This window comes from Paenibacillus sp. CB74 (genome assembly GCF_055687625.1).
On the sequence record NZ_CM146009.1, the window covers coordinates 2,074,915 to 2,132,585 of the forward strand.

Annotated in this window: 55 protein-coding genes (2 of these 55 only partly in view); 17 read left to right on the forward strand and 38 right to left on the reverse strand. The window is 44.1% G+C overall.

Features of this window, described 5'->3' with window-relative positions; translation table 11 throughout:
* The 3 genes from ACX9NY_RS09220 to ACX9NY_RS09230 all read left to right on the forward strand — a co-directional run.
* Positions 1 to 302, forward strand: the final stretch of a protein-coding gene (locus tag ACX9NY_RS09220) for an ABC transporter substrate-binding protein (RefSeq protein WP_253435486.1). 1,012 nt of this gene lie to the left of the window's left edge; only the last 302 of its 1,314 coding nucleotides appear in the window; its start codon lies off the left edge, out of view; its stop codon occupies positions 300 to 302.
* A gap of 68 nt (positions 303 to 370) precedes the next feature.
* On the forward strand, positions 371 to 1,243 hold the full coding sequence (locus ACX9NY_RS09225) for a carbohydrate ABC transporter permease (protein ID WP_339242596.1): 873 nt from the start codon (positions 371 to 373) through the stop codon (positions 1,241 to 1,243).
* A 1-nt stretch (position 1,244) separates the two neighbouring features.
* Positions 1,245 to 2,075: a carbohydrate ABC transporter permease gene (locus tag ACX9NY_RS09230; protein ID WP_339242593.1), complete on the forward strand. Its 831-nt coding sequence runs from the start codon at positions 1,245 to 1,247 to the stop codon at positions 2,073 to 2,075.
* Positions 2,076 to 2,253: 178 nt separating this feature from the next.
* Here ACX9NY_RS09230 and helD read toward each other — a convergent pair whose 3' ends face one another.
* On the reverse strand, positions 2,254 to 4,695 hold the full coding sequence (gene helD, locus ACX9NY_RS09235; protein ID WP_472478278.1) for an RNA polymerase recycling motor HelD: 2,442 nt from the start codon (positions 4,693 to 4,695) through the stop codon (positions 2,254 to 2,256).
* A 388-nt stretch (positions 4,696 to 5,083) separates the two neighbouring features.
* Here helD and ACX9NY_RS09240 point away from each other — a divergent pair, with 388 nt between their 5' ends.
* A complete protein-coding gene (locus ACX9NY_RS09240) occupies positions 5,084 to 6,064 on the forward strand; it encodes an aldo/keto reductase (protein WP_339261096.1) in 981 nt (326 codons plus the stop codon).
* Between the two features lie 73 nt (positions 6,065 to 6,137).
* Here the strand turns inward: ACX9NY_RS09240 and ACX9NY_RS09245 are convergent, their stop codons facing one another.
* Positions 6,138 to 6,509 (reverse strand): iron chaperone, encoded by a 372-nt coding sequence (locus ACX9NY_RS09245; protein WP_339261094.1) that lies wholly within the window; start codon positions 6,507 to 6,509, stop codon positions 6,138 to 6,140.
* Positions 6,510 to 6,634: 125 nt separating this feature from the next.
* Positions 6,635 to 7,108, reverse strand: coding sequence for an HIT family protein (locus ACX9NY_RS09250; RefSeq protein ID WP_472478281.1), 474 nt, complete (start codon positions 7,106 to 7,108; stop codon positions 6,635 to 6,637).
* Between the two features lie 293 nt (positions 7,109 to 7,401).
* Between ACX9NY_RS09250 and ACX9NY_RS09255 the strand changes: the two genes are divergently transcribed.
* On the forward strand, positions 7,402 to 7,920 hold the full coding sequence (locus ACX9NY_RS09255; RefSeq protein WP_472478283.1) for a hypothetical protein: 519 nt from the start codon (positions 7,402 to 7,404) through the stop codon (positions 7,918 to 7,920).
* A 186-nt stretch (positions 7,921 to 8,106) separates the two neighbouring features.
* Here the strand turns inward: ACX9NY_RS09255 and ACX9NY_RS09260 are convergent, their stop codons facing one another.
* Positions 8,107 to 9,147, reverse strand: coding sequence for an NAD(P)-dependent alcohol dehydrogenase (locus ACX9NY_RS09260; RefSeq protein ID WP_472478285.1), 1,041 nt, complete (start codon positions 9,145 to 9,147; stop codon positions 8,107 to 8,109).
* A 192-nt stretch (positions 9,148 to 9,339) separates the two neighbouring features.
* Between ACX9NY_RS09260 and ACX9NY_RS09265 the strand changes: the two genes are divergently transcribed.
* A complete protein-coding gene (locus ACX9NY_RS09265; protein WP_339242579.1) occupies positions 9,340 to 9,756 on the forward strand; it encodes a MerR family transcriptional regulator in 417 nt (138 codons plus the stop codon).
* Between the two features lie 150 nt (positions 9,757 to 9,906).
* On the opposite strand, the gene ACX9NY_RS09270 is transcribed toward ACX9NY_RS09265, so the two are convergent.
* On the reverse strand, positions 9,907 to 10,485 hold the full coding sequence (locus ACX9NY_RS09270) for a TetR/AcrR family transcriptional regulator (RefSeq protein WP_472478287.1): 579 nt from the start codon (positions 10,483 to 10,485) through the stop codon (positions 9,907 to 9,909).
* Positions 10,486 to 10,726: 241 nt separating this feature from the next.
* On the opposite strand from ACX9NY_RS09270, the gene ACX9NY_RS09275 reads away from it, so the two are divergent.
* A complete protein-coding gene (locus tag ACX9NY_RS09275) occupies positions 10,727 to 11,632 on the forward strand; it encodes an AraC family transcriptional regulator (RefSeq protein WP_342573040.1) in 906 nt (301 codons plus the stop codon).
* A gap of 129 nt (positions 11,633 to 11,761) precedes the next feature.
* On the opposite strand, the gene ACX9NY_RS09280 is transcribed toward ACX9NY_RS09275, so the two are convergent.
* Positions 11,762 to 12,859, reverse strand: coding sequence for an ABC transporter substrate-binding protein (locus ACX9NY_RS09280; RefSeq protein WP_472478289.1), 1,098 nt, complete (start codon positions 12,857 to 12,859; stop codon positions 11,762 to 11,764).
* A 142-nt stretch (positions 12,860 to 13,001) separates the two neighbouring features.
* On the opposite strand from ACX9NY_RS09280, the gene ACX9NY_RS09285 reads away from it, so the two are divergent.
* On the forward strand, positions 13,002 to 13,814 hold the full coding sequence (locus ACX9NY_RS09285; RefSeq protein WP_339261084.1) for an undecaprenyl-diphosphate phosphatase: 813 nt from the start codon (positions 13,002 to 13,004) through the stop codon (positions 13,812 to 13,814).
* Positions 13,815 to 14,027: 213 nt separating this feature from the next.
* Positions 14,028 to 14,393, forward strand: a complete 366-nt coding sequence (locus ACX9NY_RS09290) for a winged helix-turn-helix transcriptional regulator (RefSeq protein ID WP_472478291.1) — start codon at positions 14,028 to 14,030, stop codon at positions 14,391 to 14,393.
* Positions 14,394 to 14,517: 124 nt separating this feature from the next.
* On the opposite strand, the gene ACX9NY_RS09295 is transcribed toward ACX9NY_RS09290, so the two are convergent.
* Positions 14,518 to 15,006 (reverse strand): GNAT family N-acetyltransferase, encoded by a 489-nt coding sequence (locus tag ACX9NY_RS09295; protein WP_339261081.1) that lies wholly within the window; start codon positions 15,004 to 15,006, stop codon positions 14,518 to 14,520.
* A 207-nt stretch (positions 15,007 to 15,213) separates the two neighbouring features.
* Positions 15,214 to 15,837: a hypothetical protein gene (locus ACX9NY_RS09300; RefSeq protein WP_472478294.1), complete on the reverse strand. Its 624-nt coding sequence runs from the start codon at positions 15,835 to 15,837 to the stop codon at positions 15,214 to 15,216.
* Positions 15,838 to 16,029: 192 nt separating this feature from the next.
* Between ACX9NY_RS09300 and metE the strand changes: the two genes are divergently transcribed.
* Positions 16,030 to 18,324, forward strand: coding sequence for a 5-methyltetrahydropteroyltriglutamate--homocysteine S-methyltransferase (metE, locus tag ACX9NY_RS09305; RefSeq protein ID WP_472478296.1), 2,295 nt, complete (start codon positions 16,030 to 16,032; stop codon positions 18,322 to 18,324).
* A 188-nt stretch (positions 18,325 to 18,512) separates the two neighbouring features.
* Here metE and ACX9NY_RS09310 read toward each other — a convergent pair whose 3' ends face one another.
* From ACX9NY_RS09310 to ACX9NY_RS09340, 7 genes are all read right to left on the reverse strand, one after another.
* On the reverse strand, positions 18,513 to 19,055 hold the full coding sequence (locus tag ACX9NY_RS09310; RefSeq protein WP_472478298.1) for a TlpA family protein disulfide reductase: 543 nt from the start codon (positions 19,053 to 19,055) through the stop codon (positions 18,513 to 18,515).
* A gap of 11 nt (positions 19,056 to 19,066) precedes the next feature.
* Positions 19,067 to 19,780: an ABC transporter ATP-binding protein gene (locus ACX9NY_RS09315; RefSeq protein ID WP_339261077.1), complete on the reverse strand. Its 714-nt coding sequence runs from the start codon at positions 19,778 to 19,780 to the stop codon at positions 19,067 to 19,069.
* On the reverse strand, positions 19,773 to 20,594 hold the full coding sequence (locus tag ACX9NY_RS09320) for an ABC transporter permease (protein WP_339261416.1): 822 nt from the start codon (positions 20,592 to 20,594) through the stop codon (positions 19,773 to 19,775). Before ACX9NY_RS09320 ends, ACX9NY_RS09315 begins: the two co-directional genes overlap by 8 nt.
* Positions 20,595 to 20,622: 28 nt before the next feature.
* Complete coding sequence (locus ACX9NY_RS09325; RefSeq protein WP_339242559.1) at positions 20,623 to 21,204, reverse strand: nitrous oxide reductase accessory protein NosL; 582 nt, start codon at positions 21,202 to 21,204, stop codon at positions 20,623 to 20,625.
* The gene (locus ACX9NY_RS09330; RefSeq protein WP_472478301.1) at positions 21,201 to 22,589 is read right to left on the reverse strand and encodes a right-handed parallel beta-helix repeat-containing protein; all 1,389 of its coding nucleotides are present in this window, start codon (positions 22,587 to 22,589) and stop codon (positions 21,201 to 21,203) included. Before ACX9NY_RS09330 ends, ACX9NY_RS09325 begins: the two co-directional genes overlap by 4 nt.
* A 314-nt stretch (positions 22,590 to 22,903) precedes the next feature.
* Positions 22,904 to 23,602 carry a bacillithiol biosynthesis deacetylase BshB2 gene (gene bshB2 / locus ACX9NY_RS09335; protein ID WP_339242556.1) on the reverse strand — a complete coding sequence of 233 codons (699 nt, stop codon included), beginning with the start codon at positions 23,600 to 23,602 and terminating at the stop codon, positions 22,904 to 22,906.
* Positions 23,602 to 23,946, reverse strand: a complete 345-nt coding sequence (locus ACX9NY_RS09340; RefSeq protein ID WP_339302526.1) for a YojF family protein — start codon at positions 23,944 to 23,946, stop codon at positions 23,602 to 23,604. The genes bshB2 and ACX9NY_RS09340 overlap by 1 nt, the downstream gene beginning before the upstream one ends.
* A gap of 256 nt (positions 23,947 to 24,202) precedes the next feature.
* Here ACX9NY_RS09340 and ACX9NY_RS09345 point away from each other — a divergent pair, with 256 nt between their 5' ends.
* On the forward strand, positions 24,203 to 24,982 hold the full coding sequence (locus ACX9NY_RS09345; RefSeq protein WP_472478304.1) for a DUF817 domain-containing protein: 780 nt from the start codon (positions 24,203 to 24,205) through the stop codon (positions 24,980 to 24,982).
* A gap of 24 nt (positions 24,983 to 25,006) precedes the next feature.
* Here ACX9NY_RS09345 and ACX9NY_RS09350 read toward each other — a convergent pair whose 3' ends face one another.
* The 3 genes from ACX9NY_RS09350 to ACX9NY_RS09360 form a co-directional block, all read right to left on the reverse strand.
* Positions 25,007 to 25,702: a hypothetical protein gene (locus ACX9NY_RS09350; RefSeq protein WP_472478306.1), complete on the reverse strand. Its 696-nt coding sequence runs from the start codon at positions 25,700 to 25,702 to the stop codon at positions 25,007 to 25,009.
* A 146-nt stretch (positions 25,703 to 25,848) separates the two neighbouring features.
* A complete protein-coding gene (gene murB, locus ACX9NY_RS09355; RefSeq protein WP_472478308.1) occupies positions 25,849 to 26,739 on the reverse strand; it encodes a UDP-N-acetylmuramate dehydrogenase in 891 nt (296 codons plus the stop codon).
* Between the two features lie 265 nt (positions 26,740 to 27,004).
* Positions 27,005 to 27,985 carry an SDR family NAD(P)-dependent oxidoreductase gene (locus ACX9NY_RS09360; RefSeq protein WP_472478309.1) on the reverse strand — a complete coding sequence of 327 codons (981 nt, stop codon included), beginning with the start codon at positions 27,983 to 27,985 and terminating at the stop codon, positions 27,005 to 27,007.
* Positions 27,986 to 28,228: 243 nt separating this feature from the next.
* Between ACX9NY_RS09360 and ACX9NY_RS09365 the strand changes: the two genes are divergently transcribed.
* Positions 28,229 to 28,903, forward strand: coding sequence for a class I SAM-dependent methyltransferase (locus ACX9NY_RS09365; RefSeq protein ID WP_472478311.1), 675 nt, complete (start codon positions 28,229 to 28,231; stop codon positions 28,901 to 28,903).
* Positions 28,904 to 28,974: 71 nt separating this feature from the next.
* Here the strand turns inward: ACX9NY_RS09365 and ACX9NY_RS09370 are convergent, their stop codons facing one another.
* From ACX9NY_RS09370 to ACX9NY_RS09390, 5 genes are all read right to left on the reverse strand, one after another.
* On the reverse strand, positions 28,975 to 30,381 hold the full coding sequence (locus ACX9NY_RS09370; RefSeq protein WP_472478313.1) for an outer membrane protein assembly factor BamB family protein: 1,407 nt from the start codon (positions 30,379 to 30,381) through the stop codon (positions 28,975 to 28,977).
* Between the two features lie 192 nt (positions 30,382 to 30,573).
* Positions 30,574 to 32,625 (reverse strand): serine hydrolase domain-containing protein, encoded by a 2,052-nt coding sequence (locus ACX9NY_RS09375; protein ID WP_339242539.1) that lies wholly within the window; start codon positions 32,623 to 32,625, stop codon positions 30,574 to 30,576.
* Between the two features lie 111 nt (positions 32,626 to 32,736).
* On the reverse strand, positions 32,737 to 34,038 hold the full coding sequence (locus tag ACX9NY_RS09380) for a GHKL domain-containing protein (protein WP_339242537.1): 1,302 nt from the start codon (positions 34,036 to 34,038) through the stop codon (positions 32,737 to 32,739).
* Entirely contained in the window at positions 34,039 to 34,779 is a 741-nt protein-coding gene (locus ACX9NY_RS09385) for a LytR/AlgR family response regulator transcription factor (protein WP_339242535.1), read from the reverse strand.
* Positions 34,780 to 34,977: 198 nt separating this feature from the next.
* Positions 34,978 to 35,742, reverse strand: coding sequence for a YheC/YheD family protein (locus ACX9NY_RS09390; RefSeq protein ID WP_339242533.1), 765 nt, complete (start codon positions 35,740 to 35,742; stop codon positions 34,978 to 34,980).
* A gap of 203 nt (positions 35,743 to 35,945) precedes the next feature.
* On the opposite strand from ACX9NY_RS09390, the gene ACX9NY_RS09395 reads away from it, so the two are divergent.
* Together ACX9NY_RS09395 and ACX9NY_RS09400 are read left to right on the forward strand one after the other, a co-directional pair.
* Entirely contained in the window at positions 35,946 to 36,755 is an 810-nt protein-coding gene (locus ACX9NY_RS09395) for a DUF6492 family protein (RefSeq protein ID WP_339242531.1), read from the forward strand.
* 17 nt (positions 36,756 to 36,772) lie between these two features.
* Positions 36,773 to 38,146 (forward strand): sugar phosphate nucleotidyltransferase, encoded by a 1,374-nt coding sequence (locus tag ACX9NY_RS09400; RefSeq protein WP_472478317.1) that lies wholly within the window; start codon positions 36,773 to 36,775, stop codon positions 38,144 to 38,146.
* Between the two features lie 106 nt (positions 38,147 to 38,252).
* Here ACX9NY_RS09400 and ACX9NY_RS09405 read toward each other — a convergent pair whose 3' ends face one another.
* The 6 genes from ACX9NY_RS09405 to ACX9NY_RS09430 form a co-directional block, all read right to left on the reverse strand.
* Positions 38,253 to 41,072 (reverse strand): glycoside hydrolase family 2 TIM barrel-domain containing protein, encoded by a 2,820-nt coding sequence (locus tag ACX9NY_RS09405; protein WP_472478319.1) that lies wholly within the window; start codon positions 41,070 to 41,072, stop codon positions 38,253 to 38,255.
* A gap of 197 nt (positions 41,073 to 41,269) precedes the next feature.
* Positions 41,270 to 41,791, reverse strand: a complete 522-nt coding sequence (locus tag ACX9NY_RS09410) for a GNAT family N-acetyltransferase (protein ID WP_339261057.1) — start codon at positions 41,789 to 41,791, stop codon at positions 41,270 to 41,272.
* A 149-nt stretch (positions 41,792 to 41,940) separates the two neighbouring features.
* Positions 41,941 to 42,735: an SDR family NAD(P)-dependent oxidoreductase gene (locus ACX9NY_RS09415; RefSeq protein ID WP_472478321.1), complete on the reverse strand. Its 795-nt coding sequence runs from the start codon at positions 42,733 to 42,735 to the stop codon at positions 41,941 to 41,943.
* Between the two features lie 129 nt (positions 42,736 to 42,864).
* Complete coding sequence (locus ACX9NY_RS09420) at positions 42,865 to 43,863, reverse strand: helix-turn-helix transcriptional regulator (RefSeq protein ID WP_472478323.1); 999 nt, start codon at positions 43,861 to 43,863, stop codon at positions 42,865 to 42,867.
* A gap of 193 nt (positions 43,864 to 44,056) precedes the next feature.
* Positions 44,057 to 44,629 carry an alpha/beta fold hydrolase gene (locus ACX9NY_RS09425; protein WP_339243063.1) on the reverse strand — a complete coding sequence of 191 codons (573 nt, stop codon included), beginning with the start codon at positions 44,627 to 44,629 and terminating at the stop codon, positions 44,057 to 44,059.
* Positions 44,630 to 44,817: 188 nt separating this feature from the next.
* A complete protein-coding gene (locus ACX9NY_RS09430; protein WP_472478325.1) occupies positions 44,818 to 45,126 on the reverse strand; it encodes a hypothetical protein in 309 nt (102 codons plus the stop codon).
* Between the two features lie 162 nt (positions 45,127 to 45,288).
* On the opposite strand from ACX9NY_RS09430, the gene ACX9NY_RS09435 reads away from it, so the two are divergent.
* The 3 genes from ACX9NY_RS09435 to ACX9NY_RS09445 all read left to right on the forward strand — a co-directional run bounded on the left by ACX9NY_RS09435 (position 45,289) and on the right by ACX9NY_RS09445 (position 48,491).
* Positions 45,289 to 46,524: a GAF domain-containing sensor histidine kinase gene (locus ACX9NY_RS09435; protein WP_339242521.1), complete on the forward strand. Its 1,236-nt coding sequence runs from the start codon at positions 45,289 to 45,291 to the stop codon at positions 46,522 to 46,524.
* A 42-nt stretch (positions 46,525 to 46,566) separates the two neighbouring features.
* Positions 46,567 to 46,992 carry a hypothetical protein gene (locus tag ACX9NY_RS09440; RefSeq protein ID WP_339242519.1) on the forward strand — a complete coding sequence of 142 codons (426 nt, stop codon included), beginning with the start codon at positions 46,567 to 46,569 and terminating at the stop codon, positions 46,990 to 46,992.
* A gap of 224 nt (positions 46,993 to 47,216) precedes the next feature.
* Positions 47,217 to 48,491 carry a stalk domain-containing protein gene (locus ACX9NY_RS09445; RefSeq protein ID WP_472478327.1) on the forward strand — a complete coding sequence of 425 codons (1,275 nt, stop codon included), beginning with the start codon at positions 47,217 to 47,219 and terminating at the stop codon, positions 48,489 to 48,491.
* 88 nt (positions 48,492 to 48,579) lie between these two features.
* Here the strand turns inward: ACX9NY_RS09445 and ACX9NY_RS09450 are convergent, their stop codons facing one another.
* The 9 genes from ACX9NY_RS09450 to ACX9NY_RS09490 all read right to left on the reverse strand — a co-directional run.
* The gene (locus ACX9NY_RS09450; protein WP_339302543.1) at positions 48,580 to 48,798 is read right to left on the reverse strand and encodes a hypothetical protein; all 219 of its coding nucleotides are present in this window, start codon (positions 48,796 to 48,798) and stop codon (positions 48,580 to 48,582) included.
* 38 nt (positions 48,799 to 48,836) lie between these two features.
* Positions 48,837 to 50,012: a Ger(x)C family spore germination protein gene (locus tag ACX9NY_RS09455; protein ID WP_339242515.1), complete on the reverse strand. Its 1,176-nt coding sequence runs from the start codon at positions 50,010 to 50,012 to the stop codon at positions 48,837 to 48,839.
* An 18-nt stretch (positions 50,013 to 50,030) separates the two neighbouring features.
* Positions 50,031 to 51,146: a GerAB/ArcD/ProY family transporter gene (locus ACX9NY_RS09460; RefSeq protein WP_339242513.1), complete on the reverse strand. Its 1,116-nt coding sequence runs from the start codon at positions 51,144 to 51,146 to the stop codon at positions 50,031 to 50,033.
* Between the two features lie 40 nt (positions 51,147 to 51,186).
* Complete coding sequence (locus ACX9NY_RS09465) at positions 51,187 to 52,596, reverse strand: spore germination protein (protein WP_472478330.1); 1,410 nt, start codon at positions 52,594 to 52,596, stop codon at positions 51,187 to 51,189.
* Positions 52,597 to 52,794: 198 nt separating this feature from the next.
* Positions 52,795 to 53,676 (reverse strand): carbohydrate ABC transporter permease, encoded by an 882-nt coding sequence (locus ACX9NY_RS09470; RefSeq protein ID WP_091016464.1) that lies wholly within the window; start codon positions 53,674 to 53,676, stop codon positions 52,795 to 52,797.
* A 14-nt stretch (positions 53,677 to 53,690) separates the two neighbouring features.
* Positions 53,691 to 54,581 carry a carbohydrate ABC transporter permease gene (locus ACX9NY_RS09475; protein WP_339242510.1) on the reverse strand — a complete coding sequence of 297 codons (891 nt, stop codon included), beginning with the start codon at positions 54,579 to 54,581 and terminating at the stop codon, positions 53,691 to 53,693.
* Between the two features lie 103 nt (positions 54,582 to 54,684).
* Positions 54,685 to 55,950 carry an ABC transporter substrate-binding protein gene (locus ACX9NY_RS09480; protein ID WP_339261044.1) on the reverse strand — a complete coding sequence of 422 codons (1,266 nt, stop codon included), beginning with the start codon at positions 55,948 to 55,950 and terminating at the stop codon, positions 54,685 to 54,687.
* An 85-nt stretch (positions 55,951 to 56,035) separates the two neighbouring features.
* Positions 56,036 to 56,920: an AraC family transcriptional regulator gene (locus ACX9NY_RS09485; protein ID WP_339242507.1), complete on the reverse strand. Its 885-nt coding sequence runs from the start codon at positions 56,918 to 56,920 to the stop codon at positions 56,036 to 56,038.
* Between the two features lie 117 nt (positions 56,921 to 57,037).
* A protein-coding gene (locus tag ACX9NY_RS09490; protein ID WP_339261043.1) for a LacI family DNA-binding transcriptional regulator crosses the window boundary here: on the reverse strand, positions 57,038 to 57,671 show its 3' portion. The gene runs 365 nt beyond the window's last position; 634 of the gene's 999 nt are visible here — the last part of the coding sequence; the start codon falls outside the window, past its right edge — the gene reads right to left on this strand; its stop codon occupies positions 57,038 to 57,040.

Here is a 57,671-nt window from a genome sequence, read left to right on the forward strand (position 1 = left end):
TCGACTATATCGCTTCCAAAGATGTCGCACAACAGATCGTGGATTCCAAAGGATACGTATCCAATTTCAGTGACGTTACTACTCCGGAACTGCCGGCATACAAACAGGATATTGTAGACAATTACATTACGCCGAAGAAAACCGTGCTAACAACGGATGCATACATGCTGGTGGATCGCAGTGAATTGTACCGATTGTTGCAGGATCAATTCGCTGGTGGATTGTCACCAGAAGAAGTGCTGAAATCCTGGGATGAGAAGTTCAGTCAGCTGATGCAGGATAAAGGAGTAGAAGGTTTCTAAAGAGTGAAATATAAGGCAGCATAACATGATCAATTGTTATGCTGCCTAGCTATAACGGAGTGTGAGACATGAAAAGGACTAAAAATCTATACTCGTATTACATGATATTTCCCGCACTATTGATCTACTCCATCTTTTTCGTTGTGCCTGCTCTCGCCGCTTTTTATTACTCATTCACGGATTGGCGGTTAGACCGGCTGGAGTTGAAGTTCATCGGGTGGGATAATTTCGAGAAAATTTTCTCAGACAAAACGCTGATTCTGGCGTTGAAAAACACAGCGATATTTGCGATTGTCACCGTTGTCGGCAAGAATGTCATCGGCCTATTGCTGGCCGTAGGACTTAACATGCGATTAAGAACGAAGAACCTGCTGCGTGCGATATTCTACTCCCCTTCCATTCTCAGCATACTCGTGATCAGCATTCTGTTCACTCCCATGTTGCGTACCGAAGGTACCATCAACAATTTGTTGGAATCTGTAGGATTACATTCGTTAAGCCAAGCTTGGCTGACCAACCCATCGATTGTAATCTGGACGATTGCCATCGTCTCCATCTGGCAGAGTGCCGGGTTCCAGATGGCCATCTATCTGGCAGGCCTGCAGTCCATTTCCCAGGAGTATTACGAAGCCGCCAAGATTGATGGCGCAAGTTCGTGGAGAAGTTTTTTCAAAATCACACTGCCACTCTTGCTGCCCGCCATTAACATTAACCTGATGCTGACGTTGATCGGTGGACTCAAAGTATTCTCCGAAGTATATGTCATGACCGGTGGTGGCCCGGGTAACGCTTCCCAGGTCGTAGGTACGATCATTCTGCGGTCTTTCGGCGAAGGCAACTGGGGACTTGGAACAGCGGTCAACACCCTTCTGTTCGTGGTCGTTACCATTATCGCTATACCGCTATTGATCTTCATGCGGCGTAAGGAGGTTACCGAATAACATGGGCTATACACGCAAACTCGCCATCCGTAACTATATCGTGGAAGGCTTCCTGATTCTGGCCTCTCTTATCGTTCTGTTGCCGCTTGTCATTCTGATCTTTGGCTCATTCAAAACCAGCGCCGAAGTGCTCAGCTTCTCCCTGAGTTTCCCGGAAACATGGCAGTTCTCGAACTATGTTCGTGTCTTCCAGGAAGGCGGTCTGTCGCGAGCATTCTTCAACAGTATTTTGATTACTGGCGTATCTTCCATCATTAATATCGTTGCTTCTTCTGCAGCGGCATTCATTCTGGCACGTCGGGAAACCAAACTATCCGGCACCCTCTACATGTATTTCTTTATGGGACTGATTGCGCCAATGTCCATTATCACGACCATACGGGTTGTACAGGGACTGGGGTTCTACGGCAGCATCACTAGCGTTATCCTGATCTATGCCGCGTTAAATACAGCCTTCAGCGTATTCTTGTACAGTGGATTCATTAAAACCATTCCACGAGCACTGGACGAAGTGGCTTTTCTGGAAGGAGCAAGTGTGTTCGGTGTGTTCTTCCGCATTGTCACACCACTCATCCTGCCCGTTAACGCAACGGTAGCGATCATGGTGTTCATGTCCGTCTGGAATGATATCACCATTCCGGTATACTTCCTGACAGACAGCTCCACTTGGACGATGCCACTATCGATCTACAATTTCTACGGCAAATATAGTCGGGACTGGAACCTGATCTTCGCCAATCTTGTGCTTACTTCGTTGCCTGTGTTCATTCTGTATCTATTTGGGCAAAAATATATCGTCAGCGGCCTTACTGCCGGTGCAGTTAAAGGGTAAGCCCTATATTCTCGCAAAACTCTAATACGTTAGGAATTCGAGGGAATTCATGTAGGAATCTATAAAGGCTTCAAGATAAACGTAAAGACCCACCTTAATTGGCGGGTCTTTCTTTGTTTGTTTTTGAAGTAATGTTCTGTAATAAAGTTTTACAATAACAGTAATATCTTCACGATTATTATTTGGGGTAAGTGTCATACAGATTCGCCGGTAACGCCTGCACAAACGGTGACCACTCGTTCGTTGTGTAGAGTTGAAGTCGGTGCATGGCTCGAGTGCAGGCCGTATATAGAAGCTTGCGATCATATTCCTGGCTGTAAGCTTCTGGTGAAGCATCATAGACCAGAACCGCATCGAACTCGACGCCTTTCGCAAGATACACAGGAATAACCATGATTCCTTTTTCAAAAATCTGTGTATCCTTCGTTATAAGTTGTAACCCTTCGCCTCCATGACTCTGTAACCTTTCATAGGCTTCCCGGCTTTCAGCTGCGGTCTTCGTTATTACAGCGATGGAATCGAACCCCTCTGCCTTAAGCGCAGTAATGTCTGCCAGAATACGCGCACCACGCTGCTTCTCGTCCTTCAATCTTGTTAAAAGAGGCTTCCGATCTCTCCTTTCAAAGGGTCTAATCTCTTCTCCCCCGGGTAACATGTGTCTCGTGAATTCAACAATCTCTTGGGTTGAACGATAACTTCGTATCAGGCGGATCAACGTGGTTTCAGCTTCTCCATAAAGGTGGATCAATGGCGAGTTGGACGCTGCTAACTCCGTAGCCTGCATAAAGATGGCTTGCCCGAAATCTCCAAGTACGGTCATGCGAGCACGAGGAAACAGTTTCTTGAGATATTCGTATTGAAACGCTGAATAATCCTGACCTTCATCCACGAAGACATAACGAATCTCTCTATTCGTCCGAACGCCCTCGATCAGTTCTTTTACATATAAATAAGGAGTAGCATCCTCATGGAAAAGCTTGTTCTGGAGGATCATCTCCCTGGTTTGTTTGCATATCTCAGCCCAATGCTGCGGGGGGATTGCCCCGTTCGTTCGTTCCCGATAAGCGGCTTCATCTGCAAATAGTTGTTCATATATCCCTTTCACATCCACGAACTGGAATTTCCGCACACTCTTCCTTAAAGGTTTAAACATGTTTTTCACCAGTTTCTGACGAAGCAATTCCTCTTCGCGCTCTGCAAAATCAAAAGCACCCTCATCTTGCTCTGCGCTGTTATTACCGTTATCTCGTGCTGCATACTTTTCCGCGACATCGAACACAGGCTTTTCTTTGTGAAGCATACCGTAAGCTTCCACATACTCATCGGTATCCAGATAATTCAACTCCTCCAGAACCCAGTCGGCTTCACGTTCCAGACGTTCCAGCATAACGAGTTCTCTCAGCAGCCATTCCTGCACAAGAAGAATTCGGTTGGACAGTGTCAGATTTTGATCCAAACTGTAAAACTGGGTCTTAATTCGGTCCGCAGTGATGAACTCACGTTCCCGAAATCGAATCCCATTGAACAGCATCCCCTCTCCTCCCAACCACTTCCCGTAGTTTTGGAGCACTTGAAGGAATGTCTCCGAAGCTTTATACTTGATCGCCTCCATACGAGCTTCATATCCTGGATTTCCCTGGGCTGTCAGCACATATTCAATCTGATCAAAGGCATCCTCTGGTCGTAAGGAGGAATCCAGCCAATAATTCAGATATTCCTGAAAAGTGGTCTGCTGCATGTTCTCTTCGCCAAGTTCCGGGAGTACGGTGGAGGTATAACTGGTAAACATCGGATTCGGAGAGAAAAGTACAATCTGATCTGCCTTAACGGTCTGCCGGTGTTTGTATAACAAGTAGGCCACTCGCTGTAACGCAGCGGACGTCTTGCCACTGCCAGCTGCTCCCTGAACAATGAGCATACGGCTTCGATCATCACGGATAATAGCATTTTGTTCCTTTTGGATGGTTGCTACAATGCTTTTCATTTGTGAGTCTGCACCTTTGGCGAGTACTTGCTGTAACAATTCGTCACCGATCGTCTCATTTGAGTCAAACATGCTAAGAAGCTGCCCGTGTTGGATCTGAAATTGACGCTTGAGCTCCATCGTACCCTCGATTTGTCCTGAAGGTGTGTCATAACTTGCTGGCCCCGGAGAGTGATCATAGTACAGACTCGCAATTGGCGTACGCCAATCATAGATGAGAAAGCTCAATCCATCTTCATCCATGAAGGAAGATACGCCGATGTAGATCTGTTCAGTATATGTCATGCCTTTTTCCTTATAATCGAAGCGACCAAAATACGGTGTCGGAAGTAATCTCTTTGTATTTTTCCATTGTTGCGTTAACAGCTTGTGCCCACGTTCCCTCTCGGCCAACACTCTCGATTGCTGATTAATGGTATAGAAGGCATCTTCAAAATCGGTGTACGAACCCGTGTTAATCGTCACTTCTTCCCAAAACCGTTTACGAATTTCGGCTGCCTGTTCATGCAGTCCTTCAACCTTTGGTTCTAAGTCGTCGAGTCTTGCCTGAAGCTTGCTCCTTACCTGCACTAATCTTTCCTCTTCCAACTTCCATTCAACGGTTTTATCCATGAATGAACCCACTTCCTTTTCCATTTATTAGGACCCCAAAAAAGAGCATTGACAAATCGGAATGTCGGATGTAAAATTAAATTAGGATAAATAATGATTCACCCTTTGTTCCTAATAAAAATGTCAATTGCGCTATAGATTATATCATGGCGTTTTTTCTAGTTCAATCTTTTTATTCACTGTCTGAGTTGGAGTTCATTCATAATTGATAATGCATAAGATGTTCCTTGAGTTACAAGGAGCATCTTTTTTTATGTCCTCGATCTAACGAATTCTGGGATTGTGAGAAGATTAGGCAATAGTTTGATAGAAATGTGGTACCCGCTAGTTCATTTGTTATGACATACTAATGGTGTAAATAGATCACCAGACCGGTGGCAATAATAAACATTAGAAAGGATATGAACATGACATGGAATATACGAAACTGGGTAACACTGGCTTGGACGTATCTCGATTTTGCCTAGGATGTATGGGGTTTGGAGACGCCAGTAAATGGGTTCATCAGTGGGTACTGAATGAAGAGGACTCTCGCCCCGTGATCAAAAAAGCGCTGGATCTGGGCATCAATTTCTTTGATACAGCGAATGTATATTCTCTGGGTACGAGCGAGGAGTACCTTGGTCGGGCGTTAAAGGATTTCGCTAATCGGGATGAGGTCGTTATTGCAACCAAAGTACATGGACAGATGCATAAAGGACCCAACGGTTCTGGCCTTTCCAGAAAAGCCATCCTGAGTGAGATTGATAAAAGCCTGAGACGATTGGAAACGGATTATGTAGATCTGTATATCATTCATCGTTGGGACTACAATACGCCTATTGAAGAAACCATGGAAGCCTTACATGATGTGGTGAAGTCCGGGAAAGTAAGATACATTGGGGCTTCAGCCATGTTCGCTTGGCAGTTCCAAAAGGCATTACATGTAGCAGAGAAACATGGTTGGACCAAGTTTGTCTCCATGCAGAACCACTTGAACCTCATCTACCGCGAAGAAGAACGTGAAATGTTACCGTTATGCAAGGAAGAAAAGATTGGTGTGACTCCTTACAGTCCTCTTGCTTCAGGCAGGTTAACCCGTGACTGGTCCGTATCGACCCTTCGATCCGAGACAGACGAAATTCAGAAATCCAAGTACAATGCGACCAGTGATGCAGATCGACTTGTGGTTGAACGGGTTGCATCCATTGCAGAAAAATACGGTGTCCCTCGTACACACATCGCACTTGCGTGGTTGCTACAAAAAGACACTGTAGCGGCTCCAATTATCGGTGCCACCAAATTATCACATCTGGAAGATGCTGTAGGTGCTCTTTCCATTAAGTTGACCTCAGAAGATGTCACATTCCTTGAAGAACCTTATGTACCTCATCCTGTAGTAGGTGCTCAATAGTAAATTTTCCTAAGAAAATGGAGAACCCCCCTATTTCCTCATCCGGAAGTCGGGGGTCTTTTATGTGTGCAATTTATTTTCGCCAAAATGTTGAACATTCTGCCTTATCCGCGATATTAAACTCAATTATTCTCTCAAGTAACGAATAATCAATCTCCTGTTTCCACTTCATTCGCACCAACTCTTTGGTATGATCATAACCGGCTTTAGTGATCTCTTCCGAAAAACGATTAATTCCTGCCTTCTCGGGAGCAACAGCCAAATGTTGCTTGGATACACTAAAACCAATAATGAAGGTATCATGGTCGGTAAACATCGGTTGGTTCCATGCAATTTTTTGTTTTAAATTCGGGAATCTTTCAGTGATCCAGTTCAAAACTTCTTCCGTTCGTGCCTGGTGTTCCGGGTTATCGATGCGTGCTATAAATTCTGCAAAGGTCTCCATTGGTTTCCCCCTATATCTGAAATATACTATTTAATTTGCCCCATTCAATCTCATTCTATCATGAATATCAAATTCAAAACCCGTATCTGCCTGATAACTCAAAACGATAAGTAGCTTGCTAAACTTTATATGTTTTCCTTAATCCAAGAACGCAACTGATCAGCACAGAATGCGCGTTCATCTGGATCGGATTGAGAACCCTTTGTCAGATAAAGTTGATCATTCACGTATCTGGGATAAACATGCAGATGATAATGCCATACATCTTGATTACCTGCAGGTTCATTATGCTGTCGTGTAGAGATTCCTTCACATCCATATGTACTTTTCATTGCCCATGCTGTAAGTTGAGCCGCGTAATGAATCTCAGCAGCGTAGTCCGCAGGAAGTTCAAAGATGTTCTCGAAATGTTGATTTGGAACAATAAGCACATGTCCTTTATTGTTTGGCCACCACTTGCCTGCTATAAATGCCGTTACCTTTTCATTCTGATAGATAATATCTCTTTGTTTGGTTCCCTGATCCGGTCGCTCGATACCCCAAATACAACAAAATGGACATTCATACCCTTCGGGCTGATGTGAAAATGATGCTGTCATCTTTCTCCTTCCACTCCTTTCAAGTTTCTTCAAGTAATTATTAGATTTAGCTAGCTTCACACCTATGTCTGTAGCAATTTCAAGATAGAATATTATAATAACAAACAACCTATATAAGTGGTAAATTATGCAGATAGATCTATTCCCTTTTTTTGTGTTAACCTCTTTAATGTTCTGTACAAAAAAAATATGGGGGTTACATAATTGAAAGTTTTAATTTCATTGGGAGGAGTATTCGTTCTCGTAGCTGCAGAATTACACTTCATTATCACTAACGGGAAGCATAATACTGCATGAAAAAATATTCTAATATCATTGTATTCCTCTTGGTTCTATTGATCATTGGTTCAACTTTTATTTTAATTGAGAACTCAACTCGCAAGAAAGAAATTGCGGTCAATTCGGATTATTATACTAGTTTTGTTTCGAGAGTACAGAATCTGAATGATACACTTTCTCAAACCAGTGAGGTACATTCTACTGGAGAAATCGAGCAAATGTTTGATGTTTATACTTCCATCATTTTAATAAATGACCGATTAACGCTCATCAAAGAACATACTGAAAATTTCTCTGATTATATAAATGTTCTTATCAATGACTTTCTAATATTTAGAAATGAATATGGTTATCTTGTAAAGGATCAATTAAAAGGAAACCGAACAGATTCTGAAGTACGTATAAAAGTAGCCAAACAGATCAAATTATTCCTGAATGACTTGCCTAAAGAATACCACGATTCAGAAGAATTTTCTGATCAGTTCAGTGCCGCTGCTAAGCATATTAAGCCATTGCTGCATCTTAACTTTTAATTTATTTGAGCCGCTGCTGCGGCTCTTTTTACTTAACCATATCATGCTGAAAGATTAAATATGAATTTTCACCAGAAAGGTGAGCTAAAAACGATCCTTCAATGAACAAGATAAAAAGCAGCTGACCTTATAGGCAGCTGCTTTATTCTATCTTTAACTATCCCTATCAATAATCACACTCCACACTTACATGGTGTTGATATCAATAACAAAGCGATATTTCACGTCAGAAGCCAGTACACGCTTGTAAGCTTCGTCAATCTGATCAGCCGAGATAACCTCAATGTTAGGCGCAATATCATGTTCTGCACAGAAATCAAGCATCTCTTGCGTCTCACGAATGCCACCAATCATGGAACCTGCGAATGAACGGCGATGACCGATCAGAGAAAATACGTTTACGGCTAATGGTTCTGGAGGAGCACCCACGTTCACGAGTGTACCATCCAGCGTGAGCAGTGAGAAATACGCGTTAATGTCAATATTGGCACTCACCGTGTTAATCATCAGATCAAAGGTTCCTGCAAGTTTTTCGAAGGTCTCGGGTTCGCTTGTGGCAAAGTAATGATCTGCACCAAATTGCAGTCCGTCTTCTTTTTTGCTCAAGGATTGGGAAAGGACCGTTACTTCCGCACCCATCGCATGTGCGATTTTGACAGCCATATGACCCAGACCACCCATACCTACAACGGCAACCTTCTTGCCTGGGCCAGCTTCCCAGTGATGAAGAGGTGAATACGTCGTAATACCGGCACACAGCAAAGGTGCAGCTGCATCAAGTGCAATGTTATCAGGGATGCGAACGACAAAATCCTCTACGACAACAATATGTGTTGAATATCCACCTTGCGTAGGTTCACCGTATTTGTCTACTCCAGCGTAAGTTTGAATATTTCCTTTGAGACAGTACTGCTCTTCACCTTTGCGGCAGTTAACACATTCACCACAAGAGTCGACCATACATCCAACCCCTACTCGGTCACCAACCTTATATTTGGAGACTCCGCTTCCTACATCAGTTACAATCCCGGCAATTTCGTGCCCAGGAACGAGTGGATAGTTCACAGGACCCCATTCACCGTGGGCAGTATGGATGTCAGAATGGCAGATACCGGCATATTTAATCTCGATTAATACATCATTGGTATCCAGATCACGTCGTTTAATTTCAGCACTTCTGAATTGTTGGTCTGGTCCGTCAACGGCTCTGGCTTTAGCTATAATCAATGGAATAACCTCCTCGTAATTGTAAGTACATAAATAATCTTACGCCCTCTAGTTAACTCTAGGTCAAATGTTTATCTTATTTTTTATCTCCAACGTACTTTGACATCCAGTAATCCAACATGATAGAATTCACTCGGATCAATCCTAGAGTTAACTCGAAGTCTACCCCTCGTAGAAAGGAATTCATTCTAAATGACCTATTCAATCGGTGAAGTTGCCAAAAAATTAGACCTTACAGTATATACATTGCGGTACTATGATAAGGAAGGACTTATGCCTTTTGTAGAACGTACCACGAGCGGAACGCGCTTGTTCAAAGATTCAGACATCGACTTTCTAAAGATCATTCAATGCCTGAAGTTGACCGGAATGCCTATCAAAGACATCAAGGATTTTATTGAATGGTGTTCTGAAGGGGATTCCACCCTGAAGCAAAGATATGATATGTTCACGGAACGAAAAGCCATTGTTGAAGCACAAATGGAGCAACTAAGAAGGACCATGGAAGTTATTGACCATAAACGCTCATACTACGAAACTGCTTTGGAAGCTGGAACCGAAGAGATTCACAGAAGAGTAAAAACAACAGCCGATGCCGTCACCAATTGATGGTCCATCTTTCTCATGACGTAAATAGGTACAAAAATAGCAGCTTGTAATCCTATAACGGATTACAAGCTGCTATTTGGGATATGTTTAGGCACATCGTATGGAATGACATTTCGGATATGCCTCTATATGCGCGTAGAGCCAGCCGTATCATTTTTCCAACAGTTTTATGGATACATTGATTATTCGATTTAATTTAACTTTATCCGTCGAGGTTCTGGCCATGGCTCTAATGCCGACAGAAATATTGTGCAAATACTCTGCCATTTCCTTCGCATCATGGTCTGAGGAAAATTCTCCATCGCGTTGTCCCCATTCGATGATCTGCTCAAACATCCGCTCTGTATCGTTAAATGATTCAAGGGACCGTGTATCTACATCCGAATCACGTGTGCCCAGCTCTACTGCCGAATTTACGATCAGACAACCCGATGGTGTATCCTCTGCTTCACTGATCATCAATCCATAAATGTTATACAGTGCTTCCACTGCCGTCTTGGACGCTTTAATTTCTGCAAGTAATGTAGCACTGATCTTGCCTGTATAACGATCCATAGCCTGCAAGAACAATGTATGTTTATCATCAAATGTATCGTATATACTTCGGCGATGTATTCCCATATGCTCCACAAGGTCACTCATCGATGTCTTCTCATAACCTTGTTCCCAGAAAATCTTCATTGCTTTATCCAACACTTCGTTCACTTCAAACTCTTTACTTCTAGCCATTCGACTTCCCTCCTAAAGTCAATCTAACACATCGGGAACGATCAGTAAATAAAAGACGTATACATCTTCTGTACTTGTTGTATATCATGATTGTGCACTTTTGATTATGTAACCAGCAGTCAGCATGTCTTATCCATTTACATAAAATGTTTGCCTATTCCTATCCGTTTTCTACCGCCTAGGGTCAATATACGCTAGAATGTGATTAATTATTATATTGTGCGAAAAAGGAGATTAACGCATGTCTGATCGATTACACGAGCATCAAGACGAATTAGCCAAACGTATTGACCGTTATTCAAACACCAATGGTGTGCACCAGACGGCTATCCCTTCATTATTTCTAATCCGTGAATCGGTTGTTACTGAACCTATATTTAGAGTGAACGAACCTTCGTTCTGCATTATCGTACAGGGTGAGAAACAGGTCCTGCTGGGACAGGATCGTTTCCGATATGGTCCAGGAAGTTATATCGTGGCAACCGTTGACTTGCCGGTTAGTGGACAAGTGATTCAAGCCTCGTCTGAGGCTCCTTATCTGGCCCTGAAACTTGAATTTACGTCCAGTGAGATTCTGGAGGTGTTGAACCACTCCCATTTCCCGGCAAGACCGCAGAAAACGACGAAACGTGCAATGTTTGTAAGCCAGGCTGAGCCATCTCTGCTGGATGCAGTTGTCAGGTTAATACGTTTGTTGGAAGATCATTCGGAAGATATACCACTGCTCGCTCCTTTGTTCAAGAAGGAAATTCTCTATAAAGTTCTGAAAGGCCCCCATGGGATTGCCTTGGAACAAGCTACCATTGCGGGCAGCCATACCTATCGAATCAGAGACGTTATTGAATATATTATGAATCACTCTGAGCAAAATTTTCGGGTGGAGGATCTGGCCGATTTGGCGAATATGAGTACTGCCTCGCTGCACAGACACTTTAAAGAAGTGACTGCCATGAGTCCGATTCAGTTTCAAAAACAACTTAGGTTGCAAGAAGCTCGGCGCTTGTTATTATCCAAGTCCACCGATGCAGCAGATGTAGCATTTCAGGTAGGTTACGAAAGCCCGTCGCAATTCAGTCGTGAATATTCTCGCATGTTCGGTTTACCGCCCAGAGAAGATATTAAACGCCTGAGAGGTATGGATCAATAAAACAACTGCCCTCATCTGTCATGGTACTAGCTAATACTGTTCCGTATCACTAAAAAAGAGCATCTCCCCGTCTTTTAATGACGTTTGGAAATGCTCCTATGTTACTCTATTATATTTTTCAGTCCAATTTTACTTTTTCGAAAGCAAGCTATCCGAAATAAACTGCAGCTGACCTTCCAACGTTAACGGATCGTTGTACGAGTCTGAAGTCGGGTCAAGCTGGAACACATGATTGGCCTTCACCGCAGGCAAATTTTTCCACAATGGATTATCATATACGATCTTGGGATCAGTTTTGTCTCCCGACCATGGGCTGGTGAAGATGATATCCCCCGCATACTCCGGTAATAGTTCCATGGATATCGAAGCCCAACCAGTACCGCTGTCAATTGCTTCAGCTTGAGCCTTGGCAGGTGCCTTGAGACCAAACTCTCCATAAATAATTTCACCGCCTCGGCCGTAGTTGTGCCCAAATACAAATAATCCTTTGGCATACGGATTCAGAATGGATACCGTGCGATCACCCACAGCTTCCTGAACCTTAGGCTTCATTTCGTTAATCTTTGCTTCCCATTTAGCATTCCATGCTTTAGCTGCGTCTTCTCTATTGGTAAGCTTACCCATCTCAAGCATCAGATCCTTGAAATTGCGCTTACCATAATCAATCTGTACGACTGGCGCAATCTGCTCCAGCTTGTCGATGCCCTCTGTGCCTGTGTACACAATAAAGAGGTCGGGTTTTAAGCTGATTAGACTCTCTGGTGTAGGCTTTTCACCCAGATCACTTGTGCCAGCTTCTGCAAGTTGATCCTTGATATACTTGTTGTTCATCGCTCCTGATAAAGCGCCGACTACCGGTGCATCGAGGGCAACAAAGTACCCCGTCGAAAATGACGTCAAATCAATAATGCGCTTAGGATTTTTGGGTACCTGTACTTCACCTGCATCCGATTGATATGTAACGAGTTCCTCTTCGGCAGTTGCTTCTGTACCAGCAGAAGAAGCTGAATCCGAGTTCGTCTTGGTTTCTGTTCCCGCAGTTTCATTCGTACCGTCCCCGGTTGTACTATTGCTCGTGGTAGATTGACCACAAGCACTAAGTACTAGCAGCAAGATGAGTGCCATTATGATCCATACTGATTTTCTCTGTTTACGCAAAATAAACCCACCTTTTCGTTGATATTGATAATCGTTATCAACGATATCATGCTCTGAAGTATTTGACAAGCTATGTTTATTTCCCTCCCTCTATGAACTCTAACTTGCAAGTCACTAACTTAAGCGGCTATCATCAATAGAGTAGACAAATCACCTTTATTAAAAAGAGAGATCATTGGAAAGCCAATGACACGTATTCAAGGAGGACAACATGGAAGAAATTATGTTATGGTTAAAGTATTTGTTTTTAGGTATTGTTCAAGGCGCAACGGAGCCGATTCCTGTCTCCTCCAGCGGTCACTTGATCATCGCGCAGAGACTGATGGGCATGAAGCAGAATGGATTGTCATTTGAGATTTTAACCAACACGGCATCACTTATCGCTATTATTTATATTTTCCGGGAAGATATCAAAAAGTTGATTATTGGTGCACTAGGTTACCTGCGTACTCGTAAAGAGGAATATAGAGCAGACTTCATGTTTTGCTTATACATAATTATTGGTACGGTTCCTGCTGCTGTCGTTGCGGTCCTGTTCAAGGATCGGATTGAAGAAATTTTCTCGTCCGTCTACACTGTTTCCATCGCGCTATTGATTACCGGCGTTGCCTTATGGCTGATTCGTAATCTTCGTGGCCGCAAACAAGACGGTGATCTGTCTACAAAAGATGCATTGTTGGTCGGTCTCGCTCAGGCGGTAGCTCTTATTCCCGGAATTAGCCGTTCAGGGGCGACTGTAATTGCTTCCATCGCTGTGGGCATGAAACAGGAAACGGCACTGAAGTTCTCCTTCATGCTGTATATTCCAATAAGCATTGGTGGACTCATCATGGGTGTATCCGACATCGCCAATGATCCAAATCGATCACAGCTGGCGATCCCCTATCTGATTGCATTTATCACAACACTCTTCGTTACCTATTTCTCCATGAGATGGTTTATGGGCATTATGGCAAAAGGCAACCTGAAATACTTTTCGTATTACTGTTTTGCCGCAGGAACATTGTTGCTGATCTTCTTATAAAAACAAACTAATCACACCAAAAGGAACAACCAGCGATGGTTGTTCCTTTGTTGTATCTAGCAGAGCCATCAGTTAAATCTTCAGCTGAGGCGGCGTATTGTTTTTTGAGTCATGTAGTTCTACTTTACTTTCAGGTAAGATTAGTTTAAACTGATCCCAAATAAACAGTACGGTCTTTTATAATAGGTACTACCCGGAAGGATAGTGTTAATAATGAGTATGGCTGACTACCACGGTAAAGTTAAAAACATTCAAGATACCCCTTTTGGATATACGTTGTCCGTTATTGGTGGCAAATGGAAAATGGTGATTATGTACCTTTTGTCAGAAAACCCGCCTGTCCGCTTCAATGAGCTGAAAAGACAGATCGGAGCCATCACATATAAAACATTGAGTTCACAGCTCAAAGAACTGGAGGCAGATGGCATGGTAGAGCGCAAAGAGTACCCTCAAGTCCCTCCTAAAGTCGAGTACCGACTGACAACGAAAGCTGAGAGGTTACTGCCCGTTTTGGAAGGACTGTGCGAATGGGGCGCTCAATATCAAGACCCATCGATCAATAATAGCGTAACGGATTAAACGATTTTGTCTACATGTTCAGATGAGATCATTGGAGTACATTGCATATATTAAAGCTAAAAAAGTCGCCCATAGGCGACTTTTTCTTGTATATTATGCTCCTCTATCCGTTCAATAACGGAAGTTATGATTCGTGCGTAACATTTACCTTTTCGTGTACCAGATCTTTCTGGTAGGCCAACACTTTATCCCAATTGCCACTGAATACAGGGATTCGATAATACCCTACGCGCTCATATAGTGCTGCAGCTTCCGGCTGTAATGGACCGGTTTGCAGTTTCAGGTTGGTATAACCAAGTTCGCTTGCAAGACGCTCCGCCTCAGCCAAAATAGCCTGGGCTATCCCCTTACGGCGGTAGCCACTGCGTGTATACATGCGTTTAACTTCTACAGATGTTTCATCAAGGGGTCTAAGTGCTCCGCAACCAACCGGGTACCCGTCGATCCTCGCAACGATAAAAGCCGCCCGTGGCACTTCAACGTCGGACAGTTGAAATCCCGCCGTTCCATCACCGCCATATAACAAACCGAGTTCTTCACTCAGTTCCTTGATCAATTGCAACGAATCCTCGCTGCGAATATCTTCAGCTGCTGCATGCACGATGTGTGTCACCCTACATACCCCCTTTATCTCATTGGACTTATTGGTTTTAATGATATGTCTAAATTATCATTCCCAACAGCAAGCGTCAATTCCCCCATCCATTGAATATTTCTATAAGTACGCCTCAACTCACTCCAGAATTGGAAAATTTGAAATTGTTTTGACATGAATGATTCCTATATTAATCACGACTATTCTCTAACATTTTGCATGTTACTATGGTTTGGCATACTGCAAAATGGCTGTAGCCGCACGAATTCGCAGCTCTTCTTCTTCACTGTGCAACGCTTCCTTCAGCACATGAATAGCTGCTTGAATTGTAGCTTCATCTATTCCTGTTGAGAGAGTGTGTGTTGCTTCAGCTGCTATGCCGATTGCAAGTCCGCGATCCAGCTGTGCTTGTGAAACGGGATGCTCAAACTTTGCAAGCGTGGATGAATCTTTTAGCAGTGCCTGAACTTTGTCATTTAGCTCAGCGAGAGGAATACGACCCAACCATGTAACCCCGCGGCGGTGACAGATCAAGTCCTCTTCCGTACCAGCGGAATCGTCGTAATAATAATCCCCGATATCCCCCACATACGTCCATTCATCATCGCTAATTAATACATAATCTCCATCCTGCATGAGGTTGGCAAACATATGTAATGTCCCGAGTGCTCTCGCCAATTCTGCTTCATCCAAGCTAGCGTGTTGAACCAACTGTTCCTTCCATAGCTCCGGGGGTGTTTGCTCCAGATCTCCTGTACCGGACCAAGCGATACCAATATAATTTTCTTCCAAAAATGATGCTACTCTGTTGATTCCGTGCACGGTAGACTGGATGTGATACAGATTCATGCTTATCGCCTTCCCTTCAATCATTCGTATGAACATAGTTAATCATTGTAACATTAGTGGTGTCTATTTCAAACGTAATGATCTCTTTGATATAGCCCCAGGCTATAACTAGGTATAATTTAATGGAATTACGTTATAACTCCGGATCTGTGATAAATTTTGTGTAACATAAAAGCAGAGGGGTTTTAAACAATGACGAAAAGTAGTGTATTGGGATATCCGCGTATTGGTGCTGATCGCGAATGGAAGAAAGCGTTGGAAGCGTTCTGGGCAGGAAAATTGGAGGAAACAGAATTTCACGCACGTTTGCAAGAGATCCGTATCGATCATTTGTGTAAACAGCAAGCAAAAGGCATCGACCTCATTCCGGTTAATGATTTTAGTTATTACGATCATATACTGGATACGGCCGTGATGTTCGGCATTATTCCTAAACGTTTTGCTTATGATGGTGGCTCGGTTCCGTTGTCCGTATATTATGGCATTGCCCGGGGTACGAAAGATGCCGCAGCGAGCGAAATGACAAAATGGTTTAACACCAACTATCACTACATCGTACCTGAACTGGAGGGGGCTTCCCCAACTCTGACGGAGAACAAGCCACTTCTCGCTTATCGTGAAGCAAAAGAAAAACTCGGCATTGAAGGAAAACCGGTCATCGTTGGACCATTAACCTTCCTGAAGCTCTCGAAAGGCTATGATAAATCCGAGACTGACGCATGGCTGGATCGCTTGCTTCCACTTTACACTCAATTACTCCAGGAACTTGCGAGTGAAGGTGTTCAGTGGGTGCAGATCGACGAACCTATTCTGGTCACCAAATTAGATGATGAAGACGTACAGCGTCTGAATAATATATATGAGACATTTGCGGCGGCCGTGCCGGGCCTGAATATCATGCTGCAAACGTACTTTGAATCTGTCGAAAACTACAGTGACATTGTGTCATTGCCAGTGCAAGGGGTAGGACTAGATTTTGTACACGGACTCTCTGGTAACATACAATCCATTCGCACATCCGGTTTCCCGGCTGACAAAGTGCTCGGAGCAGGTATTATTGATGGACGTGGGATCTGGAAAGCTTCCCTTCAAGGCAAACTGAAGTTGCTGAATGAACTGGCTGAAGTCGTAACGTCTGAACGTATCATCGTGCAATCATCCTGCAGCCTGCTGCATGTGCCCGTTACCACTGCACGTGAGGCAAAACTTACATCTGATTTGAAAAATGCTCTTGCGTTTGCAGATGAAAAGCTGGATGAGATTGTTCTTTTGACTACAGCCCTATATTCACCAAGTGCAGAGATTACAGCCAAAATAGACGAAGCAGAGCTTCCCCTTCAGGCACTTCAGCAATCCGAAGATCGGAACCGCACAGCTGTACAGAAAGCCGTTGCTTCCATAAGTGTTCAACAGCCAGAGCGCTCCCGTCCGTTTGCAGAGCGTCATGAAGCCCAACAGACCAAATGGCAATTGCCACTTTTCCCGACAACAACGATTGGCAGTTTCCCACAATCTGCTGAAGTCAGAAAAGCACGTCAGTTGTGGCGAAAAGGCGAGTTGAACAACGAACAGTATGCTGCCTTCATCCGGGAGCAGATTGATATCTGGATTAAGCTTCAGGAAGAGATCGGAATTGACGTATTGGTACATGGTGAGTTTGAGCGTACCGATATGGTTGAGTTCTTTGGCGAGAAACTTGCCGGTTTTGCCTTTACACAGTTCGGCTGGGTACAGTCGTATGGTTCACGTTGCGTGAAGCCGCCTATTATCTTCGGGGATGTTGCGTTCACGGGTGAAATGACGGTAGAAGAAACGAAATATGCTCAATCGCAGACCGATCGCCCTGTTAAAGGCATGCTGACTGGCCCAATTACCATCATGAACTGGTCGTTCGTACGGGAAGACATTGCTCGGGAGCAGATTGCCTATCAATTGGCGTATGCGCTAAGACAGGAAGTTGAAGCACTTGAACAGGCAGGCATTGGCATGATTCAAGTTGACGAGCCGGCTGTTCGTGAAGGGCTTCCGCTGAAGGAAAATGAACAAGCCGATTACCTGGCCTGGGCGGTCAAAGCGTTCCGCATTTCCACGTGCACGGTGCACGAAACGACCCAAATTCATACGCATATGTGCTATTGCGAATTCCATGACATGATTGATTCCATCGAAGCCATGGATGCAGATGTCATTTCTATTGAGACATCCCGTAGTCACGGCGAACTGATTCATAGTTTTGAAGAAAATACGTATGAGCTGGGTATTGGTCTTGGCGTATATGATATCCATAGTCCACGGGTTCCAAGTGTGGATGAAATGAGCAGCATGATTGAACGCGCCCTGCGTGTTCTTGATCCGAATCTGTTCTGGATCAACCCGGACTGCGGATTAAAAACCCGTGGACAGGAAGAAACCGTGGCTTCCCTCCGTAACATGGTGGATGCAACCAGAATCGCCCGTACCAATTACGCTTCCGCTGCTGTATTGTAATCTCTGCTGCGAAGCAGCATATTTAAAAAAGTAAAGCCTGACACTCCTTCGTTAAAGGGGTGTCAGGCTTTTTATGTGCTTAAATTTTTGTAGTTACTTTTAACGCACCTTCATTTCACTTGTATTATGAGGGATCTTGGGCGATCTTGGGGGTTCCTGCCGCTTTTCTCACCATCCAACTCTTACGACTAAATACTCTCTTCCAGCCATTGCTGTAAAGGGATGTCTTCAGTAAGTTCGCCCAGCAATATGTGACGGAACTTCCCTTCCTTATCAATAACCATCGTAGCGGGCAAACCCGTAATACGATACATCCCTGATATGTTACCCGTCACATCAATGATGACCGGAAAATTAAACGCTTGCTTATCCATAAACTCACGAATCGTACCCTTTGATTCCCCCACGTTAACAAACAGGGTTGCCACATCATTCTGATAGTCCTGGGCAATCTGATGTACGAGCGGCATCTCCCTTACACAGGGCGTGCACCATGAAGCCCAAAAGTTAATCATGACGGCTTTGCCCCGATAATCCGACAGCTTCACTTGCTCGCCTGCTGAATTAACCGCTGTGAACTCAGGGGCCCTTGCACCTACTTGAATCATATTGGCTCGCCCTGACTCAGGTGTCGATACATTTTCAAAAATAGCCCATGCACCTGCTAACAAAGCGATCAATCCAATCAAAATTGTAAGAGTACGTCTGCTCTTAAGATTCTTCTTCTGCACTGAACTCACCTTCACTTTAAACCAAGACTTTGATGAAATGCTGCATGGAGCGAACCGAATTGATCACGAAAGTCACGGGTGGAGCCCTCTCCCACACTACGTCCCTGGTTCATGAATATCACCTGATCCGCAATATCATCTGCAATCTCCAGCTGATGGGTTGAGAACACGACCATGTGGCCTTCCTGCTTGATACCCTTGAGGAGCTGAGCTAATTCCTGCATCCAGAACGGGTCCAATCCATTTGTTGGCTCATCCATGATGAGCAATGGAGGTTTGGACAGTACAGCTTGAGCAAATAACACACGTTGGCGCATACCTTTGGAGAAAGTCGTAACCCGGTTTTTCTTTTGATTCTCCAAACCTACCATAGTCAGTACTTCCTGTACTCTCCCCTTGGGAACTTTCCGCAGAGAAGCCCAGAACAGAAGCATTTCCTCCGCACTTAATCCCTGATTAAATTGATAATCATCCGGCATATATCCAATCTGCTGTGAATAATGTTTGCGCTCCTTCAACCAACGAATATTGTTGACTACAACGTCACCCGTGGTAGGCCGAAGAATTCCAGCGATCATACGCAGCACCGTGCTCTTTCCTGCGCCATTGCCTCCACAGAGGGCAAGCACTTGACCGGAACTCATGCGAAAGGAGATATCCTCAACAATACGTTTCTTTTTAATGGATTTTCCCAATCCCATCACTTCGAGTCCCACCTTATCCATGAGAACGCCCCCTCTCCCAGATCGCGTATATGGTCAGGACAGAGCAGGTGATCCAGAACAGACATATCCCGATGAAAATCCAACTGCCACTGGGTTGCTGCACCCACTCCACCCATTGATAATATTCAGGCCCTAGAATGGATCCGCCTCCCAGTTTGATGACTACGAACAATCGCACCAGCTCAGCCGGATTAATGAACGTTAGCATAACCAGCATCGGTTTGACCCACAGATAAGGCATCAATCCCAATACTGAGAGCAGTAACGTTGGCCATCCAATGACTGTGAAAAACCATACGGTCACCGAGATGGTTAATGCCTGCCAACGATTGCGCGACAACGAACCGAGGAATAGAGCCAGTGTCAGAAATAACAACACCAGTCCACACGAGAATGCCAGAAAGAGAAGATATGTCATGACATCCAGTGGATTCCCGACTACTCCGCTAATCACTCCCATCAGGCCGTATCCAAACGCAACAATGGTAATCAATACAATCGACAACCCGACATACTTGCCCACAATAAAGGGCATCGTACCAATGGGATATGTCGCCAGCAGTTGCCAACTGCCATCTTCCTTTTCGGATGTTAGTGAGAAGGAACCGAGGAACAGCGTCATTAATGGCAAAAGGTATAGAATCAGATTCAGCATCGAACCTGTTGTGCCCGAATATCCTTGAACCAGATTCTGCGAATTCAGGAGTAACAAGCTTAAGCTAAATGTGCAAAAAAGAATCAGAAACGAATACGCCCAGGGATTGCGAAATCCCATCTTCACTTCCCGTCTTGCAATCTGTATCATATCTGCCATCATTGATCACCATTTTCTATGGTCATACCTAGTGACCTGACTCTTCTTTCGTCTCATCTTCCTGGTGTGTCTCATCACTCATTCCTTCGTCACTCATACCCTCTTCTCCGTGCCCATGTTCACCCATCATGTCCATATTCTCTGTATTTTGTTTCCAGTCATGTGATGCAAGATCCTCAGCAGTCATAATGGTCCCCACACCTTGCTCTGCAACGAACGCTTCAGCCGATGGCTTGTCCTTGAAAGTTAGAATTCCATAGGCCATAGGCGTGCGCAATGAAGCATCATATACATACGTGGCTTTGCTGTATTCAATCCATTCCTTGTCATTATAGTCACGCACATAGTCCATGCCGATGTTATCTGTGCCATTCTCTGTTTTCCACTGGTTCATGCAACCGATATCATCAAACTTGTAATTCTGGCCGTCTTTCGTAGTGAGCTGTGTTGCATATGCATCGTCCTTCACCTGCATTTTACATATCGCGCAGATATCGACCTCTTCATTGATCGGCAATGCCGCGTATTTTGTTCCGCAAGCTGTTAATAATACGATGCCAAACATAAGTACCATAAGCATTGACCATCTTCCGTTCAAGCTTTTGTTCATTTTCGTGATACCCCCATATAGATAATGATAAAAGTCGCTATACCCAGCAAAGCTAGCCCAATGATCCAAACCATATGGGTACCTGTAGCTGTTTCCACTGTTATGTGCAGATCAGATCCATTATCCATGCTCATTCGTGGCGACTTGTCAGTAGTCCATTGTTCTCTGCCTTCTGTAAACAAGTCACTCAGAAAGACCATGCCCGGTGATTGAAAAAAGAGCTGATACGCAGAATTTCGACTGACCAGTTGCTCATAAAAAGGATTAATGGCATAGGAAATCTCACTGATTCCGTCCTGATTTAGATCGAGCCCCTGAAAGGAGTCCCAGTAATTCTCCATCATGACATTGTTCGGGCTATCCAAAGCCGAAGCCTCAATAACATTGGAGACCCATTGGTTATGTGTAAATTCGTTATCTTCTGCCAGAACCAGCTGAATGCCCACAAAATTCCGAAGTACCGCATTGCCACGGATCTCATTGCCCGAGGATTCTGCTATATTCATACCGACACGGTTGCCCTCCACCACATTGTTGAGTACAGAGGATTGATGTACGTCATACAACAGAATGCCTTGGGAATGAACATGGGTACTTTGTTTGCGAAAAGAATTGCCCGATATAACCGTATTCTTGACGCCCATGATCATGGCACCTGTCATGTTCTCTTCTCCGGTATTGTCCATGACAGAAGAGCCGTCAATGTACATAAAGTGGATGCCATACCTTGTATGTAACAGCCTGTTATTTCGAACGGTAGATATGCGACTGTTCTCCAGATAGATGCCATCCCGCATGCCTATGATCTCATTGCCTTCAATGTAGCTGTCATGGGCGTTGTACAGATCAATTCCATTGCCCTTCTGGCTACTGGTTGCAGAACCAGACCCCACCCACGTGATCTTGTTCCGCTGAATCGCCGCCTGACTTGAATTCCGGATGATTATCCCAAAACCCTGGGTCTGAATATGCAGATCCGTGATCTCACTGTTGTTCCCTTCAACCTGAATGGCTGCAGTCTGTGCATTCGCACCATGTTCAATGGTAAAACCTCTCAACTTCACCCCATCCGAACGAATCATTATTGTAGATGTGGCTTCCGCGTTAACAACAATGACCGTAGGATCGCCCTGAATGGTGATGTTCTTATCAATCGTTATGGGGCCTGCATATCGGCCTGACTCAAGTACAATGACATCTCCGGATGCAGAACGGTCAATCATTGGCTGAAGGGGAATGAGATCACGTTCTACAGAGGCGGCCATGGCCTTTCCCTGCGGGAAATACAATAGGGCAATCAACATGCTAATTAGAAAAGGCAGGACCAGGCCCCTGCTTTTCTTGCAACAGCCAAACACACGCAACCTTTCCCCAAAATTATTCATGATTCATCCCGCGCAAATCTGGCTCCTTGTTGCTGAGGTGTAATACTGCGGCGTTGTGTTTAACAGATCTTACGTCAATCTCAAACATACTTTGGCTGTACACACCATCCCTCCATTTCACTCAGAATCATTCATCCTTATTCCTCATCCATTGAACAACCCAATAATGAAGCGTTATCACAATCCTGATCACAGTGTACTTAAAACGAATTTTTTTCCATATAGCTCAATTAGGCTATAGACAGCACATTTTTGTGTCGATATTGTGATGTAACAAAAAAAGCCGCCATAATGGCGACTTCTAAGTGATCCGATTATTCAAATGGATAGGTCCAAAATTTTTCTCTACCAAAGCGTTTCTTGATTTCTTCATCATCGAGCTCACGATTTCCGACAAGCTCTGCTGCCTGGAATTGGGAACGATGGGCACGAATTGATGCCATTTTTTGACTTAAAAATCCAGTCACATCAACGAATACATCTGCTGTGCCAATGAACTGTTCATGATTATTCGAAAACGCAACACAGTGAACCACTGGCCGCTCAGCTACAGGAAGACGAGTAATCGTGCGAATGACGGCTTCTCCCGTAGCATCATGATCGGGATGAACACTGAAGCCCGGATAGAAGGTGATGACGAGCGACGGTTTCAGTTCCTCAAGCAGTGCCATAATACAATCGTCGAGCAGCTGCGGGTCTTCAAACTCAATCATTTTATCGTGAAAACCGAGCATTCTTAAGTCCTGGATTCCGATCGCTGCGGAAGCTTCAATCAGTTCTTGCTTGCGAATCGCAGGCAATGTGACTCTGTTGGCAAAGGGAGGAATGCCCATGTTGCGCCCCATCTCGCCAAGTGTCAGACAAGCGTAGGTTACATGGGCACCGCCATCTATGTATTTGGCTAATGTTCCCGATACAGAGAAAGCTTCATCATCCGGATGTGGATACACCACCAAGATTCGCTCATGCTCATTGTGTGTCGTATTCATGGTTTTTCCATCCTCCACTTTCATCAGAACATCTCCCGACTCAGTTGTAACGCGACAACCAGCTTGCCTTGAGTGTCGTGACCAGCCAGAATAAGTCTTTCGTTTTCCTGTTCGTCAATATGTGTAAGACCCTCGGCATATATCCATCCCTGAGTGGTTTTTAGACCTACCCGGTATGGACCCGTACCCGAAATGGAGCCCTGCGTATATCGTATGGCCGCATTGGTAATGAATGCCGATGCCGGATGCTTCGAGCTATCATAATGATGTGCATATGCACCTGACGTGAGTTCCAGATGTACGTATAAGTCCTGATCAGCAAGTTCACTGATTCGGAGCTGAATATCTTGAGGTTTGATCGGTTGCATGGCGGCCTCCTTGTCTATTGATAATTGTTCGAATTCCATTTTAACATAACCACGAGAGAATATACATGGAAGGACCGAGTCATCACGGTTGAGGGATACAATGCTGAAAAACAAGAACAGATTTGTGCGTTTTTTTCTCTTTTTATTCACAGAAATATCTATATGATGAAATGTAGGCAAAAAAACGCCTATGATAAACATTCTAAATCTTAAATAAATCTGGCTCCAACGTGTTTGGAAAGGAGTTGAATTTGAAATGAAACCTATAGTACAGCTACTGCATTTCGGCTATCATCAGGCGATGAGCTGCATATTTCCTGTAGCGATCTTTGGCACATTGGCCCTATCCAGCGTCATCCCAGTTCCTTTTCTTTATCGATATGATGCGATCCTGCTGGTATTGCTTGTTGTGCAGTACCTGATGTATCGAAGCGGCTTGGAAACCCGGGATGAAATCAAGGTCATCTGTGTATTTCACATGATTGGCCTGGCGCTGGAGATCTATAAAGTATGGATGGGCTCATGGTCATACCCTGAGCCGGCGTACACCAAAATCCTTGGTGTCCCTCTATATAGTGGATTCATGTATGCAAGTGTAGCCAGCTTTATGTGTCAGGTGTGGCGAAGACTGCGAATGGACATGACTGGATGGCCTGGTATATTACCTTCCGGTCTGCTCGGTGCAGCCATATATATCAACTTTTTCACCCATCATTTTATTCCCGATTTTCGCTGGTGGCTAACGGTGCTTGTATTTATTGTCTTCTGGAAAACGTGGATTATCTACCGGGTACGGGCAACGACCTATCGAATGCCGTTATCCATTGCTTTTGTCATTGTTGGTTTCTTCATCTGGACTGCTGAGAATATCGCTACATTCTTCAATGGCTGGAAATATCCTGATCAACATGATGCTTGGCAACTGGTTAGCTTTAGCAAGATCAGTTCGTGGTTCCTGCTGGTGATCATCAGCGTCATCATCGTTGCGCAGCTCAAATATGTGAAAGCCAATCGAACAACAGATGATCCTGCGTAATATCCATCATCACACCCATATGCATCATCGTTCAACATTCAATGAGCCGCTGTCATTCGCATCTTCAATTCGCTTGCTTGCTATAAGTTCGCCCTCAACATTATAAGCTTGAATTGTATATGGGATATCTGCTGCGGGTGGCAAGAAGGCATACCAGATCAGGTGCTCTAGGCCCACCTCAACTAATTTGGTTTCTATCTCTACTGGTTTTCCATTTTGCTTGATTTCAACAGTTACACGTCTGATGGTTGGGTCTACGATGTCACCAAACAACATGGGAAACGGGGCCGAGACTTTATCCAACTTCGGTATATTCATATAATTCAAAGCAAACTTGGTGTGTAGACCCTTACTTATGGAATAACCTCCACCCCATACCCATTTCCATCCGAACATGTTCTTGCGAGTATACTCCATCTGAAGATTACTGTTGTTTTCCCGACCCTTTTTTTGTGTGAACAAAATCATGCCTCCGTCTACAGCCTCCTGATGAATAAATTGGGAGGTATAAAACTCACCTCTAAATTCCTGAACTGCCCTCTCAGGACTGTTCGCTATAGGAATCTGTATAGGTTCACTTAATCCCCAAACTTTAGATATGCGTTGATCGGCTAACCCCCCTGCACGTTCATTCATATACATATATGTCAGGACTGACAAGGGCGAGAGTACAATTACCATTGTGATGATTAGCAGGATTCTCCTGTTACGTTTGGACATCTCCGAGTGCACTCCTTATAAAAACGATGAAATATTAAAAACAATCACTCTAATATTACCATAATTAGTATATGGATTCTTGTACGAATCCAATGTGTCCAATCAAAAAAGGTCGCCAACGGCGACCTTTCAAGTATTCATCGAAGCTATTCTCCCAGGAAGATCACTTCGGTTTCCAATTCAACCTGGAACGTATCATATACTTTCTTCTGAATAAATTGAATCAGATCCATGTAATCCTGGGCAGTAGCGTGATCCACATTTACGATAAAACCCGCATGTTTCATGGAGATCTCTGCACCTCCGATACGAGTGCCTTGCAAGTTACAATCCTGAATCAGTTTACCGGCAAAATGTCCTTCGGGTCGTTTAAATACACTTCCACAAGAGGGGAACTCAAGCGGCTGCTTGGATTCTCTCAGGAACGTTAATTCATTCATTTTGCTTGCAATATCTTCCTTGTTTCCTTTTTTGAGCCCGAATTCGGCCTCCAGTATGATATAGTGATCCATCTTGAAGAGACTATTTCGATAACCAAACTTCATCTCTTCTCGAGGGATCTCCAATACTGTACCGTCTTTGGTGATCACAGTCGCTCGTTCAACAACATCTTCGATCTGCCCCCCATAGGCACCCGCATTCATGTAGAGTGCGCCCCCCGTGCTTCCGGGAATACCGCAAGCAAATTCCAAACCGGTTAAGCTATGCTCCAAAGCAAGCCTGGATACATCAATGATATCAACGCCACTTTGCGCAATCATACTGTCTCCACTCACTTTAATTTGATCGAAATGACTAAGGGAAATGGTTACACCTCGGATACCTCCATCTTTGATGATGACGTTGGAGCCTTTGCCAATAACCGTCAGCGGCAATTGATGTATGTTGGCAATCTCTACGATTTTAGTGATTTCGTCTATCGTTGTTGGATGGATGAGGATATCTGCTTTACCACCAATTTTAATAAACGTGTGATTTTTTAGCGGTTCATTGAATTTTACTTTTTCTAAAGGTATGTGTTGCTCAAAAATATTCATGATTTTCTCTCCCTGCGTTCTCAAAAAGAACATGATTCCTCTATTTTAAATGGAAAAGCACTCACATTACAATCCATCACATTTATTTCACTTCACTGAGCCGTATAATGTATCCTTTCTTCCCTCTGTTCTGATATATGATATTCACCTAACCATGAGGGATGTTACCTTCTCAAATAGTATGAGCAAAATAAAAAAAACGCTACTGAAAACTTCAGTAGCGTTTAGTGTGAATCTCAATTTAATTATTGTGTAAATCAAGGTTTTACGTGGTTGGGATATCCGTATCCGTCAGCTCTACGGACAGTTTCCATAGACGAAGAGCTTGCTCAGGATCAATCGCATACTTCTTCACCCCATAGAAACCTCCATCCTCAGGAGCCAATTCACTGATGTCACAATCCTCGCAGTAGACACCGCCTTTGCCCTCAAGCTGAGGAGAAGTTGCTGCCCAGACTTGCGTTGCCGCCCCCTGTTCAAGTGTTTTGAATGCAGGATTGGCCACTTGTCCAGATTCATCAATCCAGCCCAATGCGATCATCTCATCTTTAGGCATATGACGCTGCAACGGCGTCATAATTCCACCTGGATGAACCGAGAACGCACGCACTCCCTGTTCAGCACCACGTCTGTCCAGCTCAACGCTGAATAAAATGGTTGCTGTTTTGGACTGTCCATAGGCAGGGAATTTCTCATAATCATGCTCAAACTGGATGTCATCCCAACGAATCGGTGAGAAATGATGTCCCGCTGATGCCAAGGAAACAACACGTGCCCCACCCTGATTTGCAAGTGCTGGCCATAACAGATTAGTCAATGCAAAGTGGCCTAGGTGATTGGTTGCAAATTGAGCTTCCCATCCAGGACCAATACGCGTCTCCGGACAAGCCATGATGCCCGCATTGAGAATTAACATGTCGATGTTGCGATCACTCGCCACAAACCGCTCGGCAAAGGCACGAACACTTGAGAGATCCGCGAGATCCAGTTCGTCAATTTCCACACCGGACAGTCCGGATAGAGCTTCTTGGGCAACAGCTGGCCGGCGTGCCGTGACAACGACGTGAGCTCCTGCTTGGACGAGTGCGCGTGTCGTCTCCAGCCCCAGGCCGGAATAACCCCCTGTTACAATAGCAAGTTGTCCTGTCAGATCAATATTACTTAATACGTCCTCTGTTGTACTCCGATGATCGAATCCTGAGCCAATTTTATGTTGTAAGGTTTTAAAGGTATCTTCTTGTGTCATCTCATCTGTCTCCTTTGAAATAGTTTCTATCTAATGCAAGTCTACACCTTAGAGTACACTCTAGGTCAAATACAGCGAATCATTCGTCTTAACGTCTCCGTTCAATCTGAAAAAAGCCGCCGGTTGGCGACCTTTTGACTCGGAACCCATAGTTCCAGCCTATGAACTTATCCATAATTGGTATTTCCCTTGTTTCCTTCCAGTTTGTAAACTATGGAGAAAACCTCAAGGAGTGATGAGCATATGGAACTCTCAGTAAAGCAGCTGTTCGATAAGGTAGCCCAAGATTATGATGTGCAACGAAAACAGCTTATCCCTTGTTTTGATGATTTTTATGGAATGGCTCTGAATCTAATGGAGTGTTCGCTTAATTCGCCACGTATTCTTGATCTGGGTGCAGGAACGGGCCTTCTCTCCGGATTGGTCCTGCAAAAGTACCCCAACGCACGATTAACCCTGATCGACATTAGTGATCAGATGCTCGAAGGGGCACATCGAAGGTTTGCTGATGCTACACAAGTAGAGTACCTGGTTGGAGATTACTCAAGCTACAACTTCACCAGTTCCTACGATATGATTATTTCCTCCCTGTCTATTCACCATCTGACCCACGCTGACAAGAAAAAGGTGTTTGAAACTGTACATAAGCTGTTAGAACCAGGTGGTCGCTTCATCAACGCAGATCAGGTTCAAGGAAGAACTCCCGATACGGACACCTATTACCGCCAGCGCTGGTTAGAAGCAATTCATCAAAGTGGCTTGTCTGAGGAAGCCATCTCGGCTTCGATTGAAAGACGCAAGGTGGATATCAATGCCACGCTGGAGGATCAGTTTATGTGGTTGGAAGAAGCGGGGTTTCCTGTGGTTGATTGCATGTACAAATCCTTGGACTTTGCGGTATTTTACGCGCAAAAATAAAAAAGACCGGATTAGAGGCGCAAGCTATGCCATGATCCGGTCTTCTCCCTATAATTTTCATTCTGAAACAATTATTTCAGCGATGCTGGAAGCTTAACGCCAAGAAGTTTGCCTTCAGCCTGGATAATAATCATTCCGTTTGTCTTCAACGTCGTGTTGTGCAGGTCACCACCAGTGGATACTCGAAAAGCAGGCTGCCCCGTCATCATGTTAAGTGCAAGTAAGGTGCCGTTACGTTGCGCTCGATACATTCCTTTACCGTAAACATCGATCTGAGAAACGGGGGCATCACCATGCCACTGTACCTCCTGACCATTAGCCAGCTTAATGCCTGTGAGTTCTCCCGTGTTGGCGTTTCTGAAGATCAACCGTTCCTGTGTAATGCCAACCCACACCATATTTTCTCCATAAGGGCTACGAAAAGTTCGAAGTGGCGTGGGTTCAGACTTGGTTGAAGTCAATGAATACTCGGCTATTTTATCCCCTTGCAAAATGTATAGTTTATCTTTACTCGTAAAAATTCCGCCATACCCATTTTCATACGGTGGATCACCAGGGATTTTCCAGGTGTATTCCTGACTTCCTTTTAACACACCCGTCTTCAGGTTGTACGCATTAACTTTCCATTTGCGTTCAGGCGAAGATTCGTCATCATCTCCCAACATTGGAGAATAGTAATCCGCTGAATATACAAGACCGTCTTTGATCTGAAGAGCCTCCCCCTGACCAAAATGACCCCATAGCTTCTTGCCTGTTTTCTTGTCGTATGCATTAAGCTGAGTGGACGTAAGTGCTCCTTGAACAAAAAAAGTTCTCAGCACCACACCATTAGCTTCTTCCAGATACTCAGTACCATGACCTTCCCCTAATGGTTCATCTGCCGACCAACGCAATTTGCCTGACTTGATATCCAGTGCAAACGTTGTACTTCCTTTAATCACGTAGAGCGTATCCATTGTTGGCACCAACACTTCTGTACGTTGAACCGTATCAATCCAGGTGGATGTGACAGATTGCCATTTTGCTTTGCCTGTTTTTGCATTCAAGGCATAAGGCTTATGATCACTGGTCAGTCCGTAAAGGACGCCGCTTTGATAGGTGATATAAGGTGTCAGATCTTTGCCGTAAGTCCAGAGCCTTTTACCTGTTGTCGCATCAAGTGCCACCAACTTCGATCCAGCAAACGTGAATACTTTGCCCTCTTCTGCAATGGCACTTGCTCCGATGTACGTCTCATTCATATTCAAATAGTTATCTACATTTGCTGTCCAAGTAGGTTTCAGTTCAGGTACAGTGATTCGCTGATACGAATACCAGTTACGAATGGATACATCCGATGCTTCAGCATGTGCCTGAGATGGCAGTACGCCGATGACTCCATGAACCATCAGCATTCCGGCAGTAAGACCAGCAATGATGGGTCTGCCTGCACTTCTTTTATAATGCTTCATTGTGTGACGTTTATGTCGATTGATCATAGAAAGTGATTCCTCCTGTGATAAATGAGCCTAATATATAACTACATAAAATATAACGAGCATTGAGGCCGAAAAGTTACTCGATTGTTAAATTATTCTAAAAATCAAAAAGCCGCCAGTTGGCGACTTCCTGAATACGACATTAGTTATGTGACAACGTTGGGAACGTGATTTTGTAATGAGGTCCCTGCTTTACTTTAATTCAATCTGGAATACATCACCGGCGTTGCCACCAAAAACGATAAAACCACTTTTCGGGAGCTTCGTTGATTCCTGATTGGTTGCTACAGAGAAATCAACCACTACTCCTTGATCATCATACACTGCGTAACCTCCGCTGTTCGGAGAATTCACCGTGATGGATTTGTTCGCCGATCGGGAATCGATGGCATACCACCTTGCTTGACCATTAGCCGGGATAGTCGTAATTCCTTTTTTTCCACCAAAGATTGGCGTAATTGCATCCTCTGCAATGTATTCCTGCCCATCCTGGATCAAAATCTCGGCACCATTTTTCGTGTAAAATTGTAGATCGAAAGCATCTCTTCCGTTCATCACAGGAATCTGGGCGATGTTCTTCGCATTATTCGCATCCAAGATTTCCGTGCCATTGGCGTAACCATTTTGGGCATCAACAGACAGATTTTTGATCAGCATCGATGGAAGCAGATAAAAGATCGATGTTATTTTTTCATCCAGTGCGTAATATTTCGAGCCGTCACGAGCTGTCCATTTCTCTTTTGTTGTTGCGTCCAGCGCATGTTGATCCAGTTTTTGATAATCATACGTGTTCATTACGGTTTGGCCTATCCCAGGTAACGTTATCACGGCCTGAACTTTAACATACACCTTGTCATTACGTTCCTTCACAAAACTGGCTTTCACGCTGCCATCTGTACTTGTAAAATGTTCATCACCTGTGTACACATAGTTCTGCTCTGGAATAATTCCACCCAGCAATGCAGGCAATTTGAACTCGTCATCCTCGATCTTTATATCCAACGTCTCTCCTACCGTACCGTAGAGACCGGAGTACGTGCTTAATTCTGTGGGCATCTTCACTTTATCGGGTGACGAGAAGGTCTGATCGGGCTTCACCTTGTCAATAATACCTTGATCCGCCAGAACTTCCAGTAGCACTTTGCTGGCAAACATCTGATTGTAAACGGAAGATCCACCGGAAGATAAGACCGCCATTGAAATATCATGTTCAGGTATCGTGATTAACACGGCATGATACATCATGGTATCTCCGCCTTTGGCAAGTGCGGTAACCCCATAATCGCTGAACGGTGCAAGATCCACCGCATCCCACCCCAAGCCATAATTGATCGTATTTTGCTCATCTGATACCCAGATGCCCTTACGATATTCATGAGCTTGCATGGCCTTCACAGCAGATTCGGACAGAATATCCGGTCTATTCCCCATCAAAACCTCTCCGAATTGACTCAACTCCTCTGCGGTGGAGTACACTCCGCCTGTACCGATAATGTTTGCATTTTCGGTTGGCATCTTCATTGCAAGTGTTGGCCAATAGGTCTCAGATAACTTTTTTCTATCAAAGTCATCCATTGGCGTCTTCGTTGATTCCAACTTCAGTGGCTCGCTGATGTACTGGTCGATATATTCGCTGTAGGATAACCCACTCACCCGTTCCACCATAAGCTCCAGCAACTGGAAGCCATCATTGCAGTAGACAGAATAGGCTCCCGGCTTGGATTTCAGTTTTTCGGACTGGAGTTTGAGTAATAGCTCGTCATGATTGCGGGTGTCATTATCGTCAAACAACATACTGTTTCCATAATGTGTACCGTAAAGACCGGATGAATGATTCATCAACATGCGCGGTGTGATTTGAGTATATCGCGGATCTGCCATCTTAAAGTCTTTGATATACGAAGTAAGCGGCTCATCCAGATCTATTTTGCCGGAATCAACCAGCTTCATGGCGGCTGCCGTAACAACCATTTTGCTAACCGAACCTATGCCATACATGCTTTCCTTGTCTATTGGTTTTTGTGATGCCTTGTCGTGCAATCCAACACTATCTGATAAAATGAGTTTCCCTTCGTCCCTGATCGCATATTGTACACTGGTGACACCATAGTTTTGCACCATCTCCGTGGCGATCTGCTCCGCCCGTGTCTCAATCGTTGTACTGGTATTCTCCTTTGCGCTGACATCTGTCATCGGCGTAATTACAATCACGGCTGTACATAAAAGACTAATTAATTTTTTCATCCCAATGTCCTCCCTCAAATGTTCTTATGAATGAATTCATCATATCCGGTAAATGACAGATCGAACGCAATTGGACCCTGAATGGAAAAAAACAATCCCCGAACGGTATGTTCAGGGATTGTCGGTGTGAAACGGAAGCACGACCATGTTGTTAAACTTCCGAGACGGATGTTCAATACTCATATGTCCGCCATATTTCTCGCATATTCTCGAGATATTGGTTAGACCGATGCCATGGTACTCGGGATTTGGCTTTTCACTTTTCAACTCAACGATCGGTTTCTCTACATGATTCATAATCTGAATGACAAGTGCAGATGATGTGGAGTGAAGTGCAATAAGGACATATCGATCCTCCGCCTGTCTAACCTTCTTGGAGGCTTCAATTGCGTTATCGAGCATGTTACCAAGCACCACGCACAGATCATAACGATCGATTTGGATATGTTGCGAGTGGAGTTGGATTTTGGTGTCGATTTTGATTCCGTTTGCCTGCCCCATAGCCAGGGTATTTGTAACAAGAGCATCAATGACCAGATTGCCGGAATTCACCCGCTGATACGCACCTTCAATGGTATTCAATGTAGACTGGATATGGTCACCAGCAGCCACCAGTTCGTTACGTTTGATGCATTCATCTATATACAAAAATTGCTGATTGATATCATGGATGATGCTTTTAATATTTTTAAAACTATGAACGGTCTTCTCATAATTGGCATCCTGGTAATCCATCTGACGCTGTAACTGGGTATTTTCATGCGTGAGCTGTGCTTTTTCCACCATATTATCAAATACATAAACAATGAATACATTGAGAAATAGAGAGCCTAGTACAGAAAAGACGTAGAAAATGTTTTTTTCACTATAGATGGAGGCCACATTGATCTGATAGATCGTAATTATCGGCACAATGAGAAACAACAAATAATAACGATAATGCACAGCAAAACCTCTGCGTTTCGCGACTAGACGTACAATTTGAATAACAATGAACATGATACTGCAACCAAGCAGCATCACCTTGGAGAGAATCCAGTGATTTTCACCATTGAACTGTTCCCATGAGATGAAGTCTCCTGTGGATTCCAAAACGCCTAGAATATATACAGCTATCGTATTCGCCATTGTAATCAGAACCCCATACAGGATGGTAAACACAAGCTTGATTTTAAGCTCCACATCATAGGATAGTGCCAGACTGAAGATTAATACTAGGGCAATCGCTGTCGAAACGAGGTCGGAGAAGGAAGTTGCCAAATAAAAGTAATCCAACAGCACAAATACCAAGAAATAGACTGCTCTACGCGGCTTCCGCTTGGACTTCCCCAACACAGAGTCAAAATAAAAATTTGCCTGGAAAGCCATAAGTAAGGTCACGAAGATGATAGAAAACATCATATACATGTCCATTTACTGAACCCTCATAATCATGTATTTGGTATAGGCATCCTTGACTTCCTTAATCTTGGATCTGCCTATGGGCAGCTCCGTCCCATTTAACATAACGACTTGAGTACCGGAAAACTTCTGCACGTGCATCAAATTAATGATAATCGAGCGATGAATCTGTAAAAAACCATGGTCTTTCAAACCGGAAGCATAGCTGGATAAAACACCTTTGGTCTCATGCACATTTTCTCGTGTCACCACATTCAACTTGTTCTTGATCGTTAAGCTTTTGACGACCTCCATCCAGAGGATGTCATCATATTTCAGCAGCAATTCATCATAGTCTGACTTGATCAGCACATACTTTTTCTCCAATGCCTGAAAATATTGACACAGCTTAATCATCTTCTCCTCGAAAACTTGCGGCTGTATTGGCTTGATCAGATATTGAAAAGTGATGACATCGAAGCTCTCCACCATGTATTCCGGGTAACTGGTCAAGAACATAATCTGTACATCCAGAAACTTCATATTCCTGATCTCTTTAGCGGTCTGGATTCCGTTCATTCCACCCATCTCCACATCCAAGATGAGAATATGAAATGTATCCCCAACCTCTCTGTAGTGTGAGAGCAGTTGTTCTCCAGATGTGAATAGGCTAATTTGAAAATCAAAATTGGTTTTTAGAGATAAGGAGACCAGCATTGATTTCACACGATCTCGCTGCTGCTGCTCGTCATCACAGATTGCAATATTAAACATGGAGGGACATCCGCCTTTCATCAACATCGACTCTGAATTTCACTCTCGAATATACTATTTTAGCATAGGTTTCAGTGTCGAATTAGGATGAGATGCATTATTCCGACCCTAAAACGCAGATCAACAAAAAAAGTCGCCACATTGGCGACTCTTGAACTTGAAACCTTCTCCAGCCATTTCTATGAAAAGTCCGGTCGGTTATTCTGTTTTTTTGGGCACAGCATGGCGGTAAAATCGTATTACCTTGCGATACATTGTCTTGTCTTTTAATTGATTGAATATATATGGGTCGGGTTTGACATTTACCTCAATAATCCAGGGTTTCAGACTATGATCAAGGCCGATATCTACACCAATTTGCATTAGATACGAGTACTTTTTTTTCATATGACGAGCTATGCGCAGGCTAAGCTCATTCATCTCCTTAACCAGTTCATTCCTACGTTTAGTGGATGCATGTGATTGTAGCAGCTTGTGAATATCCATCGGTGTACCACCACTATGATAATTGGTTACGATTTTCTTTGGATGACCCAGTCGGCCGATGATTCCGGTAGCTTCCCATTGCTTGGTCGGGCTTAGCTGTATCATGACTCGGATGTCAAAACGTCTGTTATTGTGCTTAAGAAGATGGATTCCTCTCTGAATCAGATAGCTTCTTTTATTCACCAAACGTGTCAGACTGGTATAGAACGATTCAAAGCTGTTAAAAGTCAGACGTTTTTGATCATGCTGATAGACAAAATGTTGATGATCTTCCATTTCAGCCTTAATGACACCCATCCCGAAAGTACCTCTCTCAGGTTTAATATAGACCATTCCATACTTGCTGATCATAAATTTCAGATTCGTTTTGTTATATTTCTGTGTGTCTGGGATAAACGGTTTAATAGATTCATTATTAATAATCAATTTTGTTTTTAACCACTTGCTTCTTAATGGCTGCAATTTATCAACTCCCATGTCGTACATTCTTCCTTCAGCAGCCGCATCAAAGCCTGCTGTTTGATCAAGATCCTGCATGCATTATATGTCATACCGATATAGGAACCCTCTACAAGAGCCCCTATTCGTAAAAAATGTATATTAGCACATGCCCTGACCAAACCACTTTTGCACACATACCATGGAAGAAGTCATAACGATATGTGCAAGGAGTTGAGAAGATGTCCGTTCAGCGTGGAATGCAGTTAAATGCTGCGCCCAAGATTGATGTTCTTATACCAGCGATCGAGAAAGATCTGGCTACTCTTCCCCACGTCATTGATAACATTCGCCGTTACGTGAAGCATCCCATCGGAAGCATATATATTGTTTCTCCGGTCAGCTCCAAAATCAGAAAACTTTGTTCCCTTAAAAACTGCATTTTTGTTAATGAGCGATCCGTCCTGCCTCTAACCAAAGACGAGATACACTACCAGTCCTCCCGATGGAATCGGTCAGGCTGGTTATATCAGCAGCTGCTCAAAATGAACGGAGATTCCATTGTGAAGGCAAAGCACTTTTTAGTCATGGATGCGGATACCGTAATGATTAAGCCTCATACATTTCTTGTAGAAGGCAAAACCGTCTTTTACTGCCGTGACTGGAGCCAGCCGGAATATTTCAATACCTACCGCAAGTTGTTAGGCATGAAAGCTCCACGTCCCCGCTCTTTTGTCACCCATTATATGCTGTTCGACAAATCGAAACTCGCTGCCTTAAAACAGAAAATTGAAGATGTTCATAAGCTGCCATGGTACAAAGCGATCATCTCCAATATCAATAAGAAAAAGCAGTTTGGTTTCTCCGAGTATGAAACGTATGCCAATTTTATGTATACGAAAAACCCTGGCAGCATGGCCCTTAGAAGTTCCATGAATAAAAGTCTGAATGTGAACGCTTCTTCGTTAAAAGAGCAACAAATCCGTAATCTGGCTCTTAAATACCGTTCTCTTTCCTTTCATAAACGGAAAATCTATAGTAAAGCTCCCTGAGCGTAAGGAGGAAGCCCATGCATATCGTATTGCTGTGCGGCGGCTCTGGCAAAAGGCTCTGGCCTTTATCCAATGAGCTTCGCTCCAAGCTGTTCATAGATATACTTCCATCACCCGCTGGAGGTAGGGAATCCATGATCAGCAGAGTATGCCGTCAGCTTGGCAGTTCATCCCTAACAGATTCAACACTCATTATTTCACATCAGGATCAGGCTAATATTACGGCACGACATACTCAAGGCAAAATACCAGTCATTGGGGAACCTTATAAAAGAGGCACTTTTACTGCGGCTGCCTTAGCGACGTTATATCTGCAATCCTTCCGAATGGCCAAAGATGACGATGTAATCTGTATCGCTCCAGCTGATGTGTTCGCAGGTGAAGATTTTTTCAGCAACTTCCAATTACTGCCGGATATATTGAAACATTCTCAAGCCGATATCGCTTTAATTGGGACAAGGCCTACACATGCTTCAGAACAGTATGGATACATCCTGCCGGGTGGGGAAGAACGTAATGCTTATGCGCCCATAACACAATTTATAGAAAAACCCGAAACCACCATTGCTGAAACTCTGCTACAACGTGGGGCACTATGGAACTGCGGTGTGTACGCATTCACCGTCACGTTTATGATATCCCATATTAAAAAAATGGGGCTTCCGGTTCATTATGATCAATTGTCGTCCCTGTATGAAGCGTTGCCTGAACGCAGTTTTGACAAGCATGTTGCAGAAAAGGCACAGCGGGCCGTAGTCCTGCCTTATAAGGGAGTGTGGCAGGATATCGGAAGCTGGGATACGCTGTGCTCCCAGTTAGATACCCATGTAATCGGACACGGTGGAATCTCGGGTTCTTCCTCCGATTCCTATATTATTAACGAGCTTCCCTACCCCATCCAAGTCATGGGTGTGCCAGGTATTATCGCTGCCGCAAGTCCGGATGGCATTCTCATTGCCAACAAAAATAGTTCAAATGAAATTAAAGCGCAATTGGGTAGCTTGCCACTAAAACCGATGTATGGCGAAGCAACCTGGGGCAGTTATCGTGTCATTGAAAGTTCGTTAGAAGATGAGAGTGCAACAGTAACTACATTAAACATAACGGTTCTACCGGGCAAACATATCGGGTTGAACTGGCATAGAACTGGGTGTAGAGCATGGACCGTGCTTGCAGGCAGTGGGCAAGTGCTTGTCAACAGAAAGGTCATGCAAGTGAGCATGGGCAATCAGTTCGCGATTACCAAGGAGAGTCTCTTTTCTATTCTGGCTGAAACCAGGATGGTGATCCTTGAGGTCCGGATCGGAGTAACAGAGGAGAAAGACAACATACTTTTTGAAGAAGAAGATTGGAATGTAATCCTAAAAAGTGCAGGTTCATCTAACGTTTAATGGGAGAATGAACCGATTCAATCTTCGTGTCTTATAGCCCCTTCCATTCGCGGAAGGGGCTCATTGGCATAATTAAGGGAAACCTGACACTTCTTCTCCCTATATCTTAGTTAAACAACTTGCGAAGTTCCTCGACTTCCAGGCGGGCAGCTGGCTGGTAGGCCGGACTTAGTACATAGCGCTGGAAGCTGTATAACAACTGTCTGCCCTCCAATGTAGTCATCAGACGCTTCAGATTCAGCGCTCCCATCAGCACTCTACCCTTCCCGACCCGACACTCCATCAACAGGCCGAGCTTGTTGTTTCGTTCAAAATTATCAATGGTCTGCACGATTGGCCGCAGCTCCTTATTCAGCTCATCCAGAATGATGGATGACGATTCAGAAACGATGCTCCACCACGGATAGGTTGAGTGCTCCTCTGTGACAAAATGTTCGAAGACCGGATGATCCTGTTGAATTAACAAGCCCATTGTGCCCACAGGAACTTCTCTTTTCATATTCTCCGATATTGATCGGAACATAGGGTAAGACCAAAAGTCGGTGCTGTAGAAACCTTGGATCGCGTGTTGAATCTGATCAGGATTCGGGAATAGTAGAATATCCTCCCCCTTTTCAAGCAGACCCAGCGCTTGTTCCGAAAGTTCGGTAAAGAGGTTAAGACCGCTCAGATCCACTTCGACTTGCCCGGGGTAGATCCACAAGTCATAAGACTTACGGATATCCGTGCCCGGAATGGACATTCTAAGCTCCACTTTGGTCATATTGGAGACTTCAGGAATACGAATGCTAAGATCCGTGATACTCACATAATGTTCTCCATTCAACGCTGGTAGGTCAGCTCTCCCTTCTAGAAGGATGCCGTCTTGTTGCTGCTCGCTTAGTAGCTCCCACTTCAGTTGAAGTCCATCCAACACTTGTCTCCGGAAGTAACTTAGTTCAATACGCGCTTCGAATAATTCACCAGCTCGATAATTATATTTGGGAAATCTCGCGAGCAACACCGCATCGGAACAGAACGTTCTCCACTCTTCAGGTGTAATCATGCCTTTGGAATGCATGAATGCGTCCAGTACACCTACCAGCGCTGTTCCCTGACCACTGAAATCCTGGAGATCCAGCAGTTGGAAACCTGCTAGTTGCTGCGAACGAAAAGCCGCTTCCAATTCTTCTTTGTAACAGGCGACTGCAAGCTTGCCAGAGGCCCTGAAGTAGGCTTCTGCCAGATGTCCCAATCCTTTGGCTTCCAGACGCTCTCTGAACACTTCGAAGTTTTTGGCTTTAAGAGAGCCTGTATACTTGCTGATCTCCTCAAAATTCGGAAATGTGGCATACTGTCCAATTTCATGCGAGATGATCGGTACATGTGAGACGAGTTGATCACTTCCGGCTTCAGCCTGCACCGTTTTGGAACCTGTGCCATATTGGATCTGAATCTCTTTGTCCCCCGTTTGAGCAGCAGGGCCAGCATCACTACCTTGCTCAGGTACAATGTTCGAATCATAATCCTTCAATGTGTTGGGCAAGTCGGTCTGTACATGTCCTAGCGGCGCATCACACATGGCATACGAACCTCTGAACAGACGTTCTTTCGAGAATCGAACCCCACAAAAGAATTCACTTTCCTCCAGAATGTCCGGTACAAACTGAAAGTTGTTGGAGCCTTCGGTATATAGGTGACGATGATCATATGCTTTGTATGCTTTCAGAATTGAATTCAATCTGTCCTTGCTGCCCCAAAGTTCATTTCCCAAGGACATCATGACAAACGAAGGATGATTACCAAAAGCTTGCAGCATCGCAAACCCCTCGCTGATCAAGTAATCCTGCTCTACTTGATTGTGTGCATCCGAGGATTCGTCCGTAATGGTTCCCCAGAACGGAAGCTCAGGTTCCATATAGATGCCGAGCAGATCAGCCGCAATGAAAGCAGCCTCTGGAGGACAACAGGTATGGAAACGGTAGTGATTGATACCGTAGGACTTTGAAATGCCAAGAATGCGAACCCATTCATCCACATCGGTTGGCGCATATCCCGTGAGCGGAAAGATCAGCCCGTCATGTTTGCCCCGAAGAAACGTTTTGCGACCATTAATCGTGAATTTGTCCCCAGCTGCCCGGAATTCCCGTAATCCTGTCCATACTTCGGTGGAGTCCAGTATTTCCCCGTTCTCGTCTTGCAGTTGAATGTGAAGTTGATACAGATTAGGCGCATCATCACTCCATAACATGGCATCTTCGCCAATCTTATATGTCAGCCCAATCTCCTGCGAATCCGGAATGAAACTCTGTTCCTTCGTCGTATGAACCGGATCTGCACTGACAGCAACAGCGGATATGACGATATGTACTCCTCTCAGCTCACCGACAAGTGCTCCTTTAATCTCAAAAGACCGATTCGCAAGATCAGGGTAGACCTGCACATTATCCAGAAATACACGCTCAAAAAATTGAAGTTCCATCTTCCCGGTAATCCCGTTCCAATTGGTCTGCGTGTCTTCAGATGTAAGATGACCGCCTTTGGTTGGATAATTGGTATTGTCCACTCGAATCGTGATCGTATGTGTCCCAGCCGTTAACCCTGCCTCCAACTCGTAACGGTGAGGTGTATTTAGACTGTTTTGCGTGCCCCATTCCACCCCATCAATCCAAACTGTGGTTACTCGTGTTCGTTCCAGGTGCAAGAAACAACGTTTATTCGCCAAATGTTCGGGAATATCAATCTCACGTGAAAACCAGGCATATCCTTCAAACAAATACTCATCCGTCAGCGCACCGATTAACACCTGTTCATTTTTCTTACCTTTGCCCGCATGAGAAGTTGTATTAGGTAAAGTAATAACGTCTGAGAAATTCAGACCATTCTCCACTTTATGCTCATCGAGCTGAAGTTTCCAGATACCTTCCAGATTTAATGCAGCTATCATAATTTTGTCTCCTCTGAATTCATCTGTTTAATAGAAGTAATCGCTTCCAAGTCATAGAAACCGTTTTCGGTAAATCATACCTGTATTATAAACTTGATACCCCTCCTCGCATAGGTCTTATGTATAAAATACCGTACCTCTTTTCAAAACAAACGTCTTCAAAGCTAAATAGTATCTTTTATCATATTGACGTGTGGTTATAAATTTCCTAGAACATCGTCAACACTATTCCATTCATAGGTCAGCTCGTTTAACATTTTTCCATCGATCCCAATTTGACTTGTTTTGACTAATTCAGCACCAAAATGTTCATAAAAATAGCGAGTTTTATTTCCCTCAAGAACGTCAACAAATATCCTGTTATAGCCCAATTCCTTGAAATGTTTAAACAGTGCTTTGAATATCTTCCTTCCTATGCCCTTTCCTTGATATTCCTCAAATAGATAAATCGAGGTTAAGTCACCCGAATTCGTCACTTTATTGGTTTCTCTCTTAAAAGCATCTGCGAAACCTATGATTTGACCTTCTGTATTTTCTGCAACAACAACATAATTATCTTCTTTTGCAATATTTTTCGTCCATAGTTCTGTTCGTTGTTCATAAGATAAATTCTTTAGAAATTCATCTGAGATAATGCCTTTATAAGTCGTTCTCCAACTATCAACATGAACTTTCGCGATACCTGACGCATCATTTAATATTGCTTTTCTTATAATCATTTACGCTCCAACCTTTCCTCGTAGATTGATGACTCCATTATAGAACATTTGTGTAAGCAAATATCAACAACGATCTTTAACATTGGCATTAAAAAAGTCGCCAATACTGGCGACTTCTTATCGTTACTTATGCTGTATCCTGAACAATTTTAGAATATGGTGGGTACCATGCCCCCGTCCATACGGATGGGAGAGCCTCGAAAGGCTGAAGCATACGGGCTGCATACAAAAGCGGCGAGTCTGCCTATTTCACTTGGTTTGATGAATCGCTGTAATTCAGACTGAGGCAGATTTTTTATCATAAAGTCTTTCTCTTTTTCCTCGAAAGTCAACGTCTCATCTGGGTATATGCCCTCAATGATTTCCCGTACGTTTTCGGACAGTGTTGGGCCTGGCAGGATCGTATTAATCGTAACGTCGGTGCCTGCTGTCAGTTTGGACAAACTTTTGGATAATGACAGTAGCATTGACTTGGTCATGCAATACTGGGGCATCTGGCCTGAGGGCATTAGGGCTTCTTCACTTGCGATGAAAATAATGCGCCCGTCATTGTTCTCCATCATTTTAGGTAAATAAAATTGGGACAGACCATTGGCAGCCAACACATTAATACGGAAGTATCTCTCCCACACTTCATCATTCAATTCTTCATATTTCATGATCTCATATATGCCCATGCTATTGATTAATATATCAACTTCGGGAAATTTCTCAAATAAAACTTGGCGTTGCGCTTGATCTACAAGATCAGCCGTGGCCTTCTGCGGAGAGGTCTCCGGAAAATTGATTTTGATTTCACGAACGGTATGTTCCACCTCTTCATCATTGCGTCCATTAATCAGCACATGAACACCTTCTTGGGCAAGTTCCATGGCAATTGCCCTACCAATTCCTTTTGTTGATCCTGTAACTAAGGCTGTTTTCTCTTTTAGTCCCATATCCATCCTGCATTTCTCCTTCATGATTACAACTATCCGGCAGCTATTTTTGAACATTATCAACAGCTTCATGCACTGGATAGTTATAATATTACGCATTCTGAAGGGATCAGTAACTAGCATCTTGCGCCAGAGTTAATGCCTGACACGCCAATTCGATGGCGTATCTCCTTCCCAGATCCGAAACGCACGATAGAACGAATTCTGGTCTTCATATCCAACCAGGAATGCGACCTCTTTGATATCGAGCGAAGGATCTGCCAGGTACTCCCTGGCCTGCTCACGTCTGGCTTCGGTTAATAATTGCTTGAAGTTTGTATTTTCTTCCGTCAGTCGCCGTTGCAAGGTACGATCACTCATACGAAGCTCTTTGGCGATCGCCTGGACGTCAGGGCGCTTTCCTGTGAGGTTGCGTTTCAAGATCCATTTGACCACTTCAGTAATGGAATGACTGTTCTTCTGTTCGTTCAGCGACCGATCCAGAGCCGGGGTCAGAATCTCCAGTAACTCCTCGTTATACGAGAGAAATGGAAGACTCAGATCTCTTCGCTCCAGCGTCAGCCGATTATAGTTGGAGTTCGTTTCAACTCGGCAGCCAAAGTAAGCTTCAAGGGGATATACGTTGCCCATCGGTTGGGAGAACTCGACCCTTTTGGCCATCAAAGGCTGGTCTGTGCCCCTACGTCCAAGTTCAAGCAGAAATGCCAGCGTAATACCGACCAATAATGGCGGACCCGTTAGCTCCTTATGTAACCATTCGAGTTCAATGATACATTCCTCCCCTGCTTCGGTAATCTGCAAACTCTCGGGAGGACACATTTGCTTGTAACGGACCATTCGATTCAACGCATCACGATAATCACGAGCATGGTACATCGCCAGCACAGGCGGAGGATACTTGGATATCTCATATCCGGTTGCAAGTTTGATGATGCCCTCGGCGGTGTCCCCTATGAGATCAGAGTAAGCCTGCCAGATTGCAAAGTACTGAGATTGAGTCACTACAGGTTTATTTATTGTCTCGAGAGATAGTTGTGCTGTCCGAGCGATGTCTTCTGCACCAATTCCCAATTGATATAATCCGGCCCAAAAGCCTGGGTGAACTTTAATTCGATCATTCGGTTGAGATTGCATGAATCCAGACTCCTTTAGCTTGTTCCATTTTTCATTCTGATTTCTAATTATAGAACGGATGTAGCTATTTTTGAATCTTACCTCAGCGAGCCATTTCGGATAATACGAAAAACACGACTAACCATGAATGGTCAGTCGTGTTCAAATCAATCATTCAGTATATTATGAAAGCATGCCACTATTACAAATTTAGCTACTCGTTCAATGCGGTTTTGATCAGGGCGTTTACCCGTGAATTGAACAACAGACCGATATGGGATACAAGGGAAACAGAAATGTTGTTCGCCCCGTTCAACCGGGACAGTGCCGGGGACACGATCGTATCACTGGTGGAATAGATCGAAGTCACCTTTATTCCACTCGGAGCTGTAGTTGTGGTCAATCGATTAGCCCCACCCAGGGTAATTAATTTGTCCACTTTGGAAGCGCCGTCACGATTAATTATGTAATAGAGACTATTTGCTCCGCCCATGCTATGCGCTACAATGTTAACTTTTGTGTGACCTGTTTGTTGCAGTACATCATCTACAAAACGACTGATGGCTGCGGAGTTCAATAATTGGTTTCCTTGTTTGCTAGGGAGGTCAATCGCGAATAGTTCATCTCTCGTCCACCCTTGGCTACGCAAATAACTCTCAATCGCTGTAAAATTGCTATCTGAACCGGTCAGTCCGTGTACCAATACAATGGGTGTACGTGCAGTAGCTGCAGAAGCCTTTGAACTTGAGCCCATCCCAGGTACCGATATGGCGAGAATCATGCTCATGAATACAACAAGTATTAATTTAGTCTTTTTCACTTCATTCACTCTCCTGTAAAATAATTTATATTCCATATATTACAAGCTAACATATGGAATATAAATGAATCTTTAGTCTCATTTTTACAGGATTATCCAAACGCACTACAACGATTTGATTCCATTTTATCCAGATCTAATTCTCAGCCTTTTATTTATCCTTCAACAATATCTGCACGCAGATCCGTTGCAATCTCCATCATTTTGGGGACAATTGCCTCGTTAGAAATAGCCACATAGATATCGCCCATGTACAAACGAAAAGCAATCTGTTTTCCCTCAAGATCCCACATAAAAAAATCCCCATCGATGGACATGGTGCTCTCTGCTCCGACAATATGAAGAACCGGTGAATAGGTAAATTCGGGCTTCGATTCAAAGTAAAGTTTGCACTCTTCCAGGGAGATGGATTGTTCCGCATTGTTATCTTGTATGGACCGGGTAATTCGAAAACGCTGATTCATTGAGATGCCTCCACCAATTTATATATTTTTCATGTTCTACAGCACTATATTTTCTCATTTCCATCTTCCACTGTCAAAACCATACATGCTCAATTCTTCGAATTCATATATACTGAATACAGTGCACAACGAATTTCTACAATCAGGAGGAGTCATATCAATATGTTAAAAACAGAATTCATTGATGTACTATCTATAGTCTCACATAAATTATATGATTCGGCTGCTAATGTTATGGACACGGCAAGCAGGTTAATTCCAGCAAATACGTTTTGTATTGCCCAGTTGGATCACCTGTCCACCAAAGTTCTGAACGTATATAATCGTGACAAACTAATTCTGGGTGAGGGACTAGTCGTTGAAAACGCGGAGTCATACTGTGCGCTTGTGACAGAACATATCCAAGGCCCGTTGGTGATAAATAATAATCTTACTCATCCTTTAACCAAACATATGGATGCTACAGAATTCGTAGGCGGTTGTTCATTTGTAGGGGTACCTATACATAATGAGAACGGAGAGATTTACGGCTCCCTCTGCTCATTTGATCAGGATTTCTATTCCTATCAGCAAAGGGACGTGGATCTGCTTCTCTCCTTGTCTTCATTTTTCACAAGTCTTCTTGAGATGGAAACGACGCTGCAGCAGTTAAAACAAGCGGAAGAAACCGCTGCAAAAGTACTTGAAGAAAAGAACAATTTGTTGGCAGTGCTCAGCCACGAAATCCGTACACCAATGAATGGTGTTCTTGCGATGGCCAATCTGTTACAATCTACCCGGCTAAATGACGACCAGTCGTTATATGTTAATGTCATTGAGTCTAGTGGCACAAGTCTTCTATCGATGATGGATCAGATTCTCGATTATTCGAAAGCTGAGGCTGGTGCGATCTCTTTGGAGATCAATCCCTATAGTGTCACTGAAACAGTAGATCATGTATTACAATTATTCTCTTCTGAAGCACAGAAAAAAGGAATTCGTTTGTACGCAGAATACAACATCAATGATCATGTGATGCTAATGGGCGATCAACACAAAGTTCGTCAGATTCTAATTAATCTCGTTGGGAATGCGCTTAAATTCACGGAGAAAGGTGAAGTATGTATCTCTGCTCAAGTATCTGCTGATAAAAAAGGGCTTCTGCATGCAACCTACGAAATACAGGATACGGGCATCGGCATCCCACAGGATTGTCAGGATCTGTTGTTCAAATCCTACTCTCAGATTCATGGTAATTCAGGGAAGTATGGCGGAACGGGATTGGGCCTGTCCATCTGTAAACAGCTTGCTGAATTTATGGGTGGCGTGGTATGGCTTAAAGATTCCAGTGATTTGGGCAGTCAGTTTGTCTTTAATATTTCCAGCATTGCCCCACCGTCCATGCGAATATCCCGATGAGGAATATATTATTCTATCTGGAACAGATAGGAGGTATATTCATTGACGCAATTTCTAGATGCACGGACATCACAGAATGCCGCCTTGTTTAATTCCATTTCCATACCGATTCCAGTGATCCTTACACCAGAATTATTTGGCCAGATTGGTCTCATAACTGCTGGAGCCGGAACCAATCTAAGAGTTTCATTAAAAGGAACCATCACGGTGCAATTGCCGCGTGCACTTTTTGTAGTGAGGATTACTGTTGTACGAGGTACAATCGCAACCGATCCAATCGTGTACTCGGGAAACCACACCTATGGTCTAGATGGTCTGCTTAACCCAGAGGTGATTGTCTTCGCTACCACTGACTATAACCCCCCGCTCATGCCCCAATTAACCTACACCGCGTTTATCAGTACAAACCTGCTCGGTACAACACGGGTCGGACCTGAGAATTTCGAAGGATTTGTCGTTTCAGATTAAAAACACGTATACCCCATGCCTCTAAGCTGTTTCCCATTAGAGGTATGGGGTTATTTAGGCCACTCTCTTTCAATTGAAAACTGGTTTTTTGTTCTTTCTTCTGCAGTTTTCGGACTCTTATATTGGAACGATATGAAAATTTTGTTATGCTACATATGCTAGATTACTAGATTTTGTTATAAAACATGATTCTATTATTAAGTATTAGTAGGAGGAAACAAACGATGCTTATTAAACGTGCAGGAAAAATTGCTGCGGTTACGGTGATTGCTCTCTCTATCATCGGGGGTACCCCAAATATCGGTGGAGCCTATGCTGCCCCAGCCATCTCGGTTCAATTGGATGATGTCCCCCTGAAATTTGATGCAGCTCCTCGTATTGAGAAAGGTGTCACGTACGTTCCATTTCGGACGGTCGGGGAAGCCCTTGGCATCGATATTACCTGGAATAGCAAATCACAAACTGTAAAAGCGACGCAAATTGTGAAAGGACAAGCAACAGAAGTACTGCTTCAAGTGGGTAGTACTACAGCGACCGTAAACGGGAAGAAAGTTACTCTCCCAGCAGCACCCGTTCAGCGGGAGGGACGCGTGCTCATTCCACTAAGTTCATTCAGTAACCAATTCGGTGTACAAGTAAGCTGGAATCAGGCAACCAAGACGGTCTCCCTCGTATCTCCACAACGCGAGATGCACCTGAGGGCCTTCTATGCATTGCAATCCTTTCAAGAAAAGGATCTTATTCCTTCCATGAATTCTGTAGCATTTGGTTGGAGCCGCATTGATCGCGAAGGTCAGTTTACACTTCAGGGGGATGAGTACCGTCTTCCTGCTGCTTCGGGTGATATTACGCCGCAGTCCATCGTTGCTGACGCGGCAGATCAGCAGATCCAACCGCAGCTTATGGTATATGCCTTGGATGGAAACGGCGAACTGACCAAAGTATTGAGTAACGCTGAGTTGCGGCAAAAATCAATTGAAGGCATAAGTGCTGCTGTCACAGAGCATGGTTTTGGCGGAGTTGTTCTGGATTTTGAAGGACTCGGTTTTAAACTGGATGCAGTAGAACAACAGAAGCTGCTCAATGCTTACGTGAAGCAATTAAAGAGTTCCTTGTCCCAGGATACATCCTTATCACTAGCGGTCCCGCCTCTAAATAGTGCTTATAAGGGTTATGATTACAAGACACTTGCCTCTATTGCAGATGATCTTATTATTATGGCCTATCAGTATAATCCGGTTGGCACCAAATCTCAGGTACCTGAGCCAAATAGTCTTGTTAATCAGGCGATTCAATTAGCTATAGAGGCCGGTGTTCCGAAGAGTAAACTTCTGCTCGGGATCAGTTTAAGCAGTGAAACGCCCTCCTCGGTAGATGACAAGCTCGGTCTTGCCAAACGTTATGACCTCAAAGGAGCCGCGTTCTGGCGTCTGGGTCTGTTCCGTTCCTACAATACAAAAATGGAAGATGCCGTGAACGCTTCAGTAATCAAAGAATAGACATCTTTGAGCTGATGCAGCTCACTTCAAACAAAAGAAGGACCTCATCTATGGTACGTAAAGACGTGGTCCTTCTGTTTCCATATTCTCACTTCATTAATTTATCCACGCTTCCAAATACAAGCTTCATAACCTGAGTAGGACCAGGAAAACGGGGCTGAAAGAGAAGGATGATCCCAATAACTGTCGCCACTGCAGTAATCCCCGCACTCACTATTCTGGCTCGCTTCTCTTTGCTACTCTTCCACTCTCCATACATTATCGCAGCCGCCAGCATCAAAATTCCAAGGATTGAGCCTATTTTCATACAATCACCTCATTCTCTATAACAGGAGCGATCTCTGTTCAATTTTCGTCCTCATCAGGTATCCCCTGCGGGCCTGTAGATTTCCCGGTACGTACTACATGTGCATCCACTTTGACTTCCACGTCCAATTCAGGATAGATGGTTTCCCAGTTCTTCTCCTGTTTCTTCCATTGGTTCGGATAATATCTGCGGAATTCAACAGCAAATTTGAAGAAATCGGTGCGCAACTCCTTCTGGGCCATCTCTAAAGCATCATGAGCCAGTGTTGTAAGCTTAGCTGACCATTCCTGTTCCAGTTTAGATAACACAGCGGGATCAGTCAGATCGGCCTCCGTTGTATTTAACACCACTTCTCCCCGGGTTTGGATGTCGACCTTCATACTCCACTGTTGATTTACAATCCGAGGTTTCAAGACCGTTTGGATTTCAATGGGTTGGATCGAAAAAGAACCTTTTAACGGCTTAAATTCGACAGGCATGATAATGTTGTTCAGTTCTTTTGCAAGTAATAGTACACCTACGCTTAGTGGTTCTTTGACCGTCTTGACGTAGCGATCCTCCTTATACAAGCTCAAACCTTTTACATATGGGGTGGTTGTCAGTTTATCCTGATCGGGCTCCGGGGGTAAGATTAACATGCGAGACAAGATGACCGAGCTGCCTGGACCTTCGATCGATTTACCTAGTTCAAGAGCGGTAATCCGTGTACCCAGCTTCAGATTGGCCATCTCACGCAGCGATTCAGCAGAACTTCGCTCCAGAGGATCAAGCAAGGCAAGGATATCTTTTGCCGCCCTTTCGCTGGAAAAGACATATGCATGCTCCCTAAACTGGGGATAACGCAGGAAGAAATCGATGTACTCGCGGATACCGCGTTTACCGGCTTGCTCACTAATGATGATGACTTCGCAGTGGCCCCAGAACATATTCCGGGGAACCTTACGTTGTAACCGATTCAATGCCTCAGCAATTGTAAGTCCTTCCGCTGTTCGAATCATCGTAACCCCGCTTGGACTGCCTCCGCTCCCACTGCTATCTCCTGCACTGGCCTTTCGCGGAATGAAAATCTGTGAAGTCAGTTGCACTTTGCCATCTTCGTAATCTATACCCGTAGCCAGCACAATAGCCAAATCGTTAATCTCAATGCGATCCCAGCATCCACTTAAAAGTACACAACACAATATTGGCATTAGTAGTACTCTATATATTCGCAAGTGCTCCTCCCCCATCAATCAGGTGTTCGCTTGATTCTTTCGAAAATGTGCCCACCCTTTCTTCAGCCATGCGACACCGTAGATCATAGCCGGAAGGATTAATAAAATGCTGATCGTATACAAATTAGCTGAAGGGCCAATCAGACTGGATGTACCTGATCCGCCGGACACAACCCAGTAGGCATAAACCATGCATAGAAACGAAAGCGGCACAACGACGGGTTTGTAATCCTTCAAACCGAACCATTCTGCTGTGGATGTCGCAAAAATATAAAGAAAAACAGAAATCTTGACGAAGATTCCAAAAATCCAAACCGCAATAATCAGGGATTCAATATGTTGCAGAAAGTCTGCAATGGTTATGTATCTTGCGGCAATCATAACCGGATATACAAAGCTATCCGTCAGATCTCCAATTAAAAACAGGCAAAACAGATTGATTACCGTCATTGCAGTTGTCGTTAGTATAAGGGAACCCAACATAACTCGTGTTGTGCGTTTTCTACGATTGACATAAGGAAGCAAGAAGGCAATTACGATGTATTCACTAAACCATGCAGCAGGAGCAAGGGCTCCTTTAATGCTAGGTAGCGGTCCGTTCTCCATGAAAGGGAATAATTCCGCTGGAGTCAGTTCCCCGATCAATAGAATGAAGATTAGACTAAGCAACACGATAAGCAGGGTCACAAAGATTTGAGACGTGCGTCCAACTACTTCGATTCCTAGTCTGACATTCAGCGCACACACCGCAACCATCGTCCCCATTACAACGAATAGCGGAGTCCGCGGAAGTGCATTGTTAACGATGAATTCACCGTACGTCCGTATAATCAAGCCCGTCAAATGGGGCAAAAAAATGATATACACCAATCCTATTAATTTTCCAAAGATACGTCCCGCAATCGATACACTCGATTGAATGAGCGTTTTTCCGGGGTACAGGCGATCCAGTCCGATAGAGATCGCTACCGCTGCAAAACCAATAAGGGAGCCTATAATTGGAGAGAGCCACATGTCATGACCTGCATAATGCATAGTAATTCCAGGAACAGACAAGATGGCTGTTGCGAGAATGGCAGGAAAGATCATGAATGCCAATTGAGTCTCTGATATTTTTCCTTTGTCAGTTAACATGTGTAATCCCTCTCCCTTGATTGCTTGAGTATGAATTGTTCTAATCCGGTTTGTTCCTTGGTGCTGGACGCCACCATACATCCTTGAGTTCCTTGCTCATCGTAGGGGCTACTGGTGACAGATAAGGTGTTCCGAATGAACGAAGACTGCTCAGATGAATGACAACCAGGATGACTCCCAACATGACACCTGTGAGTCCCAGCGTTCCCGCCAGAAACATCATAGGAAAACGCAGTAATCGGGTCGCGATGCTGGCAGCGTAACGAGGAATCATGAAAGAAGCGATACCGGTAATCGCAACAATGATAATCATGGGGGCTGATACAATTCCGGCACTCGTCGCCGCTTGACCAATAATCAAAGCTCCCACGATACTGACTGCAGATCCGACCTGCTTCGGCAATCGGACGCCCGCCTCCCGCAGTGCTTCAAAGGCGATTTCCATAATGAGCGCTTCCACCAGTGCAGGAAAAGGGATCTCTTCTCTCGCCCGCGCAATACTGAGAAGCAATACGGTCGGAATCATCTCCTGATGAAACGTCGTAATTGCTACATAAGCGGATGGGAGCAGCATGGATAACACAAAAAAAATGTATCGCAGCCAGCGTACAAAAACACTCATAAACACATTTTGATAATAATCTTCGGGGGATTGTAACATGGAAAAGATGGTCACTGGCGCAATAAGAGTGAAAGGCGTTCCGTCCACAAAAATAGCAAAGCGACCTTCCAGCAAGTTGGAAGCGACAACATCCGGACGCTCCGTCGCAATCATCTGTGGAAATGGGGAGTACCGCTGATCAACAATGCCTTCTTCAATGTACTGACTCTCCAGTACGTCACGAAGTTTTAAATCCGAAAGTCGTGTCTTCACTTCCTTTACCAGCTTGGGGTCGATAATTCCCTCCATGTATACAAGTGAAATACTGGTGTTGGTTCGATCTCCCATATTACGTGTATGAAGCTTCAATGCAGGTGTCTTAAGACGTTTGCGAAGAAGAGATACATTCATCGTTAACGATTCTGTGAATCCATCCCGTGCACCGCGCACGGTCGATTCAGCTAAAGGTTCCTCGGTTGAACGATTTTCAGCTTTATATAGAGGGTATGTAGTTCCAATCATTGAACCTTCCAATAGTAACAAAGCTTCCCCCTCTAATATCGCCTGCACCGCCTGAGTGGTTGTTTCAACACTTTTAACTGAAGCCAGGGGAACCTGCGCAGCTTCAATCCCCATTTCCTGAAGGGGGGTTAGAACTTGTCTCTCCAGCCGCTCTGTATCGCATAAACCCACACAATATACACATAGTGCTGAAGTATGGCATGCGGTTTGGAATGTATGAAACATAACATCCGAGCAACCTGCAAAAACGGAGCTTAACATTTCCTGATCAATAGCAAGATGTCCGGTTAACGGCAGGTTCTGTTGTGTTATCTGTGATGTGTTCATACCGCCCTCCCCTTTCTGCGCATGCTCGTCCAGATATTCTCAGTTAAAGGTATCCTTTACTTATACGTTGGTATATATACGCAAAATATTGAATAGCAAAAGAGCCGCCCTCTTGAGCGACCCTGAGAATATAGAATGCTGTTCATGCCTATGAATACGGATATCTTCTCTTTGCTATACCCTATTTTTTAATTATCACTATCCTTTTACAGCACCCAAAGCAACACTTCCAATAATCTGTTTGGAAAATACAGAGAATACAACAATAATCGGCAGGATTGAGATTGCCACGCCCAAATATAAGAGCCCATAATCCATCCCATAGTAACCCTGAACTAACGCAACTAGTACTGGAAGGGGGTATTTATCCAGGGAGAAAAACAGTACAAGCGGTGTTAGAAAATTATTCCACGACCCAATAAACGTGAAGATGCCAAGGGCGGAGATGGCCGGCCCCAGAATAGGCAATACAATCTGATTGAACGTCCGGAACTCACCGGCACTGTCCACACGTGCAGATTCAATAATCTCATCCGGGATACTGCTCTCCATGAACTGTTTGATAAAGAATACATTAAACGCGTTAGCCGCAGCCGGCAAAATAATCGCGGCATAGCTGTCCAGAAGCCCCAACATACTGAATAGGCGATATACCCCAATCAGGGCCAGCTGACCCGGCACCATCATGGTTGCTAACAGAAACAGGAACAACCAGTTGCGCCCTTTGAATTTGAATTTGGCAAAACCGTATGCGGTCAAAGCACCAATATACAGAGATAATACAGTTGATGATCCTGCAATGAAAATACTGTTGGCAAACCCACGCCAAATGTTAATTTTGGATACCATGTTCATATAATTATCCACCAAAAACGATCCGGGAAGAAAGGTGAATGTTGAAGCAATCGTTGCATTGTTATGTGTTGAATAGATGAGCATCAGATAAAATGGAATAATGCACAGCACGGCAAGACCAATCAATAACAGATAGATGATGATCTTGCCTGCCGTCAGTCGCCTTGTGGTGGCATATTGCTGAATCGCTGCATTTGGTTGTTCAACTGATTTTGCAGTTTGCATGAGAACTCCCCTCCCTATGAACGGCTCTTCCGCTTGGTCATGATGAAGGATGCAACGGACAACAGTATGATGATAATAAACAGACAAAATGCGATTGCAGCGCCGTACCCAAAACGAGTGCTCTGAAATGCGACATTATAGAGATACATAATGCTTGTCATGGCTGCCCGGTCAGGACCACCATTGCCATTGGTTAATGTAAATGGTTGATCAAATATTTGAATGCCACCAATAATGGAGGTAATCATCTGAAACAGAATAATTGGACGGAGCATTGGCACGATAATATGAATGAAAATATGTTTCTTTTTCGCTCCATCCATCTGCGCAGCCTCCAATAACGACGGATCTATCCCCTGAAGACCTGCGAGGTAGATGACCATGGAATAGCCAAAGTATTGGAAAAAGAGAATCGAGGACACAATCAGACGCATAAACCAGGGATCATTTTTCCAGTTAATTGGATCTTGTATGATGCCAGTTTGCACCAAAAAATGATTCAGTCCTCCGGATTGCCAGTCAAAGATCAGGCTGACAAGTAACCCGAGTGATGCAGCCGTTACGATATTCGGGAAAAAGTATACGGCTCTGAAAAAATCCCGTCCTCTGAGTAGCTTATCATTCAGGATAAAGGCCAACACCAGGGAAATCGTCAGCTGTGGAACGACAGATACGCCCCAGATGAATAATGTATTAAACAAGGTTTTGTAGAACAACGGATCTTGTAGTACAGCCACGTAGTTACCGATTCCTACAAAGTCAGGCGTCGTGATGCCATCAAAGTTGGTGAAACTGATATAGAGCGAATATAAAATGGGATAAAGCCCAAAAATGGTGAAAATAATAAAGAACGGAGCAATGAAATAGTAGCCGTAATGGTCCTTGCGAATCGTTTTGGCAAACATGTTCTATCCCCCCAGTTATCATCGGATGTGTGATGTGTATAACCATCGCTTACTTCGAGGACGTGTCTGAAAACTCCGAAGAAGGTTTTCAGACCGTCCTAAGCTATTCCACTTCCAGCTCCGGAAATCTCAAGGTGACATCACGTTTGATTCGCTTTACAACTTCTTCCTTGGTCTGAATGTCCTTATTGAGATACAACTGGAGTACATTCTTGTAGATATCGTTGTTAATAATCGCATCATATTTGGTGCGTTCGTATACAGGAACCCGTTTCGCAGCCTCTGAGAAAAATTCGAAATGCTTCTGTCCTCCCATATAGGACGATGAGAGAGACGGAGCAAGTTCATCATTCACAACCATGTTGCTCGTGAAATAATCCTGCTCTTTCGCGAGCTCCGACAGAAAATCATGGTTAAAGTTATAGAACTCGATAAACTTCCAGGCGAGATCTTTTTTGTCACTTTTACTATACATCCCTATATAAGTTCCGCCTGCACTAAACGCTGACGGTCCCTGCGCCAATCCCCACAAGCCTTCGGTATCCGGGGCATTTGCCTTGAACGTAAATTGCAGGGCCCAGGTTGCCCCGGGATAGAACATGACCTCTCCTTTTTGCATGGATGCAGCGTAACCGGCACTTCCATCATCATACTCGGCAAGTACTTTCCGCTCACGTGCTTCACGTACAAGATCGAGTACTTTCAAGTAGGTTGGGTCGATGACAAGTTTGCCTTCCTTCACCCAAGGTATACCATCATATGAATTCGATATCGCATTCCAATTCGCCAATGCATGTACTTTATTCCCGCTAAGTTGCTGCACCTTCTCTCCAATCTCGAAAATCTTCTCCCATGTATCGATCTGTGAACCCACCTTCTCAGGGTCATCGGTACCTAAGTATTCCTTTGCCAAATCCCGACGGTAATAGATGCCCCCTGGTGTTCCCTGGTAACCTATCGCTCTGACATTTCCTTCACTGTCCTTTTCATTGGCCTGCACAAAAGCATATTGTTCCTGAATAAGTTCATTGGCGTTATACGGCGAAGCTGATAGATTCTCCAGATATGGAACGTCAATCAGTTCTCGAATATTCGCATTTTCAATCATAAATACATCCGGAGCCTTCGAGGTCGTCTGTAGCGCAGATTTCAGCTTGGTGATATAGAAATTACCGGGGATGTTGACAAAGTTCACTTTGATGTCAGGATATTGCTGTTCGAATTTCTCGATGGCATATCCTGCTTCATCCGTAAAACTCCACACGGTAATCTCCTGTTGCTTGCTTTGATTGGATGGACTGAACTGACAACCAGCTAACAACAGTGCTGCACATACAAATACAATTGTTGGCTTAAACCACTTCTTCATAGGCCCCCTCCTTCAAAAAGGAAACGCTTACAATTTATTAGAGTATATTGATTTTGGAGAGGGCTTTCTCCACAAATATTGTGCATTACCCTCCATATTTTGTGATATTCGTACGATGTTTTTTACGAAATTCGGAGGGTGTGCAGTCATTATATTTTTTAAAAAGACGGTTATAGGAGTTTACATTGTTGAACCCATGCCCGATCGCAATCTCCAGAATGGTATCCTGACGGAACAATAAGGCCCACTCTGATTTGATAATTCGAAAATGATTCAAGTATTCCATCAGTGTTACGCCCTTGATCTCTTTGAACAGCTTGCAGACATGGAACTTGCTGAACTTAATATGTTCCGCCACCTGTTCCAGCTTGATTGGTTCAGCATAGTGCTCCTCCAGATATTCACAAACTGATTCAAGGAATTCAAATTTTTTGGAGGAAGTACAGGGCCATCCTGAAGATGTTGATTCATCGGTGGTAACCGGTACAATTGTACGTAGTAAAAGTATGATGAGATCATATAATCTGGATACCATTAACCATCGATATCCCGGCTTCTGGTTTTTCTTCTCGGTAATGATGACATCTATATAATGAGCCAGTTTGCTCTGACTTCCCGTGTTCGAGGGAATAACTGTTGTTTTGTTAAAAAGTTGTCCGAGATCCTGAATTTCAGCTTCGGTCGTGAAACTTCCCGTTAACAATTCGAGTCGGAACAAAATAATGGTTAGCTGTTCAGTCCCTGGAAAAAAGCAGTGCACATCCCCTGGCTTGATCAGCAGCACATCCCCTTTTTCCAACTCACAAACGTGGTCGTTCACGCCAATTCTGGCGCTCTTACCATTGACAAGAATCAGTTCAACCTCATCATGCCAGTGTGCGGCATAATTGAATTGATTTCCTGTGTGAATTACCCGAATGGGAAAACCTTCCTGCATATGACCTGTCTCCAGAAACGTAGGTACGCCCATCGTATCACCCTCCATTTATTTCCAAAGCAAAAAAACTCCTCGTCTTTATATTATGCATTCATGGCTACTCTCCTTTCTTTTTAAGTATTTAAAATTCTATAGAATGAAAAAAACTCCTCAACTCAGGTTGAGGAGTCGAACAGAATCGCGTTCCACGCATTGGATGTCCAGTGTATACAACGTCTCAACTACCTCTCCATTCAGCAATTGAAAGAGAACATGACCTGCAAGCTGACCTGCATCCCTCTTTGGCTGACGAAAGGTGGTTAGTGGTGGATTCATGTACTGTGATGCAGGTATATTGTCAAAGCCGATCACGGATAACTGCTCGGGAATTGAAATATCATGCTCTCTGAAGGCTTCCATGCCGCCGATCGCCATTTCATCATTTGCAAAGAAAACCGCGGAGGGCAACTCTCCTTCAAGCAGTTTCTTGGCTGCAACGTAGCCATCTTGCTTCATGTATTGTCCGCCAATTTTCCACTCGGGATTCTCTTCAATGCCTGCCTCCTTCAAGGCTTTCAAATAACCCTGATAACGATGGAGATTACATTCCGATTGTGACGGACCACTGATATAAGCTATTGTCCGGTGGCCTTTATCGATCAGATAACGGGTTGCCAGGTATCCGCCTTGCGTATCACTCATCAAAACCTTTACAATATGTTGAGCATCCAGATCCCGATCCATGACAACAATTGGAAATCCGGCTTCAGATGCTTCAATCAGCAATTGATCTTGAATATTCTGA

Excerpts from the sequence above, each read along its gene's own strand:
- metE (WP_472478296.1), top strand. The coding sequence starts at position 16,030 with ATGACGAAAAGTAGTGTATTGGGATATCCGCGTATTGGTGCTGATCGC.
- ACX9NY_RS09475 (WP_339242510.1), bottom strand. The coding sequence starts at position 54,581 with ATGTTTGCCAAAACGATTCGCAAGGACCATTACGGCTACTATTTCATT.
- ACX9NY_RS09300 (WP_472478294.1), bottom strand. The coding sequence starts at position 15,837 with ATGAATCTGTATCACATCCAGTCTACCGTGCACGGAATCAACAGAGTA.
- ACX9NY_RS09340 (WP_339302526.1), bottom strand. The coding sequence starts at position 23,946 with ATGCAACCGATCAAACCTCAAGATATTCAGCTCCGAATCAGTGAACTT.
- ACX9NY_RS09450 (WP_339302543.1), bottom strand. The coding sequence starts at position 48,798 with ATGAAAATAGGCTCAATCCTTGGAATTTTGATGCTGGCGGCTGCGATA.
- ACX9NY_RS09430 (WP_472478325.1), bottom strand. The coding sequence starts at position 45,126 with ATGAATCAGCGTTTTCGAATTACCCGGTCCATACAAGATAACAATGCG.
- ACX9NY_RS09415 (WP_472478321.1), bottom strand. The coding sequence starts at position 42,735 with ATGGATATGGGACTAAAAGAGAAAACAGCCTTAGTTACAGGATCAACA.
- ACX9NY_RS09315 (WP_339261077.1), bottom strand. The coding sequence starts at position 19,780 with ATGGATAAGGTGGGACTCGAAGTGATGGGATTGGGAAAATCCATTAAA.
- ACX9NY_RS09395 (WP_339242531.1), top strand. The coding sequence starts at position 35,946 with ATGTCCGTTCAGCGTGGAATGCAGTTAAATGCTGCGCCCAAGATTGAT.
- ACX9NY_RS09385 (WP_339242535.1), bottom strand. The coding sequence starts at position 34,779 with ATGTTTAATATTGCAATCTGTGATGACGAGCAGCAGCAGCGAGATCGT.
- ACX9NY_RS09445 (WP_472478327.1), top strand. The coding sequence starts at position 47,217 with ATGCTTATTAAACGTGCAGGAAAAATTGCTGCGGTTACGGTGATTGCT.
- ACX9NY_RS09225 (WP_339242596.1), top strand. The coding sequence starts at position 371 with ATGAAAAGGACTAAAAATCTATACTCGTATTACATGATATTTCCCGCA.
- ACX9NY_RS09320 (WP_339261416.1), bottom strand. The coding sequence starts at position 20,594 with ATGGCAGATATGATACAGATTGCAAGACGGGAAGTGAAGATGGGATTT.
- ACX9NY_RS09240 (WP_339261096.1), top strand. The coding sequence starts at position 5,084 with ATGGAATATACGAAACTGGGTAACACTGGCTTGGACGTATCTCGATTT.
- helD (WP_472478278.1), bottom strand. The coding sequence starts at position 4,695 with ATGGAAAAGGAAGTGGGTTCATTCATGGATAAAACCGTTGAATGGAAG.
- ACX9NY_RS09425 (WP_339243063.1), bottom strand. The coding sequence starts at position 44,629 with ATGAGCATGATTCTCGCCATATCGGTACCTGGGATGGGCTCAAGTTCA.
- murB (WP_472478308.1), bottom strand. The coding sequence starts at position 26,739 with ATGAATATTTTTGAGCAACACATACCTTTAGAAAAAGTAAAATTCAAT.
- ACX9NY_RS09420 (WP_472478323.1), bottom strand. The coding sequence starts at position 43,863 with ATGCAATCTCAACCGAATGATCGAATTAAAGTTCACCCAGGCTTTTGG.
- ACX9NY_RS09325 (WP_339242559.1), bottom strand. The coding sequence starts at position 21,204 with ATGAACAAAAGCTTGAACGGAAGATGGTCAATGCTTATGGTACTTATG.
- ACX9NY_RS09365 (WP_472478311.1), top strand. The coding sequence starts at position 28,229 with ATGGAACTCTCAGTAAAGCAGCTGTTCGATAAGGTAGCCCAAGATTAT.
- ACX9NY_RS09390 (WP_339242533.1), bottom strand. The coding sequence starts at position 35,742 with ATGGGAGTTGATAAATTGCAGCCATTAAGAAGCAAGTGGTTAAAAACA.
- ACX9NY_RS09480 (WP_339261044.1), bottom strand. The coding sequence starts at position 55,950 with ATGAAGAAGTGGTTTAAGCCAACAATTGTATTTGTATGTGCAGCACTG.
- ACX9NY_RS09370 (WP_472478313.1), bottom strand. The coding sequence starts at position 30,381 with ATGATCAATCGACATAAACGTCACACAATGAAGCATTATAAAAGAAGT.
- ACX9NY_RS09400 (WP_472478317.1), top strand. The coding sequence starts at position 36,773 with ATGCATATCGTATTGCTGTGCGGCGGCTCTGGCAAAAGGCTCTGGCCT.
- ACX9NY_RS09470 (WP_091016464.1), bottom strand. The coding sequence starts at position 53,676 with ATGCAAACTGCAAAATCAGTTGAACAACCAAATGCAGCGATTCAGCAA.
- ACX9NY_RS09330 (WP_472478301.1), bottom strand. The coding sequence starts at position 22,589 with ATGAATAATTTTGGGGAAAGGTTGCGTGTGTTTGGCTGTTGCAAGAAA.
- ACX9NY_RS09435 (WP_339242521.1), top strand. The coding sequence starts at position 45,289 with ATGTTAAAAACAGAATTCATTGATGTACTATCTATAGTCTCACATAAA.
- ACX9NY_RS09485 (WP_339242507.1), bottom strand. The coding sequence starts at position 56,920 with ATGGGCGTACCTACGTTTCTGGAGACAGGTCATATGCAGGAAGGTTTT.
- ACX9NY_RS09285 (WP_339261084.1), top strand. The coding sequence starts at position 13,002 with ATGGAAGAAATTATGTTATGGTTAAAGTATTTGTTTTTAGGTATTGTT.
- ACX9NY_RS09230 (WP_339242593.1), top strand. The coding sequence starts at position 1,245 with ATGGGCTATACACGCAAACTCGCCATCCGTAACTATATCGTGGAAGGC.
- ACX9NY_RS09360 (WP_472478309.1), bottom strand. The coding sequence starts at position 27,985 with ATGACACAAGAAGATACCTTTAAAACCTTACAACATAAAATTGGCTCA.
- ACX9NY_RS09265 (WP_339242579.1), top strand. The coding sequence starts at position 9,340 with ATGACCTATTCAATCGGTGAAGTTGCCAAAAAATTAGACCTTACAGTA.
- ACX9NY_RS09410 (WP_339261057.1), bottom strand. The coding sequence starts at position 41,791 with ATGATTATAAGAAAAGCAATATTAAATGATGCGTCAGGTATCGCGAAA.
- ACX9NY_RS09375 (WP_339242539.1), bottom strand. The coding sequence starts at position 32,625 with ATGAAAAAATTAATTAGTCTTTTATGTACAGCCGTGATTGTAATTACG.
- ACX9NY_RS09465 (WP_472478330.1), bottom strand. The coding sequence starts at position 52,596 with ATGAACACATCACAGATAACACAACAGAACCTGCCGTTAACCGGACAT.
- ACX9NY_RS09350 (WP_472478306.1), bottom strand. The coding sequence starts at position 25,702 with ATGTCCAAACGTAACAGGAGAATCCTGCTAATCATCACAATGGTAATT.
- bshB2 (WP_339242556.1), bottom strand. The coding sequence starts at position 23,602 with ATGAAAGTGGAGGATGGAAAAACCATGAATACGACACACAATGAGCAT.
- ACX9NY_RS09250 (WP_472478281.1), bottom strand. The coding sequence starts at position 7,108 with ATGACAGCATCATTTTCACATCAGCCCGAAGGGTATGAATGTCCATTT.
- ACX9NY_RS09405 (WP_472478319.1), bottom strand. The coding sequence starts at position 41,072 with ATGATAGCTGCATTAAATCTGGAAGGTATCTGGAAACTTCAGCTCGAT.
- ACX9NY_RS09245 (WP_339261094.1), bottom strand. The coding sequence starts at position 6,509 with ATGGAGACCTTTGCAGAATTTATAGCACGCATCGATAACCCGGAACAC.
- ACX9NY_RS09460 (WP_339242513.1), bottom strand. The coding sequence starts at position 51,146 with ATGTTAACTGACAAAGGAAAAATATCAGAGACTCAATTGGCATTCATG.
- ACX9NY_RS09345 (WP_472478304.1), top strand. The coding sequence starts at position 24,203 with ATGAAACCTATAGTACAGCTACTGCATTTCGGCTATCATCAGGCGATG.
- ACX9NY_RS09380 (WP_339242537.1), bottom strand. The coding sequence starts at position 34,038 with ATGGACATGTATATGATGTTTTCTATCATCTTCGTGACCTTACTTATG.
- ACX9NY_RS09255 (WP_472478283.1), top strand. The coding sequence starts at position 7,402 with ATGAAAAAATATTCTAATATCATTGTATTCCTCTTGGTTCTATTGATC.
- ACX9NY_RS09275 (WP_342573040.1), top strand. The coding sequence starts at position 10,727 with ATGTCTGATCGATTACACGAGCATCAAGACGAATTAGCCAAACGTATT.
- ACX9NY_RS09270 (WP_472478287.1), bottom strand. The coding sequence starts at position 10,485 with ATGGCTAGAAGTAAAGAGTTTGAAGTGAACGAAGTGTTGGATAAAGCA.
- ACX9NY_RS09290 (WP_472478291.1), top strand. The coding sequence starts at position 14,028 with ATGAGTATGGCTGACTACCACGGTAAAGTTAAAAACATTCAAGATACC.